Annotated in this window: 41 protein-coding genes, 1 tRNA gene, 1 pseudogene and 1 other annotated feature; of the genes and pseudogenes, 6 read left to right on the top strand and 37 right to left on the bottom strand. The window is 43.0% G+C overall.

All coding sequences use genetic code 11. The features are described from left to right. Positions 1-73: 73 nt before the first annotated feature. The 29 genes and pseudogenes from ARB69_RS18645 to ARB69_RS18510 form a co-directional block, all read right to left on the bottom strand. A complete protein-coding gene (locus ARB69_RS18645; RefSeq protein ID WP_017144663.1) occupies positions 74-289 on the bottom strand; it encodes a Maff2 family mobile element protein in 216 nt (71 codons plus the stop codon). A 123-nt stretch (positions 290-412) separates the two neighbouring features. Then, a complete protein-coding gene (locus ARB69_RS18640) occupies positions 413-2,272 on the bottom strand; it encodes a VirD4-like conjugal transfer protein, CD1115 family (protein WP_330377032.1) in 1,860 nt (619 codons plus the stop codon). 23 nt (positions 2,273-2,295) lie between these two features. Next, complete coding sequence (locus ARB69_RS18635; protein WP_055057305.1) at positions 2,296-2,787, bottom strand: PcfB family protein; 492 nt, start codon at positions 2,785-2,787, stop codon at positions 2,296-2,298. Between the two features lie 82 nt (positions 2,788-2,869). After that, positions 2,870-3,664 carry an ATP-binding protein gene (locus ARB69_RS18630; protein ID WP_055057304.1) on the bottom strand — a complete coding sequence of 265 codons (795 nt, stop codon included), beginning with the start codon at positions 3,662-3,664 and terminating at the stop codon, positions 2,870-2,872. After that, positions 3,664-4,482: a replication initiator protein A gene (locus ARB69_RS18625; RefSeq protein WP_055057303.1), complete on the bottom strand. Its 819-nt coding sequence runs from the start codon at positions 4,480-4,482 to the stop codon at positions 3,664-3,666. The genes ARB69_RS18630 and ARB69_RS18625 overlap by 1 nt, the downstream gene beginning before the upstream one ends. Positions 4,483-4,492: 10 nt before the next feature. Continuing rightward, entirely contained in the window at positions 4,493-5,374 is an 882-nt protein-coding gene (locus ARB69_RS18620) for a replication initiator protein A (RefSeq protein WP_055057302.1), read from the bottom strand. Further along, complete coding sequence (locus ARB69_RS18615; RefSeq protein WP_008371496.1) at positions 5,367-5,759, bottom strand: hypothetical protein; 393 nt, start codon at positions 5,757-5,759, stop codon at positions 5,367-5,369. The genes ARB69_RS18620 and ARB69_RS18615 overlap by 8 nt, the downstream gene beginning before the upstream one ends. Before the next feature lie 14 nt (positions 5,760-5,773). Further along, complete coding sequence (locus ARB69_RS18610) at positions 5,774-6,172, bottom strand: single-stranded DNA-binding protein (RefSeq protein ID WP_054335695.1); 399 nt, start codon at positions 6,170-6,172, stop codon at positions 5,774-5,776. A gap of 13 nt (positions 6,173-6,185) precedes the next feature. Continuing rightward, on the bottom strand, positions 6,186-6,584 hold the full coding sequence (locus ARB69_RS18605) for a hypothetical protein (protein WP_055057301.1): 399 nt from the start codon (positions 6,582-6,584) through the stop codon (positions 6,186-6,188). 131 nt (positions 6,585-6,715) lie between these two features. Continuing rightward, positions 6,716-7,135: a DUF6050 family protein gene (locus tag ARB69_RS18600; RefSeq protein WP_017144664.1), complete on the bottom strand. Its 420-nt coding sequence runs from the start codon at positions 7,133-7,135 to the stop codon at positions 6,716-6,718. 4 nt (positions 7,136-7,139) lie between these two features. Then, positions 7,140-8,069 carry a ParB/RepB/Spo0J family partition protein gene (locus tag ARB69_RS18595; RefSeq protein WP_008688042.1) on the bottom strand — a complete coding sequence of 310 codons (930 nt, stop codon included), beginning with the start codon at positions 8,067-8,069 and terminating at the stop codon, positions 7,140-7,142. Then, entirely contained in the window at positions 8,050-8,844 is a 795-nt protein-coding gene (locus ARB69_RS18590; protein WP_055057300.1) for a ParA family protein, read from the bottom strand. Before ARB69_RS18590 ends, ARB69_RS18595 begins: the two co-directional genes overlap by 20 nt. 2 nt (positions 8,845-8,846) lie before the next feature. Further along, the gene (locus ARB69_RS18585; protein WP_008688040.1) at positions 8,847-9,593 is read right to left on the bottom strand and encodes a hypothetical protein; all 747 of its coding nucleotides are present in this window, start codon (positions 9,591-9,593) and stop codon (positions 8,847-8,849) included. A 206-nt stretch (positions 9,594-9,799) separates the two neighbouring features. Beyond that, a pseudogene (locus ARB69_RS18580) lies at positions 9,800-10,030 on the bottom strand (sigma-70 family RNA polymerase sigma factor); the annotation flags it as partial. Further along, positions 10,009-10,464 (bottom strand): anti-sigma F factor, encoded by a 456-nt coding sequence (gene spoIIAB, locus ARB69_RS18575; RefSeq protein WP_025656555.1) that lies wholly within the window; start codon positions 10,462-10,464, stop codon positions 10,009-10,011. The gene spoIIAB and the pseudogene ARB69_RS18580, both read right to left, overlap by 22 nt. After that, on the bottom strand, positions 10,461-10,775 hold the full coding sequence (locus ARB69_RS18570) for an STAS domain-containing protein (protein ID WP_025656554.1): 315 nt from the start codon (positions 10,773-10,775) through the stop codon (positions 10,461-10,463). Before ARB69_RS18570 ends, spoIIAB begins: the two co-directional genes overlap by 4 nt. 270 nt (positions 10,776-11,045) lie before the next feature. Next, positions 11,046-12,482 carry a tetratricopeptide repeat protein gene (locus ARB69_RS18565; protein WP_055154658.1) on the bottom strand — a complete coding sequence of 479 codons (1,437 nt, stop codon included), beginning with the start codon at positions 12,480-12,482 and terminating at the stop codon, positions 11,046-11,048. Positions 12,483-12,503: 21 nt separating this feature from the next. Continuing rightward, positions 12,504-12,638 carry a hypothetical protein gene (locus tag ARB69_RS27935; RefSeq protein ID WP_255350410.1) on the bottom strand — a complete coding sequence of 45 codons (135 nt, stop codon included), beginning with the start codon at positions 12,636-12,638 and terminating at the stop codon, positions 12,504-12,506. Between the two features lie 17 nt (positions 12,639-12,655). Next, on the bottom strand, positions 12,656-13,975 hold the full coding sequence (locus ARB69_RS18560) for a bifunctional folylpolyglutamate synthase/dihydrofolate synthase (protein ID WP_055154657.1): 1,320 nt from the start codon (positions 13,973-13,975) through the stop codon (positions 12,656-12,658). Further along, positions 13,972-16,191 carry an LTA synthase family protein gene (locus ARB69_RS18555; protein ID WP_050640070.1) on the bottom strand — a complete coding sequence of 740 codons (2,220 nt, stop codon included), beginning with the start codon at positions 16,189-16,191 and terminating at the stop codon, positions 13,972-13,974. Before ARB69_RS18555 ends, ARB69_RS18560 begins: the two co-directional genes overlap by 4 nt. Positions 16,192-16,206: 15 nt before the next feature. Continuing rightward, positions 16,207-18,855 carry a valine--tRNA ligase gene (locus ARB69_RS18550; RefSeq protein ID WP_050640071.1) on the bottom strand — a complete coding sequence of 883 codons (2,649 nt, stop codon included), beginning with the start codon at positions 18,853-18,855 and terminating at the stop codon, positions 16,207-16,209. Between the two features lie 208 nt (positions 18,856-19,063). Next, positions 19,064-19,344, bottom strand: a binding site (T-box leader). Between the two features lie 164 nt (positions 19,345-19,508). Further along, the gene (locus tag ARB69_RS18545) at positions 19,509-20,168 is read right to left on the bottom strand and encodes an RloB family protein (protein ID WP_055154656.1); all 660 of its coding nucleotides are present in this window, start codon (positions 20,166-20,168) and stop codon (positions 19,509-19,511) included. A gap of 2 nt (positions 20,169-20,170) precedes the next feature. After that, positions 20,171-21,511: an AAA family ATPase gene (locus ARB69_RS18540; protein WP_055154655.1), complete on the bottom strand. Its 1,341-nt coding sequence runs from the start codon at positions 21,509-21,511 to the stop codon at positions 20,171-20,173. A gap of 153 nt (positions 21,512-21,664) precedes the next feature. After that, complete coding sequence (locus ARB69_RS18535) at positions 21,665-22,942, bottom strand: glycoside hydrolase family 28 protein (protein ID WP_157355668.1); 1,278 nt, start codon at positions 22,940-22,942, stop codon at positions 21,665-21,667. A gap of 31 nt (positions 22,943-22,973) precedes the next feature. Continuing rightward, complete coding sequence (locus ARB69_RS18530; protein ID WP_055154653.1) at positions 22,974-24,338, bottom strand: glycoside hydrolase family 28 protein; 1,365 nt, start codon at positions 24,336-24,338, stop codon at positions 22,974-22,976. Continuing rightward, positions 24,335-25,138: a carbohydrate ABC transporter permease gene (locus ARB69_RS18525; RefSeq protein WP_055154652.1), complete on the bottom strand. Its 804-nt coding sequence runs from the start codon at positions 25,136-25,138 to the stop codon at positions 24,335-24,337. The genes ARB69_RS18530 and ARB69_RS18525 overlap by 4 nt, the downstream gene beginning before the upstream one ends. Position 25,139: 1 nt before the next feature. After that, positions 25,140-26,024: a carbohydrate ABC transporter permease gene (locus tag ARB69_RS18520; protein WP_157355666.1), complete on the bottom strand. Its 885-nt coding sequence runs from the start codon at positions 26,022-26,024 to the stop codon at positions 25,140-25,142. Between the two features lie 256 nt (positions 26,025-26,280). Beyond that, the gene (locus ARB69_RS18515; protein WP_055154650.1) at positions 26,281-27,621 is read right to left on the bottom strand and encodes an ABC transporter substrate-binding protein; all 1,341 of its coding nucleotides are present in this window, start codon (positions 27,619-27,621) and stop codon (positions 26,281-26,283) included. A gap of 12 nt (positions 27,622-27,633) precedes the next feature. Further along, on the bottom strand, positions 27,634-29,055 hold the full coding sequence (locus tag ARB69_RS18510) for an alpha-L-fucosidase (protein ID WP_083487150.1): 1,422 nt from the start codon (positions 29,053-29,055) through the stop codon (positions 27,634-27,636). A gap of 380 nt (positions 29,056-29,435) precedes the next feature. Here ARB69_RS18510 and ARB69_RS18505 point away from each other — a divergent pair, with 380 nt between their 5' ends. From ARB69_RS18505 to ARB69_RS18485, 5 genes are all read left to right on the top strand, one after another. Next, complete coding sequence (locus tag ARB69_RS18505) at positions 29,436-30,494, top strand: LacI family DNA-binding transcriptional regulator (protein ID WP_055154648.1); 1,059 nt, start codon at positions 29,436-29,438, stop codon at positions 30,492-30,494. 129 nt (positions 30,495-30,623) lie between these two features. Continuing rightward, positions 30,624-30,696, top strand: a tRNA-Ala gene (locus ARB69_RS18500). A 317-nt stretch (positions 30,697-31,013) separates the two neighbouring features. Then, positions 31,014-31,346: a nucleotidyltransferase domain-containing protein gene (locus ARB69_RS18495; protein ID WP_050640076.1), complete on the top strand. Its 333-nt coding sequence runs from the start codon at positions 31,014-31,016 to the stop codon at positions 31,344-31,346. After that, positions 31,339-31,734 (top strand): HEPN domain-containing protein, encoded by a 396-nt coding sequence (locus ARB69_RS18490; protein ID WP_050640077.1) that lies wholly within the window; start codon positions 31,339-31,341, stop codon positions 31,732-31,734. The genes ARB69_RS18495 and ARB69_RS18490 overlap by 8 nt, the downstream gene beginning before the upstream one ends. A gap of 260 nt (positions 31,735-31,994) precedes the next feature. Continuing rightward, the gene (locus tag ARB69_RS18485; RefSeq protein ID WP_025656549.1) at positions 31,995-32,198 is read left to right on the top strand and encodes a cold-shock protein; all 204 of its coding nucleotides are present in this window, start codon (positions 31,995-31,997) and stop codon (positions 32,196-32,198) included. A 259-nt stretch (positions 32,199-32,457) separates the two neighbouring features. Here the strand turns inward: ARB69_RS18485 and ARB69_RS18480 are convergent, their stop codons facing one another. The 7 genes from ARB69_RS18480 to ARB69_RS18450 form a co-directional block, all read right to left on the bottom strand. Beyond that, positions 32,458-33,318 (bottom strand): glucosaminidase domain-containing protein, encoded by an 861-nt coding sequence (locus ARB69_RS18480; protein WP_050640078.1) that lies wholly within the window; start codon positions 33,316-33,318, stop codon positions 32,458-32,460. 231 nt (positions 33,319-33,549) lie between these two features. Continuing rightward, on the bottom strand, positions 33,550-34,953 hold the full coding sequence (locus ARB69_RS18475; RefSeq protein ID WP_055154647.1) for a glycoside hydrolase family 32 protein: 1,404 nt from the start codon (positions 34,951-34,953) through the stop codon (positions 33,550-33,552). A 19-nt stretch (positions 34,954-34,972) separates the two neighbouring features. Further along, on the bottom strand, positions 34,973-36,844 hold the full coding sequence (locus ARB69_RS18470; RefSeq protein WP_055154646.1) for a PTS beta-glucoside transporter subunit IIBCA: 1,872 nt from the start codon (positions 36,842-36,844) through the stop codon (positions 34,973-34,975). Between the two features lie 650 nt (positions 36,845-37,494). Beyond that, positions 37,495-38,475, bottom strand: a complete 981-nt coding sequence (locus tag ARB69_RS18465) for a LacI family DNA-binding transcriptional regulator (RefSeq protein ID WP_055154645.1) — start codon at positions 38,473-38,475, stop codon at positions 37,495-37,497. A 507-nt stretch (positions 38,476-38,982) separates the two neighbouring features. Continuing rightward, on the bottom strand, positions 38,983-39,423 hold the full coding sequence (locus ARB69_RS18460; protein WP_050640081.1) for an RbsD/FucU family protein: 441 nt from the start codon (positions 39,421-39,423) through the stop codon (positions 38,983-38,985). Positions 39,424-39,703: 280 nt separating this feature from the next. After that, positions 39,704-41,509, bottom strand: a complete 1,806-nt coding sequence (locus ARB69_RS18455; protein WP_055154644.1) for an L-fucose isomerase — start codon at positions 41,507-41,509, stop codon at positions 39,704-39,706. 69 nt (positions 41,510-41,578) lie between these two features. Next, positions 41,579-43,066 carry a rhamnulokinase gene (locus tag ARB69_RS18450; RefSeq protein WP_055154643.1) on the bottom strand — a complete coding sequence of 496 codons (1,488 nt, stop codon included), beginning with the start codon at positions 43,064-43,066 and terminating at the stop codon, positions 41,579-41,581. Between the two features lie 151 nt (positions 43,067-43,217). Here ARB69_RS18450 and ARB69_RS18445 point away from each other — a divergent pair, with 151 nt between their 5' ends. Next, positions 43,218-44,063, top strand: a complete 846-nt coding sequence (locus tag ARB69_RS18445; RefSeq protein WP_055154642.1) for an AraC family transcriptional regulator — start codon at positions 43,218-43,220, stop codon at positions 44,061-44,063. A gap of 136 nt (positions 44,064-44,199) precedes the next feature. On the opposite strand, the gene ARB69_RS18440 is transcribed toward ARB69_RS18445, so the two are convergent. After that, entirely contained in the window at positions 44,200-45,510 is a 1,311-nt protein-coding gene (locus ARB69_RS18440) for a DUF977 family protein (protein WP_055154641.1), read from the bottom strand. Positions 45,511-45,712 lie beyond the last annotated feature (202 nt).

Here is a 45,712-nt window from a genome sequence, read left to right as displayed (position 1 = left end):
TGATAAGTCCAATCAGGATATCCTTTATCGCTTCCGTAATTCTCTCAATGATGGTGTTCATCTACCACTCCTCTTAAGAGAACAATGTTGCCAGCTGTGGAATCAGGGTAGTTCCCAGCAGCATGATTCCGGCACCAGCCATCAGCTGTTTGATGCCCTGGCTCTTAGCGCCGGGATTGTCATTTCCATATCCTTCCAGAAGGTTTACGACACCCCACACACCAAGACCTGCGCCGATAGCGACTACAAGAGTTTTTAAAGTTGTAATTGCGCTGCTAAAAAATGCCATATATTCATAAACCAAAACTGACTTCTTTCAGGTGTTTACGGGAATGAAAAAACACCGACTAAAAAGCCGGCGCACCTAATGTCAGTTATTCCTTTCCTCATTATTTTTCGTTCATTCCCAAGGTTACTCCGACAGTTCTACATGAATCACTTCCACCTCTTCTTCGGGTTTCGGTGTGTACTGTGGATTTAACTCTTTCTCTACTTTGTACCGGTTCTTCTCGTTTTCATCTGCAAGAAGCCGATAGTTTTTGTGTTTCGTGATATCATATTTATCCGAAAAAAATGGTCTGGCACCACGGATCTGCAGGATACATTTTCCTCCATCCATGACTGCAATCTCATCTTCCGTCATCAGCTGTTTGCCTGTTTTCTGGTAGTTCAATCCAAAGGACTTCTGATTACTCCTCGTCTCCGAAGTGTTATACAGGTCAATGGTTTCCTTCCCCAGAAGCTCACTCATTTCCTTTAAGGTGGTTTTCTCTTTGCCACCAAGAAAAAGTGTAGTATCACAGTTGCCCAAAATGGTATCTGCACTATCCTTATACATTGCCTTTAGCTGACTCTGGGACTGCAAAATAATAGAAGCAGAGATTTCCCTGCTTCGGATAGTTGCGATCAGCTTGTCAAACTGAGGAATCTGCCCGATGTTGGCAAACTCATCGGCGATGACACGCACATGCACCGGAAGTCTTCCACCATATTTATCATCTGCCTTATCGCAAAGCAGATTGAAAAGCTGTGACTGTAACATGGCAATCACAAAGTTAAAGGTTGTATCTGTATCAGACATGATCAGAAACAAGGCTGTTTTCCTGTCTCCGATCTTATCCAGTTCCATTTCATCGTAAGACATGATCTCACGAAGTTCTGCGATATCAAATGGGGCAAGTCTGGCTCCACAGGATATCAAAATACTTTTCGCTGTCTTTCCAGCCGCCATTTTATATTTTTTATACTGTCTGACCGCAAAGTGCTGCGGATCTCTTTCTTCCAGCTCCTGGAACATCATATCCACAGGATTCTGGTAAGTTTCATCCTCTTCACGGGTTTCGCTTTCGTTCAAAAGATCCAGAAGGGTATTCAGGTTCTTTTCCTCTTCATCCCCTTCATACCAGATAAAAGCAATCAGTGCTGTGTACAGCAATTTCTCTGCTTTCACCCAAAAATCTTCGGAAGCTTTTTCCCCTTCGCCTTTGGTATTCACAATGATTGTTGTCACCAGCTTCAAGATATCTTTTTCAGACCGTATATAGGCAAATGGATTGTAATGAAGCGATTTGGAAAAATTGATGGTATTCAGAACCTTAATCACATAGGGCTCATGAACTACTTTTCCAGACTTATCTTTCATAATATTTCCATTCTTATCTTTCTTAGGCGGTCCCTTTGCTAACATCTTCCCGCACTCCTCAATGAGAGTGCCCTTTGGATCTGTAATGACCATGGAACAATTCATCTGCATGACCGACGGTTTAACGAAAAATCGTGTCTTACCGGAACCACTACCACCGATGACCACGATATTTTTATTTCTCGCATACTTCGGCTGCTTTGGTCTGCTCTCCATAGCCAATGCTTCTGTTGCTGTCAACGGAATATTCATCCAGGGATCATCTGACATATAAGGCTTGATATCCTCTGCAGTTCCCCATCTGGCTGAACCATACTCGATTCCCTTCCGAAGTTTCTTTGCATCTGACTGTTTCTGCCAAACCAATAATTTCAAAATAACTGCGACAGTAACTCCAACCAATAGATCTCTCAGGTCAAAGCTCAACAGAATCCCTGTAAAGATCCGATCTGCATGTTCCATCGCATATAATAGTTTGTTCCCCATATCTTCTCCCGGACTGTTCCGGTAAAGAAAAAATGCCCGGTCTGCATAGAAAGCAGCCAGAGCATAAGGAATATTTGTAAGAACCAGTTCCTTTTTATCCAGGGCGGACAGCTTACCCCCGATTTTATTCTTCCACTTCTGCATCAGAGTTTTGCAGCTTTTCTTTTTCATCGACTCTGCTCCTGATGCCGGTTCTTTACTTTGTCCTTCGTCTTCTTTGGCATCATTGCCCGGTAAGCTGCAAGACGCTTATGAATGGAAGGTTTATTCGCTTTTTGAATCTGTTTCTGGGAAAACTCACGGAAAGCAGCATTGAGTGCATCCTGATCACGTCCCTTGAAGAATACCAGATAAACCGGAGGCTCTTTGCTCTTGTCTTTTTTCAGAGCATAATTGATCCCGTATTTTCTGGCATACCGTTCAAAGGACTTGATATTCTTATTTGTGATCTCGATATTGACCATCCCGGCATTCTGTTTTGCCAGCTCTTTTACCGTGACCTTTCCCTGTTTCGGCTGATTTTTCTGTGCTTTCTTCTCTACTGATTTCTGCTTTTGATGACGCAGATACGCAACAAGAACCTTTTTCAACAGGTCTGCCGTAATCTTAGTAGCCCGAATACAGAACGTGACCGTTTTCTGAGTTACCTCTTCCTGCATGCCTTTTCCCTCCTTTCAGCGATTCAACTGCTGTCCAGATCTGTAATCATGGCAATCACCCCCTTTAATGAAAAAAGACAGATTAACCGGTAATCAGGTTCTGCACCTGTACGAGTTTTTCTGTCCCTTCTTCTTTTCTCTTATCTTCTCCACCACAATAGATGGGAACACACATTTCAAGTATTCTACTGTAAATACGCTGATGGGCAGTATCCAAATCTGTGGATTTCATTTCATTCAGTCCCAGATTCGTTGTTACGATCAGCGGAAGCATTTTACAATAGCGGCTGTCTATCACATTATAGACCTGCTCCAAAGCAAACTCGGAATTTCGTTCTATTCCTAAATCATCAATAATCAGCAGCGGATAATCCACAAGATTTTGTATAATCTGGTTCTTATCTGCCTGATAGCTGGTCATTTCATTTAAGATTCTGGAAAAATTCGTCATCATGACACGTTCTCCCTGTTCCAAAAGTGCATTTGCAATACAGCCTGCAAAGAAACTTTTCCCGGTTCCAACTGGTCCCATCAGAAGCAGTCCTACATTTTTTCTCTTCATATCTGTCCAATTTTCTACATACTGCCTGACGATTAGTATCTTCTGGTTGCTTCCATTGTCATTTTCAAATTTCCATTCCCAGAATCTTCTTTCCCGAAGTCCGACTGACTTTCTCTGATAAAGCAGCCTCTGTGCTTCTTCCCGCTGCATCTTCTCATCCAGTTCCTGCCTGGCTTTTACCTCGCATTCGCACAAACAGGACACTACATGCTCAAATCCCATCAGACTGACTTTCATCTGTTTTCTTTTTCCACAGATACCACAATGAAGACATCCCTCTTCATCCAGATAATCTGCTGTTACTTTATTTTCCATCACAGGCTTTCTCCTTCCTGAAATTCATATTTGTCCATTCCTGCCCTGGCACCATCCCGTTCTGCCCAAAGACAGATTGTTGCAAAATGATTCTGATACTCTTTTCCACTGGATTTCATATAAACAGAAAGATGATCAATCCGTTTCTGGTAGTCCCACGGAAATAAAGTCATCAACTCCTGCAGTTCCGGTTCCGACAGAACAACATTTTTGAATCTCCCATACTGACTGAAATTTTCTTCCAAAGCGTGAGTGTTGCTCTTACTCTTATCAGTATGATTCTTTTCTGTCTTATTTATCTTAGTATTACTTCCTTCCAGATTCTTGCAGTCCGGACTTCTATTTTTTTGCTGCCCGGACTTCCAATTTCTTGCTATCCGGATTTCCAACTCCTTGCTATCCGGACTTCCAGTTTCTTGCAATCCAGAATGAAAATATCTGTCTGGCTTTCCTCTGACCCGTTTCACAAAATTTTTCACATATATGACAGAGGGACGGTTATTTCCCTGCCGGTAACGTTCAATCAGTCCAATTCCATGCACACTGTCAAGTTCATAAAGGAGCTTTGTTACAGTCGTATGGGACATCCGCAAAAGATCCTGCAGTTCTGCAATCGTATAAATGATATAGACATAACCGTCACTGTCAATCCAGCCATTTTTCTTTGATAGACTGATGCGGTCTAAAAGGATTCCATACAAGAGTTTTGCATCTGTGGAAAGACTCTGAAATTCCTTTTCTGTAAACAGGGCTTTCGGTATTCGGAAAAAAGAAAACTGGTCAGATTCTTCTGCTCTGAAGTATTCAAAATCTGCCATAATTTATTTCCTATTCTTCCATATTGTTGAAGTCATACCCTGCTGCACTTCCTGTGCCATGACACAATTCATCAAGCACATAATTGAACGCATTCACCGCTTCTTCCAGATAAATTTTCCTTGCCTCTTTATCACACGCATACATATCGGCAATAAATCCTTCATCATTTCCTATTGCGTGTACCAGAGTCTCCAAAACTTTCATAAATTTCTTTTTTGAACACTTTTTATGCTGCCTATTCACATACTTCTGAATGTCCAGTACTCTATCAGCATTTTCCTCATTTTCTTCCAGGATTCCAAATGCCAGGTCCATGCCAAATTCATAGCCATCACAGGAAATCTGATCAATATCAAGCTGTCCAAGCTCATCTCGATAATTTCTTTCTTCCATTGAAGTCAGTGGTGTCTCATATTCATCCAGATATCCCATATCCGCAATCGTTTCCAGAATATCTCTGGATGCTTTCACCATCTTGTCCATGATAATTTCTCTTTCTTCCATCGGCATATTTGCCATAATGCTGTCTAATGTCATCATTGATTCTTTCTCCATCTCATTTTCATAAATATCATTGATATAAAAGTGTTTCGCCTTTCCATTGTCTGAAATGATACGCACCAGATTTCCAACCTCCACCAGTTCCTGTACTGCCTGATCTACCCCATATCTGGTCGTATTCAGGTCTTTTTTCATTTCACTTTTCGGATAGATTACAAATAAATCCCCTTCACCATCTACCCAGCCATTCTGCACCGCAAATTTTAAGCGATCCAGAAATAAGCTGTATAAAATCTTTGCTGTATTTGACAGATTTTTGTATTTTTCCATCTGGAACAGCATCTTTGGCACCTGCAGACAATCTACCGGCATATACTCCATCTTACTCATTGATTATTTCCTCCTTCTGTTTGTACAGCACTTCAGCTGAATTGATATTGATTTCCAACATACCCACAAATACCTGATAATACAGCAGGCATATCTGTTCATCCTCCCTTGCCAGATACAATCCTTCCAGTTCATTGGACGGATGTTTCATTCCATATACTGCCTGACAGATATCATGGATTTTCTCACATTCCACACTCCTCAGATGCATCTCCAAAGTGTGGTTAAATCTCTGCCAGTCCTCCAGTTTCTGATTTACTGACATCATGCACTGGAACAGTTCTGCTGCTTCACATGCTGCTGACAGCACTACATTTTTGTTATTGATACTTCCATCGGCATTTTTCATATGCTCTACCATATACGCCTGATCTACTGAAACCATCTTTTAATCCTCCTCTATCTAAACGGCATTTCCTCTTCCATGCCCTCTGGGATCTCTAAGAACCCTTCCGCATCTTCTGGAAACGGTGGTCTGTCAACCATTTTTGCACCAGCAAATTCAATCCGGTTTGCATACACTTCGGTGGTATAAATCTTTTTTCCGGTATCTTTATCTTCATAATTACCCGTGACAATCTCGCCTTCCACCATGACCTTCGTTCCCTGTATCAGATAATCTCTGGCAAATTCTGCTTTCTTCGCAAAAGCCTTTACCGGAATGAAACTGACTTCATCGGAATAATTTCTTCTGACTGCCAAAACAAACTTGGCAATCTTATGAAGTCCTTTTTCATTCTCCACTTCGTTGTATCCGGGATTTCTTACCAATCGCCCAGAAATAACTGTTGTATTCATTGGCTTCCCCCTCCTATGCTTTCATTGATTTGTAACAGATACCGATACATGGTCCACATTTTCCATAGGCACATCCGTAACATTCATCTTTTTCCAACTCTTCCTGCTTCATTTCAGCGGCAAACATTCCTAACAGCGTTGTGTAAATCTTTTTCATTGCCAAGAACTTCTCTTCTGCTTTTTCCATCTTCTCTTTGTAAAATGGAATCAGTCCACGAAGAACTGGATGGAAACGTTCATTTTCATCATCCCAAGCACAGGTTTTCATCATACAGCGTGGCTGTTTCTCATAATTGCCCAGATAATACGGGCAGAACGTACAGCCTCTTTCTTTAACAATTGCCCCCGGAATCACTGGCATCTGACTTTTGATTTCCTTTGTTACATGCTTACTTTCAATTCGCTCTCTCATCTTAAAAATCCTCCAAGAATATATATATTTGCAAAAGGGAATTCCCCTGAATTGCCTGTTTTTAAGCACAAAAAAAGAGGCAGACTTACGATTTTTATTTTCGCAAGCCTGCCTCTTATCAATCTAATATTCTATTTTCCAATGACATACCGTATAAACACGTATATCGCTCTGATCACATACACTGGAATCATGATGCTTCCAATCAATGCTCCAATAATGACACTTAATGCAGCCATCCCAAGTGTTGCTGTGGTATCCATTCCTCTCGGAATTAGAATCAACCGCATTTTATGTATTCCAAATGGAAGTCCGGCAATAAATACCCACCAGAACCAATCCGTCTGCCCACTGACCTTCATAATTGTTTTTGTCATCCAAAACCAGAATACCATAAATGCCAGTGGCAGAATTGATTTTTTAATTACATCTCCAATCGTCATTTCTTTCGTCCTCTTATCTAATCTGTTTATCTTCTGTACTTTAGAAAGATATGCCTGATATCTTTGCATCTGTCTATCATTATATCTTATTTGCTTTTCATATTCCACTTTATCATCCCCTTTGCTCTGTTTGTGCTTTCCACGAATCTAATAACTGGAAAATTATTTTTTCGATTTGCTCTTTCTTGTAATCTGGTGGAAAATATTTTTGCAGTTGCTTTTCTGAAAAACTGATTTTCTGATAATTCACTTTTGCTTCTCCTCTAAGAATTTTCTCTATATCTTCTCCAGTCAATTCTTTTTGCTGGCTAAGTTCTTTCAGTTTTTTTGCCTGAGATCCATTTGGCATTTTCTTTGTTGTTCCTATAAACGCCAGTAACAATGACTGCTCATTACTTTTCAAATAAGATAAATCAACTGCAACAGTAAATGGCAATTCATTTTTATCTACAAACTCCAGCAAGTAATTCGACAAGTAGGTCAAGCGTATATATCGTTTGATCGTACTCATTGTCTCTCCGACTTCTGTGCCAACCATCTCAGCTGCCCATCTTTTTTTCAACTTTGGTTCAACTTGGACCAAAGTTAAATCAGTCCGTCTACCCTGACGTTTCAATGCTTCATACTTCATGCGGTATGCAAATGCCTTCTCACTATATAGCAGATTTTCTCTTTGAATGTTGGAATCGACCATAACCACAGTTGCTTCATCATCAGACATATCTCTGATAATGACCGGCATTGTTTTCAGTCCTAATTCCCTGCAAGCATATTTTCTTCTGTGTCCCACAACTAATTCATAATCCTTTTCCCCTGAATTTGAAGGTCTTGCAATTCCTGGCACAAGAACTCCATATTCTGAAATACTTTCAATCATTTCCTCCATTTTATCATCCCTAAACACTTTAAACGGATGATTCTTGAATGTATCCAACTCGTCCAGCGGAATTTCTCGCACACACTCCTGCTCCTCTGACAATCCGAATAATGCATCTACCCCTTTGAATTTTATCTTTGAAGCACTACTTTCTTTCACTGCCATCACCAATCACCTCCTCTACCAGTTTTTTATAAGCTTCGGCAACACGACCTTTCGGATCGTGTTTATAAATACTTACTCCCTCAGCACTCGTCTCTGCTGCCCTTATCGAAAACGGGATTGCAGTCTTGAAAATATTGATATATTCGCCATAATTATCATGAAGCAACTCTATAATCTCTTTTGAAAAATTCGTTCTTCGATCTACCATGGTAAGTAAGATTCCGTCAATCTGAAGCTTTCGATTTATCTGCTTTCTAACTTTATATATGGTCTGCATCAACTGTTCCAATCCTTTAACAGGAAGATAATGTGCCATAACCGGAATGATAACCGAATCAGCTGCTGCAAGAGCATTTACAGTAAGCATTCCTAGCGATGGCATATTATCAATCAGGATATAATCATATTCTGGCGAAATTGTCTTGATAAACTGTTTTAACACATATTCTCTGCTCATAACATTTACCAGACTAACTTCTACCCCAGACAGTTCAATATTTGCCGGAAGAATGTCCATTCCCTCTTCATGGTGAAGAATTCCATATCCTTCTGATAATTCAAGACCATTCATTTCACAATGAAGAATTGTCGCTACTGTTATTTCTAATTCATCTGGATTCTGATATCCAAGACTTTCTGTTAAACTTCCCTGTGGATCAAAATCTATTGCCAGAACTTTATATCCTTTTTTTACCAATCCGATTCCTAAATTCACACAGGAAGTTGACTTTGCGACACCACCTTTTTGATTGACTATTGCTATAACTTTTGCCATCTCTATTTCCTCCCGATTCGTAATGTATGTTTTGAAACTGCTTTTTCTGCCTTTTTCTGATTTTCAGCCTGCAATGTTAAATCATGCGTCTTTATCAGCAATGCCTCAAATCTTTCTTTTTCTTCCTGCTGTTCGTGTGCTGTCAAATCCGTTTCCAAATTCGTTTTTTGTGAAACGCTCAACTTATTTCTAATATTATATGTGTCATATCTTCTTCTAATGCAATTCGCTTCTACACCGGACAGTGTAACCAGCTCTGACCAGGAAGACACTTTACATCTTCTTGCAATCGTTCCCCATGATGGTGTTTCTGGATTTCTACAAGCATCATATATTTTTGACGTTGCCGGTTGTATCCGTTCAAATTCATTTTTAAATATTTCCAGAAAATCATATTGATCATCCACACACCTTGTTCCATGACGTCCAATCCTTACGTATTCCATCTCACCATAATAATCATTTAGAAATTCTCTGGCTGTTTTTCCAAAAAGCTTTTCAAAGACCATATGGCTTGGTAGCTCTTTATGGCTGTCACACTCTTTTATTCTCGGTGGTATACCATTATGAGATTCTGTCCATTCATCTAATGCTTCATATACACTGGCTGCATCCCATCTATCCAATGGCGTGGAAGAATATTTTTTTAGTGCCTGTATCACTTCCACAACTTCCTCCGTCTGTGGCAGACATTGCAGTAATTCGATTGCCTTGGGTATGGCTTTTCTTCTTGTCATAATTCTTGCCATAAAAAAACCTCCTTTGAATGGTCATCATCTCATTCAAGAAGGTTCCTATCAGAAACAATTCCGAATTGTTTTCAATATCTTATCTATACTGTTATTTCAACATAAGATATCGAAATGTACATCTGACAGCACTGTTTTTTTATCCAATGCCTTTATCAGAAATCCCTTATTTTAAGGCTTTTCCGGTCGTTTCCTTTATCTTACTCTATTGGGACTGCATAGGTAGAGAATTTTACTTCATAGGATAGGTCGAATTTGTCAATGGCTTTTAATAGCCCGATACTGCCGATCTGGAACAGATCCTCCGCATCCGTCCCCCGTCCATAGAAGCGCTTTACTACACACCATACCAGCCCCACATTTTCTTCGACTAATCGTTCTCTCGCTTCTTTATCTCCATCGTGTGATTTTTTGATTAAAGCGATTGTGTGGTCCATAGCTCCCTTCCTTTTCCGATGGTTTTCTTCATCCGAACCGTAGTTCCTTCACCTGGCTCGGATTCCACTTCTACATGATCCATAAAGGCTTCCATGAAAGCAAATCCCATCCCGGAACGTTCCAGCTCTGGTTTGCTGGTATACAGAGGAGTCATGGCCTGTTCTATATTTTCAATCCCGACTCCATGATCTCTTACTTCCACGGTCATCTGCTGCCCTTCAATCCTGCAGCGGATGGAAACTTTATGTATCTCGTTCTCATATCCATGGATAATGGCGTTGGTTACCGCCTCAGATATAGCTGTCTTCACATCCGAGACTTCTTCTACTGTCGGGTTCAGCTGCGTCAGAAATGATGCCACCGCCACTCTCGCAAATCCCTCGTTCGATGAATGGCTGTCAAAAATTATCTCCATTTCATTTGTGTTTTTCATGCCTCGTCCTCCTCATATATCTGCATTATTTTTGTCATTCCCGACATCGTCAGGATCTTTTTTATTCTCGCATTGGCGTGTACCGCCCAGACTTCGCCTCCCACCAGGCGGATAATCTTATACCTTCCCATTATAACTCCAATTCCTGAACTGTCCATAAAATCCGTCATCTCAAAGTCGAAAATAACAAACTTAATATGGTTCCTCTCAATCAATGCATCTGCATTTTTCCGCATTTCCTCCGCATTGTGATGATCCACCTCGCTGGGCAGGTAAATTGTCAGGCAGTTCTCCTGCACCTGATACTTCATAGTACTCCTCCTCTATGCTATTCATATACTTCCGGACTTTTTTATGCGCTCCCCGCAGCCCTGTTCTCTCTTTCATGTATCCTGCGCTTCTTTTCTTTCCCGCTGCCGTTTTTTCGTTACTGTGCACGCCCCAAAGGTGTGGGCAGCAACGTTTTTCCCATCAGAAAAAGGATATGCAGCTTTCTACATATCCTTATCTTTCGTGTATCAGAACCGCCTGAGCCGCGTATCGCCGCGCTGCAGTCCTCTTATGTATCTCTTCTTCTGCCTCTATTGTCCGTCTGTATTCTGTCCGTCGTTGTCTGCACTGCCTGTCTGATCCGCATTGCCTTCCTGCTGGTCCGTACTCTGCTGATCGGCATCCTGCCCGCCGTCAGACTGTGTATCTCCGCCCTGTGAAATACTGTCCAGGCTGTTCTTGGCCTCCTGGGCACGTTCCGTATCCGGATACAGCTCGGTCACGCGCTTCAGATACTTCACCGCATTATCGTTATCGCCGTTGCGCATATAGGCAACTCCCAGATTCAGAAGTGCTCCTCCACTGTCATAGCCCTCGTCCATTCGCACTACCTTGCTGAGGGAATCAATCGCCGTATCGTAGTTGGCCACTTCGAGGGATGCTGTCCCTCCGGAATACAAAGACTGGCAGGCAGACGGGAAAATGCTTTGCGCCAGTTCATCATACATTGCCTTACCGCCTTCTCCCAGTGCATCCTTATTAACATTCAGCAGTGTCTCCGCCATGGCATCATCTGTATAACTGTTGGAGTAGAATTGGTTGGACACTGTCATCAGATTTTCATAACTCTCCGCCGTGCTGGCCGCATTCTGCGCAGCCTGCTCGGAATTCTCGTCGTTTTCCCGGTATTGGTTCAGCGTCCTTGTCTGGGCGCTGATCTGTGCTTCCATTGCATTGATACGCTCGCTGTACTCTATAATCTGCTTATTGACGCTGTCAGCTTTCGCCTCATTCACTGCCGGCACGATCAGAAACCAAACAATGGCTGCCCCGATCACCGCCCCTACGACAATATTCATCACCGTAAACTTACTGGCCAGCACCTTGAGTCCGGCATGCTTTGGCTGGATGATCGTCTCATTCCCCAGGCTGTATTCTACCGTTTCCTCTTTGCCTTTTTTTCCATCTTTTACTTTTTTACCGCGCAAATTAGCCATCTCATGCATATAACGCAAAGTCATGTCATTCGTCGTATCCAGCTTTCTGGCAATGCGAAGAATCTGCCTCGCCTTGGCATACTGCTCGGTACGCAGGTATAAGAGCGCCAGAAGCTGATAGGCCTTCAAAAATGTCGGATGAGACGCAACCACCTTCTTCAGCTGGATGATTGCCAGATCCTCACCATTCTGGCTGCAATACACAAGACACTGATTGTAGCGCTTCACGGCCTGGTTGATTATTTCCAGCTCACTGGCCGATTGCTGTACTTCACTGATAAAATAATCAGCCACATTATCCCTGGGTTTCAGATTCTTACTGATAATCCACTCGACCAGGCCTTCCGCCACTTCTCCGCGGCCATAGTATACAAGGCCTAAAAGATTTCTGGCGGCAATATTTTCTCTATTATATTGTAAACTCCGCCGAAGTGAGGTAACCGCACCGGACATGTCACGTATCTGCGCTTTCCTCAGGCCATCATTATACCAGTAATTGGACTGGTATAAGATTTTCTTCGTATAGTCCATCTATGCTCACCGTTATCTTTCTTATTTCGTCTGATCCATTACTTCTCTCAGAAGGTCCGTCATATCTGACAAATCTTCCTGATATACTGCATCTTCAATGTCTTCTACTTCCAGGCTAGGTTTAAACTTCTTCAGTTCTTCTTCAAAATCCAGCATTACACGGCCTCCTTTTCTCAGGTATTCTTGTCACCCTGCTTTCTCACAGCGTTCTCCCTTCTGGCCGGAATGAGCGCTTTTATCATTCCAGTCAGATAAAGAGACCCCAGACAGTATATCGTCCTGTCCTGCTGATGACCCATCACGTAACGGAGCGCTTCTTCTAAGGACTCCCGCGCGAAAACAGGTTTCTCCGTATATTTTTCAAAAATACGCTGCAGCTCTTCTATACGTGCAGCACGCCCGTCATCAATCAAGGTAATCATGTAGAAATCCGTATTCAGATTTCTGCACAGACAGGCAATCATCTCTTCATAATCTTTATCCCGTACCGCAGAGAACAGAATAATATTCCCTTTTTCCTTATCCTGAACGCTCTGTACAAAGCTCTCAACTGCACTGACATTATGTGCACCGTCTACATAGACATCCGGAAGTATCTCTTCCATGCGGCCTTCCCATCTTACACCGGCAAGGGCCTCCCGCCACCGGCATATCTTCCCTTCGTTTCCGAAGATCTGCCTCATAGCCTCCAGGGCCAGAATGGCATTGCCCGGCTGATAAAGCCCAATGTTATCAAGAGTCCATGTAGTATCTCCATAATACGCATTTACGCAGGAAAATGCAATATGTTTGTCCCGGATTCCCAGAATTTCGTACGCGTCTTTCCCTATTTTTTTACAGGGCGCCCCAAGTTCTGCGGCTCTCTTCTCGATTACGCGGCTGCTGGCCTCCTGGGTGTCTGCATAGAACACCGGCACGCCCTTTTTGATAATCCCCGCTTTTTCAAATGCAATTTGTTCCAGCGTATCCCCAAGAATCGCCGTATGGTCCAGTCCGATAGAAGTAATCACGGATACCAACGGTTTCCCGATGGCATTCGTGGCGTCCAAACGCCCCCCCAGACCGGTTTCAAGCACAACGTACTCCACGCCGGCTTTGGCGAAAGCTGTCATTGCCATCCCGAAAAGGAATTCAAAAAAGGTCGGATGGGGCAGATTTTCCGCCTCCATCTCCTCCACTTTTTCCATTACATACCCGAAAACATCCAGAAAATCTTCGTCTGCAATCTGGCAGCCGTTGATCACAATTCGCTCATTCATCTTTACCAGGTGGGGTGAGACAAACATTCCTGCCGTCTTTCCCTGGGCAAGCAGCATGGCGTTCAAATATGCACACACCGACCCTTTTCCGTTCGTACCTGCCACGTGGATCACCCTGCGGCCTTCCTGTGGATTTCCCAGAAACTGAAGAAACCGGATCGTATGCCCCGTCTTATTTTTTGCCGTAAACTTCGGAATATTTAAAATATACTCTGCGGCCTCTGTGTACGTCACTTCTCTTCACCTGTTTCCTGCTCTGCAAATGCTTCGCGGCCCGGTTCCACACCGCCGATGGTCAGCGGCAGCTCCGTCAGCTTTCCGCCTTCATACTTATATTCCCTGGATGAGCGGAATATGGTATTGCTGGAACCTACCTGGCACACCTGCAGAATATCCCCGTCCTCAAGGGACGCTTCTTTTAAATCGATTCTGGTATTATTCAGGAACGTACTGCTCTGTTTTTCACCATTTATATAGACTTTACTCTGTTTCGTAAAGTTTTCTCCGTAGATACTATAAGTTCCGTCCAACTGGGAAACCAGTTCGGTTACCGCGGCGTCATTCACTCCCATCACCATATGGCCTTCTGTAATCGGCTGTCCGCTGTCTTTGTAGACATACTGCTTTCCATATAAAATGTCGTACTGCAGAAGTTCCAGGTCCGCCAGATAATTCTTGGTCTGCCGCCTCTGCTGATGGTAATTGAATATCGTGCCGGAATGGATATCCAGACGCTCAAATACATCCGCCATGATCTGGTACGCCGGGATATTTCTATCCTCTTTCTCAAGCCCGATATTATCCCAGATTACATAATTCGTATTATACAGGTATCTGCTCTTGAGATCCTTTGCTTCCAGTCCCATCGTAGGCAGGTGGTCTCCATAAAATACAATGACTGACGGCTCGTTCCGCTGTTCCACCGCCTTCACAAGATCACCGGCAAACTTATCCATTTCATACACTTCGTTCACATAATATTCCCAGGAATTGCGTTTTCCCTCGTCTTCCACCCCGCTCACCACAATCTCCGGGTTCTCAATCATCTTCTCCGTCGGATAATCCCCATGGCCCTGCACACTGATGGTAAACACAAAGTCCTGCTGTTCTGTTGTATCCATGGAATCCATGATATTCGGGATCAGGATATCGTCCGTAGCCCATCCCTTGGGCGTAGTCTGGAGAATGTTCATAAACTCTTTGCTCGTATAATGGTCAAACCCCATGTGGTTGAACACCTGGGCGCGGCTGTAGAAGTTACCGCCGTTATTGTGAAGCGCCTCTGCACCATATCCAAACTTACCCAGTGCGGTGGCTGCACTTTCCAGTACTTTGGTCTTTGCGTATGTTTTATAGGGATATTCCCCCGGGCCGAAGAAACGCATACTCATCCCCGTCAGCACCTCAAACTCTGTATTCGCCGTTCCGGCGCCAACGGAAGGGACCTTAAAGTAACCCGTCGAATGCTCCTGATACATCTTTCTCAGATTCGGGATCGGATCTTCCGAAAATTGGAGCCACTCTACCTCTGTAGGGTCAAAGTAGGATTCCAGCTGCACAAAAATAATATTCGGAAGCGTTTCTTCAGTCCTCCCGGTTGTACTTTCTGTAATACTGCCGTTGTTGCTTATCTTAGCCATCGTCTCTTCACTGTAGCCTGCAGGCTCTGAGATACCGGTATTGAATATACTTGCAGTAAAGCAGTACGGGAAACCATAGTCCTCATAGGCAAATGCAATGTTTCCAAAATAGTTGGAGACAACCCGCTTGTCAATCGCCACATCCGTCAGAAAAACATAGGCCCCAAGCCAGAATACAACTCCTGCCAGCGCAAGAATGCGATGCATTTTCCCCGCGTACTGTCCGCCCCTTCGCCACATGGAGATCACCCAGAGAATCACTGCGGCGATACCCACGATCAGCAGGATCAGTTCAAATGTGTTAAAGTAATTGCCTGTCAGGGCCAGCGCGTCCGAAAGTACCTTCAGGTCCTGGGCATTAAAAGGCGTTACCCTTTTCAGAAGCAGATACCCATTGCAAGTTCCCAGAAACAGCCAGAATACACTGAGCAGTATTCTGGCAAACAGTCTCCGCCTGACAAGATAGACAACGGAAAATGTGGCAAATATCAGGAATGCATTGAACAAAAATACTTTTGGCGATCCCACCATGTAGTCCCATGCCTCAAACAGAGAATGACGGGAGATCACCTCAATCAGCAGGTTCAGCACACATGCCAGCAGGAAATGCAGAATCAGTGAGATCCTGTCCATAAACCTGTATACCGGCTGCATCTTCTTCGCAAACTTACTGTTGCGGCGCTGTTCCAGAATCTGCTGCCGCCGCTCCCTTCTCTCTTTCCAGTGCGCTTTGACATCTTCCTTTTTTAAGTTTTTTATTTTATGAAAAAAGCCTTTTATATCAGGTTTCCTGATTTGAATGTGTTTCATTTATGACCTCTCTTACTATTTCTTCAAGCCTTCCATTCTCTCCTGTACCTGTTTTAACATCTGCGTGTATTTCTCCAGCTTTTCACGCTCTTCCTGAACCTTTGCCTCCGGCGCTTTACTGATAAACTTTTCGTTTGACAGCATCCCTTTGGCTCTCGCGATTTCTTTTGTCAGTTTCTGCTCTTCCTTCTTCAGTCGCTCCATTTCCTGTTCAAAATCAACCAGATCTTCTAACGGAAGATAGACGGATGCGCCGGGTACTACAATGGATACTGCATCTTCGCCAACGCCCTGCTTTTCTGCGCTGATATAGAGCTCTGCGGCATTCATCAGAGGCTTAACCGAATCAGACAATGCGGTAAAGCCGTCGCACAGCGCTTTTTCCCCGCTTACAATAAATACCTTTGTTTTGCGGCTGTTCTCCACGTTCATCTCCGCACGGATATTGCGGATTCCCCGGATTACCTCTTTCATATGGTCCAGAACAATCTCGGATGCGTCAAAACTCCACTCTTCCTTATAAACAGGCCAGTCAGACATCATCAGAGATTCCTCTTCCGGCACGAGCGCCTTATAGATCTCCTCTGTTACGAACGGCATAAACGGATGAAGCATCTTAAGCGCCTGCCCGAGAACGGTCTTTAACGTCCACAGTGCACAATTGGCAGCCTGCGGATTCTCCTCCTTATGGTAAATACGGAATTTTGCCATTTCGATATACCAGTCACAGAATTCATCCCATATAAAATCATAAACTTTCTGTACGGCGATTCCAAGCTCGAATTTATCCATATTTTCTGTCACATCTTTTGCCAGGGTGTTGACTTTGGACAAGATCCATTTGTCCTCCTCTGCCAATTCCGCAGTCCCCGGCTGTGTCAGCGTTTCATTTTCAATGTTCATCAGAATAAAGCGGGAAGCGTTCCATACCTTATTGGCAAAGTTTCTGCTTGCCTCCACTCTTTCATTATAAAATCTCATGTCATTCCCAGGCGCATTACCGGTTACCAGCGTCAGGCGGAGTGCATCCGCACCGTACTGGTCGATGATCTCCAGCGGGTCAATCCCATTGCCCAGTGATTTGCTCATCTTGCGCCCCTGAGAATCTCTCACAAGACCATGGATCAGCACTGTATGGAAGGGGGACCTGCCTGTATGCTCGAATCCGGAAAATACCATACGTATTACCCAGAAGAAAATGATGTCGTATCCTGTTACCAGTACGTCTGTCGGATAAAAGTAGTCCAGATCTTCTGTCTTCTCCGGCCATCCCAGTGTGGAGAACGGCCACAGCGCTGAACTGAACCATGTATCCAGGGTATCTTCATCCTGTGTAAAATGGCTGCAGCCGCAGTGCGGACAGGTCTGCGGAACTTCTTTTGCGACAACGAACTCTCCGCATTGATCACAGTAATAAGCCGGAATTCTATGGCCCCACCAGATCTGTCTGGAGATACACCAGTCTTTGATGTTCTCAAGCCAATGCAGGTAGATCTTATCAAAACGTTCCGGCACAAACTTCAGCTCGCCTGTCTTCAAGGCATTGATCGCCGGTTTTGCCAGTTCTTCCATCTTGACGAACCACTGCTGTTTGATCAGCGGTTCCACCGTTGTGCTGCATCTGTCATGGGTTCCGACATTATGAGAATGAGGCTCAATCTTCACAAGATATCCCTGTGCTTCCAGATCCGCAACGATAGCCTTTCTCGCCTCATAGCGCTCCATCCCCGCGTACTTTCCGCCTTTTTCATTGATCGTGGCGTCATCATTCATGATATTGATTTCTTCCAGATTATGACGCTTTCCTACCTCAAAGTCATTCGGGTCATGAGCCGGTGTAATCTTTACCGCACCGGTACCAAATTCCTTGTCAACGTAGTAGTCGGCCACAATCGGTATCTCCCGGTTTACAAGCGGAAGCACTGCCGTCTTTCCCACAATATCGCTGTACCGCTCATCATCCGGATGTACCGCAATTGCAGTATCACCAAGCATAGTCTCGGGACGTGTCGTCGCAATCTCCAGGAATCTGTCCGTTCCTGCGATGGGATACTTGATATGCCAGAAGAAACCGTCCTGCTCCTCATGCTCTACTTCCGCATCGGACAGAGAAGTCTTACATACCGGACACCAGTTGATGATTCTGGAGCCTTTATAAATATATCCCTTTTCATACAGTTTGATAAAGACGTCTTCAACAGCCTTGGAACAACCTTCATCCATGGTGAAACGTTCTCTGTCCCAGTCACAGGAAATCCCCAGCTTTTTCAGCTGGTTTTCAATCGTTCCGGCATATTCTTCCTTCCACTGCCAGGTTCTCTCAAGAAAGCCTTCTCTTCCCAGCTCTTTCTTGTCGATTCCCTCTTCTTTCAGCTGATTCGTTACCTTGACTTCCGTAGAGATCGCAGCATGGTCTGTTCCCGGAATCCACAAGGCATTGTAGCCCTCCATCCTTTTATAGCGGATCAGGATATCCTGCAGCGTATTATCCAGTGCGTGTCCCATGTGGAGTTTCCCCGTAATATTCGGAGGCGGCATCACCGTAGTAAACGGCTTTCTGCTCCTGTCAATTTCCGCATGAAAATACTTGTTTTCGCACCATTTCTCATAAGTCTTGTCTTCAATTTCTTTCGGATTATAAGTCTTTGCCAATTCCTTGCTCATAGTTTCCTCCTTGTTCTCCCTCATAAATATCGTACTCTTATCTCTGTACCAGCCAAAAGTCTTATGTACAGCTTTCTCTGATCAGGTGTCCGCCCCATCACTTTAGTGGCTCGAATGCCATGCAGCATGATGCACTGCCCGTGAATAGCAACCCGCTTTTTCACGGATTTTTCACAGTTTTTTGAATTTAAAAAGCCCTTTACTATAAGTAAAGGGCGTTATATACGCGGTACCACCTTAATTTTATGTCCTTTTTGTTCTTCGGACCTGCTGCTTCTGCCTGCAGTCTGTCACTGACAAAACAGTATACGGACATCTCTAAAGTCCTGTAACGCGGACAACTCCGGGATATCCTACTGAATGTGCTCTTGTTCAGATATCCGGTTCAGAAGCTACCTTCCACGATCCTCACCTGAAACCACCTTACAGCCAACGGATGGTTCTCTCTGCCAGAAGCGATCATGTACTCCTCTTCCTCAACACCTTTGTATATGGTTACCGGACGTCTGTTACGGCCGATAAGATATTAATAAAATGTTAACTTTATATTAACTACAAACTATCATATCTTTCGGACGTTAATTTGTCAAGGTTGTTTAACGAATATTAAGAATTCTGTATTGCCAAACAAACGTATTATACAATATCTATTTTCACAATAATTTGCAGTCACTCAAAATCTTTTCTATTGCCTCCCACGCAGAAAGAGATGGATTTTCTTTATAATATTTGTATCCCCTATATTCAAGCAATCTATATCCATTCTCATTGTTTTTCTGCATGATTTTTCTTGCACGTTCAATAGCGTCAATTACATTAGAAAGATTCATTTTACTCAAACATCGTTTAAAATTATCCTCATGTTTATATTCATCCATGTTCTCAAATTTCTCACCAAAGGCTTTATTAATTGGTGTAATGTACTGCTTTCTATGAGTGAATGAAGCATTACAATTTGCCATGTGCAATATAATCCATAAATCGAAAGTAAAATTACTATATCCTGATTTATACTTTATCTGCTTGCCTATTTGCTCTGCTTTCTTCATATTGTCCATAGCATCTTGGAATCCTTGAACATGATTAGGCTCATCGCTTTCATAATCAAAGAAATGATATACCTTAATCTCTCTTGTGACTGTCAAAGATTTTGCGTGTTTTAGTGGATTCTTTTTCACCGGACAATCAATCGAAACTTTACAAACAGATTCTTCCGTATTGTTAATAAGGTCTTGCAACCATTTCAAATACCATTGCTCTGTTTCTCCCTCGACACTAAAATAGTATTTATTGGTCGGCTTTCTCTTTGCCATCGCTACACCTCACCTTCTCGATCCAAAATCTCCTCAAAGATTGGTGTAAAATCAATATCCTTAATCGCACCATACTGGCTTATAAAGTATTTGCCCATATAATCTTCATGTTTACGGACACCCTTGTCACCCGTTGTTCCAAAATCAGACAACGCATACAAGATACTCTGGTGGCTGTCATCATCACGTTCGACGAATTTAATCTCATCTCTCCTGAAGAGATTGGAGTTTAAAAAAATGGGATTATGTGTATTAAAAATCAACTGTGCATGGTGAATATTAATATCATCATTATGAAAAACATTGATAATACTCATCAATGCCATTGGGTGAATAGACGCATCAAATTCATCAACTACCAGCGTTCCTCCGGTCTGAATTGCTTTTATAACTAGCGGAAACATATTGATAAATCGGATTGTCCCATAAGATTCAAAAATCTCCGCTGCAATAGCCGCATTCTTTTTATTCTTCATATCCCGAAAAACAGAATACAGTTTTGCGTCCGGCTCATCCTCACTTATAACATACCCTACTGCATTTGAGTTAATTCCAAATAGTTTTGCCGCTTTATCAGTTGTCTTTTCCACATAAACTGCCTTTTTCTTAGGATCAGCAAATCTTTTAATTAACTGCATAGAATCGGCACGATAGATTACCATAAACTTATTTGTAAACCAATCTACAATCAATTTTGTAAATTTCTGTGAGAAAACAAGCTTAAATCCATTTGTTAAAAACAGTTCTTCCTTACTTATACTGTTCTTCGCAATCTCGCTTACGCTTTCTACATTTTGCGCTGTTACATCAGAAAGGTACTCTTTAATAACTTTCATATTTCCAATATACAAATCATTGGCACGCTGAAAAATTGGTTCTCCATTTACAAAAAGCTTTTCTGATACGATTTTTCTCGGATATTCCTCATCAAGGAACACTCCTAAATCAATCTCCAATTCATATAAAATTCTAAATTTATCTCCTGCATCTTCCTCATAAAACTCGACGGAAAAACAAACTGGCATTCCTTCTGTTTCATTATTGTTTGGTATCAGCTCTAATGCTGCCGCTGCCGGATTTGGCGAAGATTTCTCCTCGGAATTTCTAATATTTCCTCGTAATACAATCGCACGAAGGACATCCATTGCACCTATAATATTTGTTTTTCCGGCGGCATTCGGTCCATAAATTACGGAGGAACTCAAACCACGGATTTCTTTTCCTTTTACCTTCGTTTTCATCAAACTGTAATCTAAGCCTTTCTGCTTTGGTGCAGCTACCATAGAAAAACTAGATTCTTCCACAAATGATTTATAATTCTTTGTCTTGAATTCAAGAAGCATATAAAACCCCCATTCCGCTAAATACTTGCAAAATCTTATAACGATTATATGCTAATTATTATAATTATTCAATACTTTTATTCTGATTTTGCATTTTTCCCGCAAAATCGCATCTTTTTATTTCGATCAATCCCATAATTTTCCACATGTGCCCTACTCCCCGGCCATAACCACATCTTCAAATATGATAGGTTCTCTTAAGTCATCCTGTTCTAAATCATAAAAGAAACGGTTCATTTCCAATTTTGCTACGTGTCGTGCATACAATACGGAAGACGGACTCACATCCAGTTCATAATATTCCGGTCTCTTTCCCGTCAATTCGGGAATCTCTTTTTTGGTGTATCCGCCTCCACCCAAAACATGATATCTGATATCAGTCAAACTAACATCACGAATTTTCCTTTCCGGTGTTCCCACAACAAAAATCCCATCCATAGAACCCGGCTTTTCCTGTGATGTATTGTCTATAATAATATTCTTAAAATAAAGGCCGTCTATCCCCTTGCTGCTGTCTCGGGCACTCTCTTCCAAGACCCCCATTTTACAAAAATTGGAAGTAACAAATATGGGTCTGGTTACATTTCTCATAATAATATTGCTCATAAGCACATCATGGATCCTCCCGCTCTCCGCCGCCTGAATTTTAAATCCGCTGCAAAGAGTATCATGAAAAATGCAATCGGAAATAACCACATCTTCAATATCCCCGCTGTTTAATAACCCGATTCGGACTGCCGCCCACCTGCTCTTCATAACACAGTTCCTGACTATGATATTGCGGCTTACCCTTCCCGCCACGGAATTTTGGATGCACAGACAGTCATCACTGGTATCCATATTACAATCTGAGACAAAAACATTCCTGCAGCTGTCAAAATCCAGACCGTCACCATTATAATGGCGGCTGCTAATATCTATTCCTCTGATATGTATATCTTCACATTCTATAAACGCTGTGCTCCAACCTGCAGGCATCGTTATATTTACATCTTCCATCCAAATATTTTTACATCTAAGGAACCGGAAAAGCATGGGATGGATTATGTCCGGTTTCCCATCCTCATAGAATTCTGCTCCATTTCCATTGATCGTGCCTCCATATATTCGTATATTTACGCAATCTTCTGCATAAATCAGACACTTGTCCAGGAAGTGTTCGCCAGCATATCTATTAAAATGTGTATCGGCCCCATAACATTCAATTTCAGAACTCGCCAGAATAGTCGCCTTACCGTTCATGATAACTGAAACGTTACTCTTCAAATAAAGAGTACCTGTCAGATATGTGCCCTGCGGAAAATAAACTATACCGCCATCTTTTGACGCAGAATCTAACGCTTGCTGTATCGCTGATGTATCATAGGTTTTCCCATCACCAATGGCGCCAAAATCTTTTACATTATATTTATATTCTAATTTAACATCCATCCCCATCATCTTCCTCCTTCTATGTATCAGTTCAGGCTTGCCTGAACTGTTCCCCTTCGATACATACCTGAACGAATTTCGTCCGATTGATATTGTGAATGATCATCGGCACTCTCACATCTTGTTTCTTAACGCTAAAAGCAATCTGCTCTAACTCCAATGCATCAATATATGCTGCATAAAAGGCATAGCATGGCATAATGCCAAAAAGAAAATATTCAGGATATCTATAATCCACGTCCTCTGTAAAGTTTAAAGCATATTCTTCGTTATGATATCCCCCCTCATATTCAATCTCCCAATTGGCAAATCTTAATGTTCCAAGCTTATAATCTGATAGCCCTTGAACATTAACACAGGAAAAGCGTTCCCCTTCAAACACGGGCACTTCATGCGGCAGCGGTTTCGGCTCCGCCGCCACTTTTGCATGTATATGCTCGATCTCTATATCAGAAATGCTGCCCGGATAAACACCGGTACTTCCTTGCAATTCCCAACTTGGAATATGGCTCAAATTTATATGGACGGGACCCGTTACATTTTCCATCTCCACATGATGTATCCTGATACCATGTGCGGTTCCGCCCTGACCTATCTGTATTTTAACCGCACAGCCATAAGTATCATGGATCAGACAGTCAGACACTTCGATGTTAGAAAATTCTCCATCCGAAAATGGCCCAATCCTTATCCCTGCCCATCGGGATGAGATGTCACAATCTTTAATTTCTACATTCACAGCATTTCGATTTAATACAATTGCGTCATCTCCGCAGTCTAATTTGCAAGATTGAATCGTGATATTTCGATTCCAGGAAAAATGAAATCCGTCTGTATTGCGGTTCTTCCGATTATGCACATACACATTTTTGAATAAAATTTTCTCACATTCCTCCACCAGAACCGCAAACTGTGCCGCATCCTTTAACTGAATCCCATCCACTTCTATATCACTGCAAGCTTTAAAGTATAACAAGCTAGGTCTGACTTTAAATTCTTGAACCGGGGCCTCTTGCCAGTCATCCGCACTAAATGCTTCCAGTCCAAAAGGGAATTTATCTCCCTGCCCCAGAATTTTTCCAAGGCCTTTTAACACAACATGGGCAATGTTTTTGCCATAAAAAATACTCTGCCAATAGTTTTTTTGAGACTGGTGGCAATATTCGTGCACCGTATATTTCCTTAGATCATCACTTCCAATGATCTCACAGCCTTCCCTTAACTCTACTTTTGAATGTTCTCTCAAACATATCGTTCCAACATGGAACTGCCCTGCTTCCAACACAATCCATTTCTTCTCCAGACTGCCTCTGTCCACGGCTTCTTGTATTCTTTTTGTATCATCCTGTTTGTTGGCATCTGGAAATAATACAATTCGATTTTGGATGGTACTCATTCTTTTAATCCTCCCATGCTCATTCCCTCTACGATTTTATCCTGCATAAACATGTAAAATACGATAACCGGTATAGCTATAATTACGATTGACGCAAATAAATGCGGCAAGTCCAAACGATTCTGTGTCAAACCAAAAAACGTAGGAGCAAGCGTCAGCGTATATTTTTCAGGATCTGTGGAAAATACGAGAGGAATTTGAAAATCATTCCAGACCTGAATGAATAAAACCACAAGTACATTCACAATTGCAGACTTGGACATCGGCAGTAAAATACGTAAAAACACCTGAAAATCTGTACATCCGTCTATTGCCGCGGCCTCTAAATATGTAGAAGAAATCCCATCAAAATTTCCTTTAAAAATCAAAATCGCCAAAGGTATATTTGCAGTTGCAAGCAATACGATCATAGATATATAAGACCCCCGCAGTCCAAGGTTTCTGATAAGCAAAGTATTCGGAATCAGCGTAGATAAAATCGGAATGGCATAACAGGAAAGCAAAAGTACAAAAAAGAATTTTCTTCCCTTAAACCTCAGTTTAGAAAATGCATATGCAGCAAGAGATGCCGATATCATAACAATCATAATTGTCCCGCCTGTTATGATAAAACTATTTAAAATCATTTTTGGCAATATCAAAACATCATTTATTCTTGTGGAGAAAACATCCTTATAGTTTTGAAATCCACCATTTTTAAGAGATACCTGCATCGTAGAAATTACAGGAATCACCCATACTACTGCAACAGAAAAAAGAAAAACTTCAATTAATACAGCTGTTTTCTTTTTCTTACTCATATTACTTTCCACCTTCTTCCTTATCATTGCTTGTTATTTTCAAAATGCCTATTGAGAGAATCGTTGCTAAAATAATGATAACGATTGCTACCGCACTAGCCTGTCCACTATTTAATTCCCGCATAAACTTTCTATATAAATATAACAATGGAAATTCAGTTGAATTAGCAGGACCTCCGCTCGTCATAATATATGCCAAGTCAAAAAATTTCAAACACCCGATTGTTCCCATCAATAAAATAATAACATGCGTATTTTTCAATAACGGTATTGTAATCCGAAAAAAGCTTTGCCAAAACCCTGAACCATCTATTTTGGCAGCATCGTAGATATCCTTTGAGATATTGGAAAGCCCTGCCCTGTAGTATATTATTCCCATGCCTGACCATTGGTAGACATTGGCAATCAAGATCGTATACAATGCATACCTGGCATCCCCAATCCACATCCTTTTCAAACCAGAGAGCCCTACAGACTGTAAAAATGTATTTAGCGTACCGAAATTCGGCTCAAAAATCTGTAAAAATGTGTAACCTACCACAACCGATGACAGTACAACCGGGAAGAAATAAACTGTTTCCAAAAGCCGGAACCCCACTAATTTCATATTTAGTAACACTGTCAAAATCAAACCAATACTCATCTGAAAGAACAACGTTAAAACCATAAATACCAGACAATTTTTTAAGTCATTTCTAAATATGGGATCTTTCACGAGAGTCGCATAATTCTGCATCCCCACAAACTCAGCTGTACTGAAATCTAACCCTCTCCATTCTGTAAAACTTGACATAAAGTTAAAAATTATAGGATAAATTAAAAAAATGCCTACAAATCCCACTGCCGGCAAAATATAGATATACGCTGATAACTTATTTTTCTTCATCCACACCACCTCCGAACCCCCTATTTCCCTTAACAGTTCAGGCAGGCCTGCACTGTTACTATTTCCCACTGCTATAACCGGCTTTTTCTGAAGATATCTGCCCTCTGCCTGCATCCGGCTGATTTGGAAAAGCTGCATATCAAACTGCAGCTTTTCCTTTATTTAATAGCTACGAGCACTTAGTGACCGTATTTTGGGCACTTACGTGCGATGCATAAAAAATAGTTGGCAAGGTCTTTTTGCGCCTTACTATTTTTTATCTTACTGATTCGGCTGTCTGCTGGATCTGTGACAATGCGTCATCTACACTAAGTCCGGAGCGCATAACGGATACAACAACCTCACCAATTTTATTATCCAGTTCTGTATTCAACGTCGAACGTAAAACCGCAGGATTGGTATTCAAATCATCAAAAGCTTTCTGATACGTAGCCTTTGCCTCATCAGATTGCATATTTTCCATATCAATCGTAACATCCTTTGCCGCCGGTACACATGCCATATAATTCAGCCATTCTCCAGCTGCCGCGCCCTGCGTCCACTCCTCCAGAACTTTCATGGCTTCTTCCTTATACTCACACTCGTTGCTGATAGAATATCCGAAAGACGCATACTTCTGCATGCACGTCTCTCCCCCTTCTACATTCTGCATAGTAACTACTCCAAATTCGTCATTTTCAGTAGGAGTTCCTTTCAATGCCGTACCCATGAGATAATTTCCCAAATACCACTCTCCCGTCAGATAAGCAGCACAATTTCCATTCTTAAACGCTTCGTCACATCCAGGGTAAGCATCTAACCCAAAGTTTTCTTCTGCCAGTATTCCATCATCATACATCTTCTTGAGCTGTTCAAATGCCTTTACAAAAGCCTCATCCTCAAAAGAAGCCTTCCCCTCGACTGCATCCTGCACAATCCCATATTCATTATTTGTTGCCAGCCACAAATAAAAGAATCCCAGATTAACGTCTTCTTTCGCCGCAAATGCTACCGGGAGGGCTGAAGGATCTTTTTCTTTAATTTCCTTTGCAAATCTTGCAAGATCTTCATATTCCCCATTCGGAACCGCTACCCCTAATTCATCACACATCGTTTTGTTATAAAAGATATACCACAATCCAGTAATATCCGAAGGCATCATTTTCAAAGACTTATCAGAAGACACACTGCGGAGATCATCTAAGACTCCGTTATTATATGCACTTTCCCAATCCTCACCTAAAACATCCCCCGCCAGATCATCAAGACCCATGTAATAATCCTGAAATGTAGGAATATGATCAACATCCATGGCAACTATATCCGCTGAATCCCCGGCAACAGAATCTATCGTTAGCTTGTCCCAGTAGTCAAACCATTCCAGAACCTCTACTTTAATATGAATGTTCGGGTATTTTTCCTCAAGCAGCGGAAGCATTTTTTCATTCATAATCTGCAGCTCCGGCTGCCATCCCATAAATGTAAGCTCTATTTTTTCATCATCACCACTGCTGCTATCACTTGAATCTTTTTGTACCTCTGATTTCCCGCATGCACAAATCCCCATTACCAGCAACATAATACACAACATAACGCTTAGCAATTTACGCTTTTTCATATCCTTTTCCTCCTACCAATGTTTATCAAGACCCATGACCTGCAGATCTGCTACCGTAAGGATTTTTGGCTTATTTTTTTCTTCAATCAAACAATAAGGCTCAGGAGTGATTGAAAATGCATATGCCTCTGATTCTTCCATATTATCCGGCAATTTAATTTCTAATTCGCTTCCATTTTGCACCCAATTTAAATCCTGCGGCAGACCAAGCAGCTGGATTTTTGTATTTTCTTTTGCCATAATATATGGGATCTTTAAGCTTCCCTGCGGTCTTTCAAGCGCGATTGCATATACAGTATCTCCTTTTTTCGTATAACGAACAGGAATTCCGTTATCTGTATCTACTCCAAAGTGAACCCAATGCCGTGTTCCATAAATTGCATCGCCATTCACTTTCAGCCATTTTCCAATTCCTAAAAGCCTTTGCTTCTGAATCTCCGGTATCGTGCCGTCTACCTTCGGTCCGACATTTAACAATAGATTTCCATTCTTGCTCACATTGTCAACAAGGATATGAACCAGTTCTTTTACGCTGGAATAATCATCCTCACCTTCCATCTGATTGTATCCGAAAGAACGTCCAATCCCACGGGTTGTCTCCCAATAAAACTCCGGTATACCATTCATGCTTGCATATTCAGGCGTCATATAATCGCCAAGAAGCCGCTCATTGTCAACCTTCCCCCATCTGTCATTTACTAAAACCTCTTTCGGATCCTTTGCCTGGTTGTAATAGTAAGCTATCATCTCTTCGCTTCTCCAGAGTTCAGCCGGAACCCTCTGTCTGGGTACTGCATATTCTGCATCCGGCCAAAACAAATCCGGATGGTATGTATCAATCAATTCTTTTGCCTGTGCATGAATATAGTCTGTATACGGAAAACTCGGATAATGAGAATAATATACATTAAAACACCATGTGAAGTATAATCCGAGTTTCAAGTCGTTGCCGCGCATCGCATCCGCAAATTCTTTTACCAGATCTTTGTGCGGTCCCATTTTATAAGCGTTCCTGTCTGAATATTCCGTTGGCCACATGGCGAAATCATCACTATGCTTTGTAACCATTACGGAATACTTAGCCCCTGCCTCTTTGAACAGCTTTGCCCATTCATCCGCATTATAATTTTCAGCCTTAAACATCGGTATAAAATCATCATAATGAAAGTTACTTCCGTAAGTTTCTACATGATGCTTCCAAAACGGGCTGTTCCTGAATCGCATGCAGTAAAGATAAATTTCCGCATATGGATGGGTTCCATGCAGCTTTGTATACTGGTCAATGTCACATTCTGAAGTGGGCGCCCATGCGGGGACTGAATATACGCCCCAATGAACAAAAATACCAAACTTAGAATCTTTAAACCACTTCGCAGGCTGATGCTGCTTCAATGATTCCCAATTCGCCTCATAATTCATTTTCTTTTCTTCCATCTTTTTACCGGTAGTGTCTGAAATTATATATTTTTATAAACAAAACTGCTTTCTTATGAACTTTATCTGCAAATAAATACCTTTTTACCTTTCTTTCATAAATCATTTGACACTACCTTCTCCCTCCTTTTCATGTATAACTTATCATATTTTAGTAAAATTGTCAATTTTATTCTTTTATTTTATCAATTTATTTTACTGAACTACTTATCTAATACGCATATCTGCTATCAACTGAATAATTGTCATTTATTCAATTTCATTTTTGTTTTTGTTGAAAACTAAACTGTAACATGATAATATATGTTTTAGTAAAACAAAATTAATATTAAGACTGCTTATTTTATTGCAGAATGATATAAAGAAAAGGATGAAGAAATATGGCAACCAAATTAAGTGATGTAGCAGAAAGAGCAGGTGTTTCCTTAACTACAGTTTCCAGGGTTATAAATTATGACAAGACAATGAATGTCACCAAAGAAACAGAAGAAAAAATATGGGAAAGCGTGCATGAATTAGGCTATAAAGTAAAACCCAAAAAAAGGAGTACAAGCAACAGATCAAAAAACAAAAATATCGGCTATATTGTCACAAAAGACGAAAGTTCTTTTGATGACAGTTATTTTTCAGATATCATCAAAGGAATAGAGGCGGAACTCATAAGCAAAAAATGCAATTTAAGCTTTGCATTATCCGCAGAAGAATTCAGCGCTGAAGAGCTGAAAGAAAAATGTGACTCCATAGACTGTGATGGGATTATATTTATAGGAGAGGTACCATTCAGTATCTGTCAGCACTTTTACAATAAAGGGATTGCGGCTGTTGAAATGCTCAGAGGTTATGATGAATTTAAAAATGACCGTATTTCCATAAATTTTGAACGTGCATCCTATTTACTTGTGGACAGAATGATCCAGCTCGGACACAAAAATATTGCATTTCTCGGTGATACTGCGGGTTTTACTGAAGGGCGGATAAATTTATTCGATTATGAAGGGCGTTTTCGAGGATATGTCATGGCCCTCCTTGCCAACCAGATTAGCCTCTCCCCCGAGTTTATCATCAATATCAACTGGGAGATGGAAAAAGCATATACAGAAACCAAAAAACTGTTAGCATCGCAGGATAATATAACTGCCATTTTCGCAGCAAATGACAAAGTTGCTATTGGGGCAATGCGTGCCATCCAAGAGCACGGTTATTCTATCCCGGAAGATATTTCCGTAACAGGATGTGATAACATTGAGTTTTCCCAATATGTCACTCCTCCTCTTACAACAATTGCTTATCCGAGAAGCGAGTTGGGGCGGGAGGCTGTACGCATATTGCTGGAAAAAATCCATTCATCAGATCCTATTACTAAGTCCTGCACAAGAAATATACAGTTTGCAGCTCAAATAATAGAAAGGAAGTCTGTATCCGTTTGTCCAAGCAATTAGAGGAAATCATTGCATCATTTCCAGAGACGCAAAAGAACTCTCTGAATTCAGAGTTCTTTTTGAATAAATTTTATGTTTTCTGAATTTTCTGTATTGCCATTTCTGTAGAAAATGCTATAATTCTCGTATGGGGTATTAGCGCAGTTGGGAGCGCGCAACATTCGCATTGTTGAGGCCACGGGTTCGAATCCCGTATACTCCATAGCATGAGGCATAACTTATATAATCAGGAAGTTATGCCTATTTCTATGCCGCATAAGCTCTAGTACATCGTAAAATAAGTAACTGACTCATAAGCTGAGATAAATTTTCGAGAGTGCTGCTCCACAAACGTAGGCGTAGTGGGGCTACGCTGAGGCTTTTGCGTCTGTGCTATCGGAAAATTAGGCCAGCGAAACAGTAAGGGATTTAGATTGGCTTATACTAGGCCGCGTGTTATAATAAAGTATATAAAAACAATGTGAATTGAATGAATCGGGTAGCGTCATGGTTAAAATCATAAATAAAGGAGTGATTGTAATGAAAGACATACATGACATACTTATGGAATTTTCCCAGGAAATAAAGCAGGTTTTAGGGGACAAACTAACTAAAATTATTCTTTACGGTTCATATGCCCGTGGTGAACAAAAAGAAAATTCAGATATAGATATTATGGTATTGACGACATATACAGATGAAGAAATTGAAAAGATAGAAACAAAAATTTTTGATATTGCATTTGATTTCGAAATGAAATACTTTTTGGATATCAGTGTTATTATTAAGAATGAGAAGCACTTTAACTACTGGTTGGGATCATTACCTTTTTATGATAACGTAGAGAGGGAGGGCGTTGTACTAGATGGATGACAGACAAAAAGAATTAAGTAATTACAGATTGCAGGAAGCGAAAGACAGTTTAAGCGTGGCAAAACATTGCTTAGAGAATTCCTTATATAAGGATTCGATTAACAGGTCTTATTACTCTGCTTTCTACGCGATTAAAGCAGTCCTTGCAATGGGAACGGTAGATTTTAAACGGCACAAAGATGTAGTTGCATATTTTAATCAGCATTATGTTGCTAAAACAATTTTTTCAAAAGAATTGGGAAGAAAACTTGCAACTTTGAAACGTTTGAGAGAAAAAAGTGATTATGATGACTTTTATTTTGCATCCAGAGAACAGGCGCAAACTCAACTAGAGACTGCAGAGTTAATTGTAGAATCTATTATAGAGTATTTAAATGCACAAAAGTAAGTAGAGTATTCAGCGAGACGGATGCCGTGCAGCGAGGTGCACGGCACGGTCTGAACAGTAACTGAATAGTAACAGGAACACAGAAAATATAAAACTTTTCGCTTGACATTTGATATTTTTAATGTTATGATACAAAAAGTATTTTAAATAAAGTCTTGATTTCGCATATATTCGGTAGTCATTTTTTTATTAATGATTACGTATATATGCTTTTTTTAGTTTTATAGAAAATGCACAAAAAAAATTAGGAGGTACCTACTATGAATAACGGTACAGTAAAATGGTTTAACGCACAAAAAGGATTTGGATTTATCACAAACAACGAAAACGGAGAAGATGTATTCGTACATTTTTCAGGGCTGGCAATGGACGGCTTTAAGTCTTTAGAAGACGGACAGAACGTTACATTTGACATTGCTCAGGGCAATCGCGGCCTCCAGGCTGTCAATGTCTGTGTTGCATAATCCAGGTTTAACCGAACGGATGCATAACAGTTCAGGCCTGCCCGAACTGTTTTACACGGATTATAATTTCCGGCTAAAAATGCCAGGAGAGCTGAGTTGCTGACTGCACCTCGCTTTCCTGGCATTTTTTGTTGACTGATCCGATTCAGAAGCATTAACATACTCAAAGGACATCCCCTATACAGGCCCCCAAAGGGCAGCACTGTAATATAACTTCAGAGCAATCTATCCGCTTCCAAAAAGTCAATTGACGGGGAGTTTACTCTCCCAGCTGTTTCAATTTAGAAATCATATCCACGATGGAATAGCCATAGTTATCTGCCGTAGCCCAGCCATACCCTTCCGGGTTCTCCTGCTGCCCCAGCCATTCCACATAGGGCGCTGACCCCTTGGTCACATATTCATAACGTTCATCCACGCACTCCTGGGTCAGGGCGTCTGCAGTGGCATAAGCTTTCAGGTGCTGGATCTGCGCACGGATTCCGGTCCGTACATCTGGATAAGAATTCCCTGCAACCCCGCCTCCGGTAGTACCCAGCCCTGCAAAATTAAACTGTTCAATGGAAGCATCCCCTCCATACTGCAGCCACCCGGTTTCCTTCATGGTCTGCACAAAAGGCACCTCCGGCCTGATTCCTTCAGCTACCGCCTCATCGTAATACATCTGGCAGAATGTCTCTATGCTGTCTGCACCGCCCTTGCTCAACTCCTCCGCCGGATACTTTTCCTGGCTGGATTTAAAATATTCCACCATCTGTTCCACGGTAACCGTACTCTTTCCCATAATTGGATACTGCCCCTCGGCAATAACCTCCTCCGTCTCCTTGCTTTCTTCCTTATTCTGCACTGGCTGATCCTGCGCTGTTTTATCCGTATCCTTTTTTCCGTCTGCCTCTGAGGCGCTGTCATTCTTCCCGGACTTAGCCGCCTCATTTTCTTTCACTGCCTTATTCAGCGTTTCTTCCTTCGCACTCTTTTCCTGGCCTGCCTTTGCCTCTTTCTTAGTAAATGCCCCATTGTGCCCGGCTACCCCAATCACAATAACAAGCAAAAGCGCCAATCCTGCTTCAAGCCAGATCTTTATCTTATTCTTATTCAAGCCTTTCCAATCCATCATCATCACCCTTGTCCAAAAACTGTGTTGCTTATACTTTACAATATATGCACAGTAAAATGCAATATGCAAAAACAATTATAAAGGTGGAAGTCTTAGTAACGGTGACAGTTCAGACAAGTCTGAACTGTTACTGCAACGAGTCTTATCCGCTTTCATGATAAAACAACTGGCCAGAAGACGTCCATGCACCATAGCCGTCTTCTGGCCAGCGTCCCATCACTCGCCGTACCGCCTTTACAATTTAACCTTCATTGGTTCCATCACCCAATATTTTATCTCCATGTCTCCCTTTTCTGCCCGGAAACTGCTCATACCATCTTCCGTATAAAATCTTGTGGTAAATACTTCTTCTCCCCCATTTAAATATACCTCCAAACAGGTAGTATCCGCCAGGATCCGGACAGACCGGCACTCATCCAGATACACGGCCCTGCTTTTTCTTCCATACCCCAGGTTCTGTTCCTCAAGAAAAGTAACGGTAAACATTTTGTCACTTCTGCTATAGCACAAAGTAATTCCTTCACTTATTACAAGGGTCATGTCCGTGTTTTCAAGCATTGTAATTTCTATATCATAACACTGCATCTTGTCTGAAGCCTTACCAGGCTCCAGCGTCTGCTCCTCTTTCCGAAGCGACAGCAGTTCCTCCGCCGGATACTGCATCACCTTTTCATCCTTCAGAAACACCTCCCTGGGAACAGTAAGTGCATTCTGCCAGCCGTCCTTTACCGTCGGGTTGCACTGTTCCTGGTCATCCGGCATACCGATCCATCCGATCAGGAGCCGCCTGCCCTGTTCATCCAAAAATGTCTGTGGGGCATAAAAATCAAAGCCTCTGTCCCATTCCCGGAAGTTCTTCAACCGATACGTTCCGTCAAAGCTTCCATCCAATTCAAAATATCCGGACTGATATACATTCTGATAGTCAATTCCTCTCGTTTCTACCCCCTGGGGAGAAACACTCAGTATCTTTTTCTCTCCCAGCATAAATGCATCAGGACACTCCCACATGTATCCGAATCTTTTTTCTCCTGTCAGTATATTCGTATGCTCCCAGCTTTCCAGATCAGGGCTTTTATACACAAGAACCACTCCCCTGTCATCTTTGGTCCTTGCCCCCAGAAACATATAAAAGTTATCATCTTCTATTCCAATGCTTTTTCCCGTTACAACTTTCGGATCCCGTATATGGCAGGTCAGATGATCCGGATAGTCTTCATTTGTCATCAGGCATTTCTTTTCGCCAAAGTTGAGGCCGTCCTCACTGCCGGTAAGAACCGTATTGCTCTGCCGCCCATCTGTAATATAGTTATAGTCCCCCTCAAGCTTTACATTGCCTGTGTAAAATAGATACATTTCTCCTTCCGAAACAACGGCAGAACCCGAATAGACGCCATTACGGTCGAATTCGGCATCCGGTGACAGTGCAATCCCTGCATACTGCCACTCCAGAAGATCCGTGCTGGTATAATGCCCCCAGCACTTGCGCCCTCCCTCCGGATTATCCGGAGAATACTGAAAAAACACATGATATACTCCCTGAAACTGACACAACCCGTTAGGATCATTGAGCCAGCCCGTGGGCGGCATCAGGTGCAGCCCCAGCCGCCATTTGTCGCTCCAATTCATTTCTAACATATATATTCCCCCTTGTCATTTATGATTGTCTGCCGGTGATTTTGATGCTCTTATACTTCCCTGGATCCGTAACGATAACCGGTGTTACCGTATCAAGTCCTGCCGCTTTGATCTTATCCATATCAAATTCCACAAGGAGCCCTCCGGCCTTTACCGTCTCTCCAGCCTCCACATATACCGTAAAGGGTTCCCCGTTCAGCTTAACAGTATCCATCCCAATATGGATCAGCAGTTCCACTCCATCCGACGTTTCCAATCCGATCGCGTGCTTCGTGTCAAATACCGCCGCCACAGTACAGTCAAAGGGCGCATATACTTTTCCTTCTGCCGGCTGTATACCGACACCATCCCCCAACACGCCGGACGCAAACGTCTCATCAGGCACCTCAGAAAGAGGGATAACCCGGCCTTTTAAAGGGCTGGCCAATATCAATTCCCCGTTATTTCCGTCTTCTGTTTCCTGCGCTTCTTCCATAACAGTTTCCACCTGACCGCTTTTTACAGACGCCGGTTCCTCTTTGAAGCCCAGAATTCCTGTCAATACAAATGCAACACCAAATGCAATTGCCATGGCTATGACATAATGCAGCGGACTGTGCAGATGCAGAAGGATTCCAAAGATTCCTGTCACGCCTGTACCTGTTGCCCCCAAATGGACAAGAGACGCATACAACGCCCCGCAGGCACCACCGATAGATGCCGCGATAAATGGCTTTCCGAGACGCAGGTTTACACCAAAAATCGCTGGTTCCGTGATTCCCATACAGGCACTCAGTGCGGAAGGCAGAGCCACAGATTTCATTTTCTTATTTTTACTCTTTAATGCTACTGCAAATGCAGCACCACCCTGTGCCACATTTGCGGCTGATGCCAGAGGCAGCCAGAATGTAAGTCCGTACTGTGCCAGCTGGCCGATGTCAATCACCGTGTACATATGGTGAATTCCCGATACTACCGTGGTCGCGTATGCCCCGCCCATGATAAAGCTTCCGATTCCAAAGGGAAGGGTCAGAAGACTCTGGATCCCGTTCAGCAGCCCATTTTCTATGAATACAAAGACCGGTCCGATCGCTGCCAGTGTCAGATACCCCGTCACAAAAACGCTGACAAGTGGCGTTACAAACAAATCAAACATCGGTGGAACAATCTTATGAAGTCTCTTTTCTATAATGCTGAGAACAAAAACAGCAATAATAACCGGAATGACATGTCCCTGATAGCCCACCATATCTACCCGCCATAGTCCGAAGAACACTTCCTGTGTTTTCTGCACACCTTCCGTTGCAACCGTCCACGCATTCTGCAGATCGGGATGGATCATGATCATACCGATCACCGCACCCAGAAATGGATTGGCGCCAAACACCTTTGCCGCGCTAAATGCAATTAGAATAGGCAGGAATACATATGCAACGTTGCTAAACAGCACCGCAAACTGATAAATTGAGCCGTTCGTATTAATATTCACGTACCCGTTATTTACCATAAAGTTCAGGGCTTCCATGATTCCCATCAAAAATCCGCTTGCCACGATAGCCGGAATAATCGGTACAAAAATATCACCGATCGTCTTAATCAGCCGCTTAAATGGGTTCTGCCTCTTTGCAGCTTCTCTTTTCACATCGTCTTTACTGGCCTCGCTGATTCCCGCAATTTTAATAAATTCGTCATAGACTTTATTAACAGTTCCTGTCCCCAGAATAATCTGCATCTGCCCCGATGCGAAAAATACCCCCTTTACAGCATCCACATTCTCAACAGCCGCACTGTCACACTTCTCGTTATCCGCAATCACAAGCCGAAGCCTGGTTGCACAGTGTGCAGCAGATATCAGGTTTTCTTTTCCCCCGGTATACTTTAGAATCTGTTCCGCTATCGCATGATAATCCATAATGCCCTCCTCCACGATATCGTTATCACTTATTTTTTTTATCATCACATAAATTCTCGTATTTTACACGAATTTTGATGTGATATCGTTTTCATATTTCTCTTATATTTTATCACCTTTTCACAATCTGTAAATAGGTAGATAGAACAAAAATGCATGCCATTTTTTGTCTATATTTCACAATTCGAGTACGCCTTGGCGTATTTGCGGCGAGGAGCAGATGCCCCGAGACCATCACTTCATTGCCTCTGATGCCGTGCAGCGAGGTGCACGGCACGGTCTGAACAGTAACTGATTTGTCTCCCATCAAGACGAACTTGTTACTTATTCACACTTATAGGACAGGTGCCTTATCTGCTTTCAAGATAAACATTATTCCCTGAAATTACCACAATTATGTAAAAACACATACTGAGAGCCCGTTCTTTAAAGATTGCGCATTTACGCAAAAAGACCGGAGTTTATGGATGACTTTTGATTCGTAATATCAAATGTCATAGAAGGCCGCGTTGCCGTCGGACAACACAGCGAATCCTTCTTGTACCATAAAATCCGGTCATTTATTATATAGCTTTACTTAGGAATGGACAGACATCACAGCCATAATACTTTCCACTCCGGCTCCTTACACCAGAGTCCTTCTCTCACTCTTATACACTCTCTGCCCTGACCACCTCATATCCAAGCTTTGTCTGCCTGTATATGTTCGCTTCATTCTCGATCATCTCAAGCAGCATATTTGCGGCTTCTATTCCGCTGGTTCTATAGAACAGATGAGCCGTTGTTATTCTGGGTGTCACCACCCTGGACAAGCGATTATGCCCGATCCCCGCCACTGCTGTTTCCCCAGGTATCTTTCTGCCCATATCTTTGAGACATGTTACAGCCCCCACCGCGAGTGTATCTGTGGCACAGAATACAGCATCCAATTCCGGGCATCTGTTCACTAGCCTTTTCATACTTTCATACCCTGCATCCATATTGAAACCTGCCGTTATAATCATCTTTTCCGGTACTTCCAGTCCATACTCTTTCATCGCGTCCTTATAACCTTCGGTCCGGCTTTTCCCTGCGGCCTCATCCTTCTGTGATACGGCAATATGTGCAACCTTCTTTTTCCCGCTCTCCAGAAGCAGTTCTGTCATGGCTCTGGCCGCGCCGTAATCGTCATGATAGACACAGGCGCAATCGTCAAACCTCTGACTGATAATAACAATTGGGATCCCCAGTTTTTTCAAAGCTTCCTGATGCGCCCGGTCATAAACAGAAGCCGAAAACAGGATTCCGTCGACCGGGTTATTCTTCAACAGATTGAGATATTCAATTTCCTTTTTGGGATTATTCTCCGTACTGGCAAGCAGCATCTGATACCCTTTTTCCGATAGAACAGAACTGATACCGTCAGCCACCCTTGCAATAGATTCCGAACTGATCTTAGGCAGAATCACCCCAATCACCTTTGACCTTTTTGTCCTGAGAATCTGCGCCTGTTTGGACGGTCTGTATCCCGTCTTATCAATGACAGTCTTAATCTTCTGCCTCTTCTCCTCGCTGATATATCCGTCATTCAAATATCTCGAAACAGCAGATACCGAAACCCCTGCCATCTTCGCAATTTCTGTAATCGTCATTGTCGTTCCTCTCAATCCATGCTCCCTAAACGAAGCAATTTATACTCAAAAAATCATGCAATCCATGCTCCTCCAAAAAGGAGCAACTATAATCATAGAATAATTGTAGCATCCAGCTTAAAGCAATTCAAGCTGGATTTTGCAATTCAGTATATTGGCAAAATTTCCCTGATTCCATCCGCCTCACTTTAGAGTACTTCCCAGAGTATAGCGTCTCCCGCCCTATAGCGCCAGCCGCAGGATCCGGACATAGAGGCCGCCGGAAGCGTCAGCACGGCTGTTAGCCGGAGTTAAGGAAAAAAGAAGGAAAGCAGGGGTAAAAATTGTAATTACCAAATTACAATTTTTCCTGCCCCCAGCGCGTGAAGTCATCCGGACTTCACGTGATGTGGGCAGGCTGCCCCTGCTTTCCTTCTTTTTTGCTTTACTCCAGCTTACAGCCGTAACCCGTTTCCGGCGGCCTCTATGTCCGGTTCCTGCGGCGTCCCCATACCAGGTCCAACTGCTTTACTCCACAACGACCCCTTTTTGAAGCATGATATTCGCATAAAGCGCCTTCTCACTTGTAGCGATGATTGCATAAGCTGTTTTTGCCTCATCATAAAATGCAAAACGCTCAATATTCCCCACTGCGTCCCCGCCTCTTTCATCATGCTTTGCAATGATTTCTTTATATGTATCCCAGATCGGCGTCTCTACATCGTCACCATCCATAACCTGCATAAGGTTTGCCGGCTTTTCTACATATGTGTCCAGAGGGAATACCTGAAGGATAGCATCCAGGATCTCCGGAACCCCGTGACCGTCACAGCGGATCACGATTGCATCCTTTCCCATGGATTCTGCCGGAAAGTTGCCGTCAGAGATAACCAGTCTGTCGCTGTGTCCCATTTCGCATAATACTTTTAATAATTCTGGTGATAAAATCTGTGGAATTCCTTTTAACATTATTCATGTCCTCCTGTGTTTTAGTTGGGCTGACGATTCCTGGTACTCCCCCCTTAAGCTCTGCTGCAGATAGCATGTGTCACAAGCACTGAAACTTTGGTGATGAAGTATTCAGACATCAATGCCCATAAATGTCAATACAAAGAGCACCTGGTTGGCACAGGCACTCTTTGTTTGGTTAGTTAGGTATTGGTGTTTGGTGTTTTACAGCAGCGCAGACAAATCTGAGCTATTGTAGTATATAGGCAAAATATATGTGCCTGTAATTGATTTATGGCAATTATCTGATTGATTTGTACATTGGTCCATAAGCCTGGCATGCTCTGAAATCCTGGCCCTCTTTGTCCTGTCCGAATGCATTCCATGATGCAGGTCTGAAGATCTTCTCCTCAGGAACGTTATGCATTGCTACCGGAATTCTCAGGATTGAGCAGAGTGTGATCAGGTCAGCACCAATGTGTCCATAGCTGATTGCACCGTGGTTAGCTCCCCAGTTGTTCATTACATCATAAGCAGTTGCGAAGTTGCCTTCTCCTGTTACTCTTGGTGCAAACCATGTACATGGCCATGTATAGTCTGTTCTCTTCCACAGCACATCTGTTACTTCATCCGGAAGTTTTACGGTCCATCCCTCAGCGATCTGAAGCATTGGTCCTAAGTTCTTCACAAGGTTCAGACGGATCATGGTTACAGGCATCTCTGCTTCTGTTACGAATCTGGAGGAGAATCCGCCGCCTCTGAAGTATCCGAAGTCAGCATAGTTCCATGTCGTTGCATTAAGCATTGCTTCCTGGTCTTCTTCTGTTACATCATACCATGGCTTCATGCATCCGTTTCCATCAGCGTCTTTAGATTGTCCGTTCGCATCCAGGCATGCTGCGCCTGAGTTAATCAGATGGATAAATCCGCCTGCTTCTTTTGCGTGTCCTTCCAGTTCATATCCGCCTGTAGCTCTCTTAACAGCCTCAGGGCTCCAGTAGGTACGTACATCTGCAAAAATCTGTGCTGAGTTTGTAAGCAGTTTGCTGAACAGCATTCCAAGTCCGTTCAGTACATCATTCTCTGTTGCAAGGATGTATGGTTCTCTTGCTCCGTTCCAGTCGAAGGAGGAATTCAGCATAGCCTCCGGGAAGTCACAGTTCGGATAGAAGTCTGTCCACTGTCTCTGTCCCTGGAATCCAGCTGCCAGAGCGTTGTGTCCAACCCTCTCTTCTTCTCTTCCTTCCGGCAGGTTTTCGTTGCCGTTCATCAGGTCTTTGATGATGCACATCATTTTTACAACGAATTCCCAATCAGCATCCTTTTCCTCGCTGTTTCTCTGGAGGTCTTCACGGTTCTTATCAAAACCTTCTTTGCATTTTTCCTTCGTCCATGCAAGGGCTTTCTGGAATTCAGCTTCATCATAGATGCCCTCTGTCATACGGCGGATGATTTCCACCTCATCAACAGATTCAACACGCATGCCAAGGTATTCCTCGATAAATGCCGGATCAATGATTGATCCGCCGATTCCCATACAGATAGAACCGATCTGCAGGTAAGATTTGCCTCTCATGGTTGCTGCAGCAACGGAAGCGCGTCCGAATCTCAGTAATTTTTCTTTTACATCACATGGAATCTCAGTATCATCAGCTTCCTGAACGTCATGTCCATAGATGCCGAATGCCGGAAGGCCTTTCTGTGCATGTGTAGCCAGTACAGATGCAAGATAAACAGCTCCTGGTCTCTCTGTTCCGTTGAATCCCCATACAGCCTTGATTGTCTGTGGATCCATATCCATTGTCTCTGCACCGTAGCACCAGCAAGGTGTTACCGTCAGTGTAATATCAACGCCTTCTTTTTTGAATTTATCTGCACATGCAGCAGCCTCTGCCACACGTCCGATTGTGGTGTCAGCAATTACAACCTTAACCGGCTCGCCGTTTGAATACTTCAGGTTCTCTGTAAACAGTTTTGCAGCTGATTTCGCCATATTCATTGTCTGTTCTTCCAGAGATTCACGTACCTTCAGAACCCCTCTTCTTCCGTCGATCGTAGGTCTGATTCCTATTACTGGGTAGTCTCCGATAAGTCTTGATTTTGCCATGATTTGTTTCCTCCTTAATCTTGTTTTTAGTGATTCATCTCTCCACCTGCAGGGGTGGGAAAATCCATACTAATCTTGTTGAATAAAAGTTTTAAATTTCTCATATGCCGCATTCCACTTTTCTTCATCCTGCGGAATGTACTCATATGTTTCTTCTGAATCTGCAATAATCTGTCTTGCCTCATTCACGTCTTTGATCTCGCCAAGAGACATGAGCTGTACGGCAATATTGCCAAGCGCCGTAGCCTCTACCGGTCCAGCAATCACCTTGCGTCCGTTCGCCCCCGCAGTCATCTGGCAGAGCAGTTTGCTCTGGATTCCGCCGCCGATCATATGGATGGTCGGATAGTGCTTTCCTGTACATGATTCAATCTGCTCCAGAGCATATCTGTATTTCAGCGCAAGGCTCTGGTTGATGCAGCACATGATCTCACCGATTGTCTCCGGCACCTTCTGTCCCGTCTTACGGCAGAACTCACGGATACGTTCCGGGATATTGCCGGCCGGTACAAATTCCGGCGCATCGGGATCAATAAAACTCTGGAACGGCTCCGCTTCCCTGGCCATCTGTTCCAGCTCCCCGAAGGAGTACTCCTTACCTTCGCGGATCCACTGTCTTCTGCTCTCCTGAGCAAGCCACAGTCCGATTATATTCTTAAGCAGTGTGGTGGTATCACCGTAACCGCCCTCATTACTCACATTGCATGCAAGAGATTTTTCTCCGATAACCGGAGCTTTCAGTTCGGTTCCAAACAGGCTCCATGTTCCACAGCTGATAAACATGAAGTCATCTTCCTGTGTCGGTACAGCTACCACGGCGCTCTGTGTATCATGGCTGGCAACCGCGATTACCTTTGCCGGCTGGATTCCAAGTTCATCGCAGATGTCATCACTCAGAGTCCCTACGACCGTCCCGCTTGGCACAATCTCCGGGAAAATATCCTTCGGAATACGGAGTGCATCCATAATCTTATCTGACCACGCCTTGTTCCTTGCATCCATGAGCTGTGTAGTTGTAGCCATCGTATACTCCGCTTTCGTCTCCCCGGTCAGGAAGTAGTTAAAAAGATCCGGAGTCAGTAACAGCTTGTCAGCCCTTTCCAGAATCCAGGGCCGCTTTTCCACTAAGGAATAGAGCTGGAATACAGTATTAAAGTTTTCAAACTGATTCCCTGTCATATCATAAAGTTCATCTTTTGGAATTGCCTTAAACACTTCCTCCTGCATGCCAAGCGTCCTGTCATCTCTGTAATGCACAGCACTCTCAAGCAGTACCCCATGCTCGTCCAGAAGGCCAAAATCAACCCCCCACGTATCAATTCCGATACTGTCAAAGCCGCCTTTTTGTTTTGCTTTGATAATACCCTGTTTTATCTCGAAAAATTGTCTCAATGTGTCCCAGTACATGGTCTTGCCTATGATAACGGGATCATTGGAAAAACGGTATACTTCTTCCATATGTATCTTCCCGTTCTCCAGGGTCCCAAGGATTGCACGTCCGCTGGACGCCCCGAAGTCAAATGCAAGAACCTGCTTCTTTTCACTGCTCACACACATTCCTCCTTTCAAAGATCATTAACCGTAACAGTTTCGACAAGTCTGGACTGTTACCATGAACCTGTCATTAGCTACATTTTAACATTGTCCATGACAAGATACTTGTGCTATAATGGTAAAAAATATAACAATATTCACATAAAGGAGTATCATGCAGTATATCAATTACCGTGAAAGCTGGCAGAGGGGTACTGTCGACTTTCCCGTAGAATACCACCATATTACCCCCGCGCATCCCCAATATGTCATGTCGCTCCACTGGCATGTGGAATTTGAAATTATGCGTATAATAAAAGGCACTTTCCTGTTGTCCATCGATGAAGAGGAATTCACAGTTGACGCGGGTTCTTCCATCATCGTTCCGGCAGGCGCCCTGCACGCTGGAACTCCCCAGGACTGCACCTATGAATGTATCGTTTTTGACATGAACATGCTGATGAATAAAAACGATTCCTGCCGCAAGTTCATCCGAAAGATCATTGATCACGAGGTGGAGCTTACTTATGTATTTCCGGATTCCTGTAACGATATCCACCAGATCGTCTGGTCCATGTTCGATGCAATGGCTTCAAAAAAAGAAGGCTATCAGCTGATCGTGCTGGGAGCCCTTTATCAGCTGACAGGCTCTGTTTTCTCAGAAAAATATTATAACCCTACGCCCGCGCAGCCTCCCAGAAACCACCGGCGTATCGTTCAGCTCAAGACTGCACTGGAGTTTATGGAATCGGCCTACAATACCCCGCTCACTCTGGAGGAGATGTCCAGCAGTGTCAATATGTCGCCGAAATATTTCTGCCGCTTTTTCCAGGAGATGACACACCGCACGCCAGTCGATTATCTCAACTACTACCGCATAGAACGTGCCTGCTATCAGCTGCTTACCACCGATCAGTCCATCACCGAGGTTGCTTATAATTCGGGCTTCAATGATCTGAGCTATTTTATCAAAACCTTCAAAAAATATAAGGGGACTACACCGAAAAAGTATCTCTGCTAATGGAGGGGAGGACGCAGATGACGAGGGGGCAGCGGATGTGGGCTGGTTATGAATTGCGGTTTATTTGACAGCAGAAAATTTACTTCTACTAAGACGGCTGTTTTTAGATTGTTATGCTTATATATTTCACCTCCTGTCAGTGCGGCAGGATGTATTTTGTGTTTTTCCCTTTGCCTTCCCGCAGTAACAGGCCGTTTTGCAGCATTTGTTTTAGGTAGCGGCCCGTGGTGGTTTGGCTTACATTTAATAAAGTTTCTACATCCTGTCGTGTTACTGCTCCCTGTGCTTTAATAAGCTGAATAATTTGTTCTGTATTTTTATCTTTGCTTGTATTTTGAAGATTGGGGTTAGGTGCAGCATCGGCGTTGAGATTGGGCAGAACTATTTTAAACGCATTATCTGTTGTTTCAATCTGCGGTATTTTTCCGGTACCCTGGTAAGCTCCCATGATTTTCCTCATACCTGTGCCATAAGCCTCAATCAATTGAAGGCGGTAGAATACATCCGCCAGTTTAGCATTACGGCATACGGACAGGCCCAACATCACATCATCTAATGTAACACCGGTCATCAGGCCGCCAATGGAAACAAATTCAATGCGGTCGATATATACGCTAATCATCGTACTGGCACGGAAGGAATAATCCCGATGTACCAATGAATTCAGCAACGCCTCACGCACGGCCACCTCTGGATAATCCCGTGTGTCGATTCGCCGCAGCTTATCGAAAATGGCATGCGTCTGATTCCGCAAGTCAATATACTCATATACCGCGCCCATCTGCGCCAGCAGGGAACCGGAAAATTCACGGCGGTCTTTAAATACATTTTGATCGGAACCCTCGAAGGTAGCCGCCTTGATGGTGTAGGCGCATTGGTCGGACAGTAGCAGGCCTAAATTGGTGTAAATCCCATCGGTATTCAAAATCCCCAGCGTTTTCATCTGCATCGGGCCAAATTCCAGTTTCCGCCCGGCAAATTCTGCCCTGGCCGCTTTAAAGGTCAGCTCCTGTTCTAAAGTACGCATCTCTTCAAAACTATCGCCGTCCGTCTCTTTGATCATCCGGCGTATGTTTGTGTGTGTAGCAGGCACTGATGATGTACCCTTCCGCACATAGACGCCCTCTGGCCTCAGACCTTTGCGCGCCAGATAATAAGGCCGGCCAGTGCCTCGCTGAACACGAACGGCCACAAGCTGCTTTCCCTCGGTTTCCATGGTATCATAACGAATGAACATCGTCACATCCAGCTTGATGGAATCGCGCACCATATTGGTGAGCTGCTGAATAGTTTCATCAGGGTTTTCAAGCCCCACAACGCTGCCGTCGTCCGCCGCGCCTATATACAGAATGCCGCCCTCACTGTTTGCAAAGGCCACGATTTCCTTCTTAACATCTTCTACAACTATCTGCTTAAGTTCTTCTGTTTCACTTTCCCGAAACTCCATAAAATCGCCTCCTCACTTTTATTCTAACCACATTCTAACCATTCTAGTCAAGCAATACGGTTAAATCGGGATTCAGTTGACAGGCTTCAGTCCTGTCGACGGACGGGGACGCTTCATGACAGGGAGGCCGGGAAGGTGCTGGGGCTGTATATGCCGTTGCGATATGCACCCATGCTGCTAAGTGATTCTAGAACAGCCGATG

Origin of the sequence: Faecalicatena contorta, assembly GCF_001404335.1 — a bacterium.
Taxonomy (GTDB): domain Bacteria; phylum Bacillota; class Clostridia; order Lachnospirales; family Lachnospiraceae; genus Faecalicatena; species Faecalicatena contortus_B.
Note: the sequence above shows the minus strand (reverse complement) of the source record. Positions and strands in the feature narration are given on the sequence as shown.

Bases quoted from the DNA above. Each gene is read 5' to 3' on its own strand.
- ARB69_RS18475 (WP_055154647.1), bottom strand. From the start codon at position 34,953: ATGTTAGAAATGAATTGGAGCGACAAATGGCGGCTGGGGCTGCACCTG.
- ARB69_RS18455 (WP_055154644.1), bottom strand. From the start codon at position 41,509: ATGGCAAAATCAAGACTTATCGGAGACTACCCAGTAATAGGAATCAGA.
- ARB69_RS18615 (WP_008371496.1), bottom strand. From the start codon at position 5,759: ATGGTTTCAGTAGATCAGGCGTATATGGTAGAGCATATGAAAAATGCC.
- ARB69_RS18460 (WP_050640081.1), bottom strand. From the start codon at position 39,423: ATGTTAAAAGGAATTCCACAGATTTTATCACCAGAATTATTAAAAGTA.
- ARB69_RS18495 (WP_050640076.1), top strand. From the start codon at position 31,014: ATGAAAGACATACATGACATACTTATGGAATTTTCCCAGGAAATAAAG.
- ARB69_RS18635 (WP_055057305.1), bottom strand. From the start codon at position 2,787: ATGCAGGAAGAGGTAACTCAGAAAACGGTCACGTTCTGTATTCGGGCT.
- ARB69_RS18565 (WP_055154658.1), bottom strand. From the start codon at position 12,482: ATGGACTATACGAAGAAAATCTTATACCAGTCCAATTACTGGTATAAT.
- ARB69_RS18530 (WP_055154653.1), bottom strand. From the start codon at position 24,338: ATGAGTACCATCCAAAATCGAATTGTATTATTTCCAGATGCCAACAAA.
- ARB69_RS18610 (WP_054335695.1), bottom strand. From the start codon at position 6,172: ATGAATACAACAGTTATTTCTGGGCGATTGGTAAGAAATCCCGGATAC.
- ARB69_RS18630 (WP_055057304.1), bottom strand. From the start codon at position 3,664: ATGGAAAATAAAGTAACAGCAGATTATCTGGATGAAGAGGGATGTCTT.
- ARB69_RS18485 (WP_025656549.1), top strand. From the start codon at position 31,995: ATGAATAACGGTACAGTAAAATGGTTTAACGCACAAAAAGGATTTGGA.
- ARB69_RS18585 (WP_008688040.1), bottom strand. From the start codon at position 9,593: ATGGCAAGAATTATGACAAGAAGAAAAGCCATACCCAAGGCAATCGAA.
- ARB69_RS18465 (WP_055154645.1), bottom strand. From the start codon at position 38,475: ATGACGATTACAGAAATTGCGAAGATGGCAGGGGTTTCGGTATCTGCT.
- ARB69_RS18590 (WP_055057300.1), bottom strand. From the start codon at position 8,844: ATGGCAAAAGTTATAGCAATAGTCAATCAAAAAGGTGGTGTCGCAAAG.
- ARB69_RS18520 (WP_157355666.1), bottom strand. From the start codon at position 26,024: ATGAAGAAAAATAAGTTATCAGCGTATATCTATATTTTGCCGGCAGTG.
- ARB69_RS18470 (WP_055154646.1), bottom strand. From the start codon at position 36,844: ATGGATTATCATGCGATAGCGGAACAGATTCTAAAGTATACCGGGGGA.
- ARB69_RS18440 (WP_055154641.1), bottom strand. From the start codon at position 45,510: ATGGAGTTTCGGGAAAGTGAAACAGAAGAACTTAAGCAGATAGTTGTA.
- ARB69_RS18625 (WP_055057303.1), bottom strand. From the start codon at position 4,482: ATGGCAGATTTTGAATACTTCAGAGCAGAAGAATCTGACCAGTTTTCT.
- ARB69_RS18510 (WP_083487150.1), bottom strand. From the start codon at position 29,055: ATGGAAGAAAAGAAAATGAATTATGAGGCGAATTGGGAATCATTGAAG.
- ARB69_RS18540 (WP_055154655.1), bottom strand. From the start codon at position 21,511: ATGCTTCTTGAATTCAAGACAAAGAATTATAAATCATTTGTGGAAGAA.
- ARB69_RS18480 (WP_050640078.1), bottom strand. From the start codon at position 33,318: ATGATGATGGATTGGAAAGGCTTGAATAAGAATAAGATAAAGATCTGG.
- ARB69_RS18545 (WP_055154656.1), bottom strand. From the start codon at position 20,168: ATGGCAAAGAGAAAGCCGACCAATAAATACTATTTTAGTGTCGAGGGA.
- ARB69_RS18570 (WP_025656554.1), bottom strand. From the start codon at position 10,775: ATGAAGTATCAGGTGCAGGAGAACTGCCTGACAATTTACCTGCCCAGC.
- ARB69_RS18505 (WP_055154648.1), top strand. From the start codon at position 29,436: ATGGCAACCAAATTAAGTGATGTAGCAGAAAGAGCAGGTGTTTCCTTA.
- ARB69_RS18605 (WP_055057301.1), bottom strand. From the start codon at position 6,584: ATGAGAGAGCGAATTGAAAGTAAGCATGTAACAAAGGAAATCAAAAGT.
- ARB69_RS18645 (WP_017144663.1), bottom strand. From the start codon at position 289: ATGGCATTTTTTAGCAGCGCAATTACAACTTTAAAAACTCTTGTAGTC.
- ARB69_RS18555 (WP_050640070.1), bottom strand. From the start codon at position 16,191: ATGAAACACATTCAAATCAGGAAACCTGATATAAAAGGCTTTTTTCAT.
- ARB69_RS18525 (WP_055154652.1), bottom strand. From the start codon at position 25,138: ATGAGTAAGAAAAAGAAAACAGCTGTATTAATTGAAGTTTTTCTTTTT.
- ARB69_RS27935 (WP_255350410.1), bottom strand. From the start codon at position 12,638: ATGCTGGATTTTGAAGAAGAACTGAAGAAGTTTAAACCTAGCCTGGAA.
- ARB69_RS18535 (WP_157355668.1), bottom strand. From the start codon at position 22,942: ATGGATGTTAAATTAGAATATAAATATAATGTAAAAGATTTTGGCGCC.
- ARB69_RS18550 (WP_050640071.1), bottom strand. From the start codon at position 18,855: ATGAGCAAGGAATTGGCAAAGACTTATAATCCGAAAGAAATTGAAGAC.
- spoIIAB (WP_025656555.1), bottom strand. From the start codon at position 10,464: ATGAAAAACACAAATGAAATGGAGATAATTTTTGACAGCCATTCATCG.
- ARB69_RS18445 (WP_055154642.1), top strand. From the start codon at position 43,218: ATGCAGTATATCAATTACCGTGAAAGCTGGCAGAGGGGTACTGTCGAC.
- ARB69_RS18515 (WP_055154650.1), bottom strand. From the start codon at position 27,621: ATGAAAAAGCGTAAATTGCTAAGCGTTATGTTGTGTATTATGTTGCTG.
- ARB69_RS18640 (WP_330377032.1), bottom strand. From the start codon at position 2,272: ATGCAGAAGTGGAAGAATAAAATCGGGGGTAAGCTGTCCGCCCTGGAT.
- ARB69_RS18490 (WP_050640077.1), top strand. From the start codon at position 31,339: ATGGATGACAGACAAAAAGAATTAAGTAATTACAGATTGCAGGAAGCG.
- ARB69_RS18620 (WP_055057302.1), bottom strand. From the start codon at position 5,374: ATGAGTAAGATGGAGTATATGCCGGTAGATTGTCTGCAGGTGCCAAAG.
- ARB69_RS18450 (WP_055154643.1), bottom strand. From the start codon at position 43,066: ATGTGTGTGAGCAGTGAAAAGAAGCAGGTTCTTGCATTTGACTTCGGG.
- ARB69_RS18595 (WP_008688042.1), bottom strand. From the start codon at position 8,069: ATGGCAGTGAAAGAAAGTAGTGCTTCAAAGATAAAATTCAAAGGGGTA.